This window comes from Neorhizobium populisoli (assembly GCF_019430945.1).
GTDB lineage: Bacteria > Pseudomonadota > Alphaproteobacteria > Rhizobiales > Rhizobiaceae > Neorhizobium > Neorhizobium populisoli.
This window is the reverse complement of record NZ_JAHYCB010000001.1, coordinates 626,327-681,523: the sequence shown is the minus strand read 5'-3', so window position 1 is coordinate 681,523 and position 55,197 is coordinate 626,327. Positions and strand designations below refer to the sequence as shown.

Annotated in this window: 59 protein-coding genes and 1 tRNA gene (2 of these 60 only partly in view); 31 read left to right on the top strand and 29 right to left on the bottom strand. The window is 59.8% G+C overall.

All coding sequences use genetic code 11. The features are described from left to right. Both KX729_RS03350 and KX729_RS03345 read right to left on the bottom strand, forming a co-directional pair. Positions 1–832, bottom strand: the 5' portion of a protein-coding gene (locus KX729_RS03350) for a GAF and HD-GYP domain-containing protein (protein WP_219740998.1). 335 nt of this gene lie to the left of the window's left edge; 832 of the gene's 1,167 nt are visible here — the first part of the coding sequence; its start codon is at positions 830–832; its stop codon lies beyond the left edge, outside the window. A gap of 177 nt (positions 833–1,009) precedes the next feature. Beyond that, entirely contained in the window at positions 1,010–1,531 is a 522-nt protein-coding gene (locus KX729_RS03345) for a GNAT family N-acetyltransferase (protein WP_219740997.1), read from the bottom strand. A gap of 184 nt (positions 1,532–1,715) precedes the next feature. On the opposite strand from KX729_RS03345, the gene ribH reads away from it, so the two are divergent. The 4 genes from ribH (at position 1,716) to KX729_RS03325 (ending at position 6,267) form a co-directional block, all read left to right on the top strand. Continuing rightward, a complete protein-coding gene (ribH, locus tag KX729_RS03340) occupies positions 1,716–2,174 on the top strand; it encodes a 6,7-dimethyl-8-ribityllumazine synthase (protein ID WP_219740996.1) in 459 nt (152 codons plus the stop codon). A gap of 4 nt (positions 2,175–2,178) precedes the next feature. Beyond that, the gene (nusB, locus tag KX729_RS03335; RefSeq protein WP_219741206.1) at positions 2,179–2,658 is read left to right on the top strand and encodes a transcription antitermination factor NusB; all 480 of its coding nucleotides are present in this window, start codon (positions 2,179–2,181) and stop codon (positions 2,656–2,658) included. A 15-nt stretch (positions 2,659–2,673) separates the two neighbouring features. Then, on the top strand, positions 2,674–3,894 hold the full coding sequence (locus tag KX729_RS03330; RefSeq protein ID WP_219740995.1) for an MFS transporter: 1,221 nt from the start codon (positions 2,674–2,676) through the stop codon (positions 3,892–3,894). Positions 3,895–4,125: 231 nt separating this feature from the next. Next, positions 4,126–6,267, top strand: a complete 2,142-nt coding sequence (locus tag KX729_RS03325; protein WP_219740994.1) for a sodium-translocating pyrophosphatase — start codon at positions 4,126–4,128, stop codon at positions 6,265–6,267. 73 nt (positions 6,268–6,340) lie between these two features. Here the strand turns inward: KX729_RS03325 and KX729_RS03320 are convergent, their stop codons facing one another. Beyond that, on the bottom strand, positions 6,341–6,832 hold the full coding sequence (locus KX729_RS03320) for an outer membrane protein assembly factor BamE (protein ID WP_219740993.1): 492 nt from the start codon (positions 6,830–6,832) through the stop codon (positions 6,341–6,343). Between the two features lie 255 nt (positions 6,833–7,087). Between KX729_RS03320 and KX729_RS03315 the strand changes: the two genes are divergently transcribed. The 8 genes from KX729_RS03315 to KX729_RS03280 all read left to right on the top strand — a co-directional run bounded on the left by KX729_RS03315 (position 7,088) and on the right by KX729_RS03280 (position 12,352). Beyond that, entirely contained in the window at positions 7,088–7,624 is a 537-nt protein-coding gene (locus tag KX729_RS03315) for a ubiquinol-cytochrome C chaperone family protein (protein ID WP_219740992.1), read from the top strand. 6 nt (positions 7,625–7,630) lie between these two features. Then, entirely contained in the window at positions 7,631–8,197 is a 567-nt protein-coding gene (locus KX729_RS03310; protein WP_219740991.1) for a YceD family protein, read from the top strand. A gap of 143 nt (positions 8,198–8,340) precedes the next feature. Further along, complete coding sequence (gene plsX, locus KX729_RS03305; protein WP_219740990.1) at positions 8,341–9,387, top strand: phosphate acyltransferase PlsX; 1,047 nt, start codon at positions 8,341–8,343, stop codon at positions 9,385–9,387. Between the two features lie 19 nt (positions 9,388–9,406). Then, positions 9,407–10,378 carry a beta-ketoacyl-ACP synthase III gene (locus KX729_RS03300; RefSeq protein WP_219740989.1) on the top strand — a complete coding sequence of 324 codons (972 nt, stop codon included), beginning with the start codon at positions 9,407–9,409 and terminating at the stop codon, positions 10,376–10,378. A 120-nt stretch (positions 10,379–10,498) separates the two neighbouring features. Continuing rightward, a complete protein-coding gene (locus KX729_RS03295; protein WP_219740988.1) occupies positions 10,499–10,837 on the top strand; it encodes an integration host factor subunit alpha in 339 nt (112 codons plus the stop codon). Between the two features lie 165 nt (positions 10,838–11,002). Then, on the top strand, positions 11,003–11,536 hold the full coding sequence (locus tag KX729_RS03290) for a MerR family transcriptional regulator (RefSeq protein ID WP_219740987.1): 534 nt from the start codon (positions 11,003–11,005) through the stop codon (positions 11,534–11,536). Between the two features lie 128 nt (positions 11,537–11,664). Continuing rightward, positions 11,665–12,108, top strand: a complete 444-nt coding sequence (locus KX729_RS03285; RefSeq protein ID WP_376775903.1) for a BA14K family protein — start codon at positions 11,665–11,667, stop codon at positions 12,106–12,108. 167 nt (positions 12,109–12,275) lie between these two features. Further along, positions 12,276–12,352: transfer RNA gene (locus KX729_RS03280), tRNA-Pro, on the top strand. A gap of 211 nt (positions 12,353–12,563) precedes the next feature. Here KX729_RS03280 and KX729_RS03275 read toward each other — a convergent pair. The 8 genes from KX729_RS03275 to KX729_RS03240 form a co-directional block, all read right to left on the bottom strand. Continuing rightward, a complete protein-coding gene (locus KX729_RS03275) occupies positions 12,564–12,896 on the bottom strand; it encodes a hypothetical protein (RefSeq protein ID WP_219740985.1) in 333 nt (110 codons plus the stop codon). Between the two features lie 183 nt (positions 12,897–13,079). Beyond that, entirely contained in the window at positions 13,080–13,268 is a 189-nt protein-coding gene (locus tag KX729_RS03270) for a hypothetical protein (protein WP_219740984.1), read from the bottom strand. A 103-nt stretch (positions 13,269–13,371) separates the two neighbouring features. Continuing rightward, positions 13,372–13,521: a hypothetical protein gene (locus tag KX729_RS03265; RefSeq protein WP_219740983.1), complete on the bottom strand. Its 150-nt coding sequence runs from the start codon at positions 13,519–13,521 to the stop codon at positions 13,372–13,374. A 78-nt stretch (positions 13,522–13,599) separates the two neighbouring features. Beyond that, complete coding sequence (locus KX729_RS03260) at positions 13,600–13,857, bottom strand: helix-turn-helix domain-containing protein (protein WP_219740982.1); 258 nt, start codon at positions 13,855–13,857, stop codon at positions 13,600–13,602. Between the two features lie 73 nt (positions 13,858–13,930). Next, positions 13,931–15,187 (bottom strand): O-antigen ligase family protein, encoded by a 1,257-nt coding sequence (locus KX729_RS03255; RefSeq protein ID WP_246617353.1) that lies wholly within the window; start codon positions 15,185–15,187, stop codon positions 13,931–13,933. Further along, positions 15,184–16,737: an undecaprenyl-phosphate glucose phosphotransferase gene (locus KX729_RS03250; RefSeq protein ID WP_219740981.1), complete on the bottom strand. Its 1,554-nt coding sequence runs from the start codon at positions 16,735–16,737 to the stop codon at positions 15,184–15,186. Before KX729_RS03250 ends, KX729_RS03255 begins: the two co-directional genes overlap by 4 nt. A gap of 95 nt (positions 16,738–16,832) precedes the next feature. Beyond that, positions 16,833–17,978 (bottom strand): glycosyltransferase family 4 protein, encoded by a 1,146-nt coding sequence (locus KX729_RS03245; RefSeq protein ID WP_219740980.1) that lies wholly within the window; start codon positions 17,976–17,978, stop codon positions 16,833–16,835. A 12-nt stretch (positions 17,979–17,990) separates the two neighbouring features. After that, on the bottom strand, positions 17,991–18,590 hold the full coding sequence (locus tag KX729_RS03240) for a polysaccharide biosynthesis/export family protein (RefSeq protein WP_219740979.1): 600 nt from the start codon (positions 18,588–18,590) through the stop codon (positions 17,991–17,993). A gap of 188 nt (positions 18,591–18,778) precedes the next feature. On the opposite strand from KX729_RS03240, the gene KX729_RS03235 reads away from it, so the two are divergent. Then, the gene (locus KX729_RS03235; protein ID WP_219740978.1) at positions 18,779–20,983 is read left to right on the top strand and encodes a GumC family protein; all 2,205 of its coding nucleotides are present in this window, start codon (positions 18,779–18,781) and stop codon (positions 20,981–20,983) included. A gap of 21 nt (positions 20,984–21,004) precedes the next feature. On the opposite strand, the gene KX729_RS03230 is transcribed toward KX729_RS03235, so the two are convergent. Both KX729_RS03230 and KX729_RS03225 read right to left on the bottom strand, forming a co-directional pair. Beyond that, positions 21,005–22,252 carry a GNAT family N-acetyltransferase gene (locus KX729_RS03230; protein ID WP_219740977.1) on the bottom strand — a complete coding sequence of 416 codons (1,248 nt, stop codon included), beginning with the start codon at positions 22,250–22,252 and terminating at the stop codon, positions 21,005–21,007. Between the two features lie 115 nt (positions 22,253–22,367). Then, positions 22,368–22,580 (bottom strand): DUF2842 domain-containing protein, encoded by a 213-nt coding sequence (locus tag KX729_RS03225; protein ID WP_219740976.1) that lies wholly within the window; start codon positions 22,578–22,580, stop codon positions 22,368–22,370. Between the two features lie 167 nt (positions 22,581–22,747). Here KX729_RS03225 and KX729_RS03220 point away from each other — a divergent pair, with 167 nt between their 5' ends. Together KX729_RS03220 and KX729_RS03215 are read left to right on the top strand one after the other, a co-directional pair. Further along, positions 22,748–23,848, top strand: coding sequence for a COX15/CtaA family protein (locus tag KX729_RS03220; RefSeq protein ID WP_219740975.1), 1,101 nt, complete (start codon positions 22,748–22,750; stop codon positions 23,846–23,848). 116 nt (positions 23,849–23,964) lie between these two features. Continuing rightward, positions 23,965–24,390, top strand: a complete 426-nt coding sequence (locus tag KX729_RS03215; protein ID WP_219740974.1) for a DoxX family protein — start codon at positions 23,965–23,967, stop codon at positions 24,388–24,390. Here KX729_RS03215 and KX729_RS03210 read toward each other — a convergent pair. From KX729_RS03210 to rplM, 6 genes are all read right to left on the bottom strand, one after another. After that, positions 24,387–25,238 carry an aminoglycoside phosphotransferase family protein gene (locus tag KX729_RS03210; protein ID WP_219740973.1) on the bottom strand — a complete coding sequence of 284 codons (852 nt, stop codon included), beginning with the start codon at positions 25,236–25,238 and terminating at the stop codon, positions 24,387–24,389. The two genes, KX729_RS03215 and KX729_RS03210, sit on opposite strands and share 4 nt — an antisense overlap. After that, positions 25,238–26,173: an N-acetyl-gamma-glutamyl-phosphate reductase gene (gene argC, locus KX729_RS03205; protein ID WP_219740972.1), complete on the bottom strand. Its 936-nt coding sequence runs from the start codon at positions 26,171–26,173 to the stop codon at positions 25,238–25,240. The genes KX729_RS03210 and argC overlap by 1 nt, the downstream gene beginning before the upstream one ends. Positions 26,174–26,246: 73 nt before the next feature. Beyond that, the gene (speB, locus tag KX729_RS03200) at positions 26,247–27,197 is read right to left on the bottom strand and encodes an agmatinase (RefSeq protein ID WP_219740971.1); all 951 of its coding nucleotides are present in this window, start codon (positions 27,195–27,197) and stop codon (positions 26,247–26,249) included. Positions 27,198–27,272: 75 nt separating this feature from the next. Then, complete coding sequence (locus KX729_RS03195) at positions 27,273–27,758, bottom strand: hypothetical protein (RefSeq protein ID WP_219740970.1); 486 nt, start codon at positions 27,756–27,758, stop codon at positions 27,273–27,275. Positions 27,759–27,875: 117 nt separating this feature from the next. Continuing rightward, positions 27,876–28,343 carry a 30S ribosomal protein S9 gene (gene rpsI / locus KX729_RS03190; RefSeq protein WP_219740969.1) on the bottom strand — a complete coding sequence of 156 codons (468 nt, stop codon included), beginning with the start codon at positions 28,341–28,343 and terminating at the stop codon, positions 27,876–27,878. A 2-nt stretch (positions 28,344–28,345) separates the two neighbouring features. Then, a complete protein-coding gene (gene rplM, locus KX729_RS03185; RefSeq protein WP_219740968.1) occupies positions 28,346–28,810 on the bottom strand; it encodes a 50S ribosomal protein L13 in 465 nt (154 codons plus the stop codon). A gap of 925 nt (positions 28,811–29,735) precedes the next feature. Here rplM and KX729_RS03180 point away from each other — a divergent pair. Further along, positions 29,736–30,164: a CoA-binding protein gene (locus tag KX729_RS03180; RefSeq protein WP_219740967.1), complete on the top strand. Its 429-nt coding sequence runs from the start codon at positions 29,736–29,738 to the stop codon at positions 30,162–30,164. Between the two features lie 3 nt (positions 30,165–30,167). On the opposite strand, the gene KX729_RS03175 is transcribed toward KX729_RS03180, so the two are convergent. After that, positions 30,168–30,593, bottom strand: a complete 426-nt coding sequence (locus KX729_RS03175) for a DUF6455 family protein (protein WP_219740966.1) — start codon at positions 30,591–30,593, stop codon at positions 30,168–30,170. Between the two features lie 120 nt (positions 30,594–30,713). On the opposite strand from KX729_RS03175, the gene KX729_RS03170 reads away from it, so the two are divergent. Continuing rightward, entirely contained in the window at positions 30,714–31,997 is a 1,284-nt protein-coding gene (locus KX729_RS03170; protein WP_219740965.1) for an O-acetylhomoserine aminocarboxypropyltransferase, read from the top strand. Positions 31,998–32,036: 39 nt separating this feature from the next. On the opposite strand, the gene bdcA is transcribed toward KX729_RS03170, so the two are convergent. Then, positions 32,037–32,750: an SDR family oxidoreductase gene (gene bdcA, locus KX729_RS03165; RefSeq protein ID WP_219740964.1), complete on the bottom strand. Its 714-nt coding sequence runs from the start codon at positions 32,748–32,750 to the stop codon at positions 32,037–32,039. 100 nt (positions 32,751–32,850) lie between these two features. Here bdcA and KX729_RS03160 point away from each other — a divergent pair, with 100 nt between their 5' ends. Then, the gene (locus tag KX729_RS03160; protein WP_219740963.1) at positions 32,851–33,447 is read left to right on the top strand and encodes a TetR/AcrR family transcriptional regulator; all 597 of its coding nucleotides are present in this window, start codon (positions 32,851–32,853) and stop codon (positions 33,445–33,447) included. Further along, the gene (locus KX729_RS03155) at positions 33,444–33,794 is read left to right on the top strand and encodes a cupin domain-containing protein (RefSeq protein ID WP_219740962.1); all 351 of its coding nucleotides are present in this window, start codon (positions 33,444–33,446) and stop codon (positions 33,792–33,794) included. The genes KX729_RS03160 and KX729_RS03155 overlap by 4 nt, the downstream gene beginning before the upstream one ends. A gap of 10 nt (positions 33,795–33,804) precedes the next feature. Here the strand turns inward: KX729_RS03155 and KX729_RS03150 are convergent, their stop codons facing one another. Further along, a complete protein-coding gene (locus KX729_RS03150) occupies positions 33,805–34,149 on the bottom strand; it encodes a DUF6717 family protein (protein WP_219740961.1) in 345 nt (114 codons plus the stop codon). A gap of 79 nt (positions 34,150–34,228) precedes the next feature. Next, complete coding sequence (locus KX729_RS03145; protein WP_219740960.1) at positions 34,229–34,702, bottom strand: MarR family winged helix-turn-helix transcriptional regulator; 474 nt, start codon at positions 34,700–34,702, stop codon at positions 34,229–34,231. Positions 34,703–34,851: 149 nt separating this feature from the next. Between KX729_RS03145 and KX729_RS03140 the strand changes: the two genes are divergently transcribed. The 5 genes from KX729_RS03140 (at position 34,852) to pstB (ending at position 39,683) form a co-directional block, all read left to right on the top strand. Continuing rightward, positions 34,852–35,661, top strand: a complete 810-nt coding sequence (locus KX729_RS03140) for an SDR family NAD(P)-dependent oxidoreductase (RefSeq protein ID WP_219740959.1) — start codon at positions 34,852–34,854, stop codon at positions 35,659–35,661. A 278-nt stretch (positions 35,662–35,939) separates the two neighbouring features. After that, positions 35,940–36,962, top strand: a complete 1,023-nt coding sequence (pstS, locus tag KX729_RS03135) for a phosphate ABC transporter substrate-binding protein PstS (protein ID WP_219740958.1) — start codon at positions 35,940–35,942, stop codon at positions 36,960–36,962. A gap of 74 nt (positions 36,963–37,036) precedes the next feature. Next, positions 37,037–38,014 carry a phosphate ABC transporter permease subunit PstC gene (pstC, locus tag KX729_RS03130; protein ID WP_219740957.1) on the top strand — a complete coding sequence of 326 codons (978 nt, stop codon included), beginning with the start codon at positions 37,037–37,039 and terminating at the stop codon, positions 38,012–38,014. A gap of 2 nt (positions 38,015–38,016) precedes the next feature. Next, entirely contained in the window at positions 38,017–38,874 is an 858-nt protein-coding gene (gene pstA / locus KX729_RS03125) for a phosphate ABC transporter permease PstA (RefSeq protein ID WP_219740956.1), read from the top strand. Positions 38,875–38,924: 50 nt separating this feature from the next. After that, positions 38,925–39,683: a phosphate ABC transporter ATP-binding protein PstB gene (gene pstB / locus KX729_RS03120; protein WP_376775914.1), complete on the top strand. Its 759-nt coding sequence runs from the start codon at positions 38,925–38,927 to the stop codon at positions 39,681–39,683. Between the two features lie 57 nt (positions 39,684–39,740). Here pstB and KX729_RS03115 read toward each other — a convergent pair whose 3' ends face one another. Genes KX729_RS03115 through KX729_RS03105 form a run of 3 tightly spaced genes read right to left on the bottom strand, consistent with a single transcriptional unit; the run spans position 39,741 to position 41,736 of the window. After that, a complete protein-coding gene (locus KX729_RS03115) occupies positions 39,741–40,142 on the bottom strand; it encodes a type II TA system antitoxin MqsA family protein (RefSeq protein WP_219740954.1) in 402 nt (133 codons plus the stop codon). Further along, positions 40,139–40,444 (bottom strand): type II toxin-antitoxin system MqsR family toxin, encoded by a 306-nt coding sequence (locus KX729_RS03110; protein ID WP_219740953.1) that lies wholly within the window; start codon positions 40,442–40,444, stop codon positions 40,139–40,141. Before KX729_RS03110 ends, KX729_RS03115 begins: the two co-directional genes overlap by 4 nt. Positions 40,445–40,488: 44 nt before the next feature. After that, positions 40,489–41,736, bottom strand: a complete 1,248-nt coding sequence (locus KX729_RS03105; protein ID WP_219740952.1) for a cytochrome P450 — start codon at positions 41,734–41,736, stop codon at positions 40,489–40,491. An 83-nt stretch (positions 41,737–41,819) separates the two neighbouring features. Between KX729_RS03105 and KX729_RS03100 the strand changes: the two genes are divergently transcribed. Further along, positions 41,820–42,689 carry a hypothetical protein gene (locus KX729_RS03100; protein WP_219740951.1) on the top strand — a complete coding sequence of 290 codons (870 nt, stop codon included), beginning with the start codon at positions 41,820–41,822 and terminating at the stop codon, positions 42,687–42,689. Here the strand turns inward: KX729_RS03100 and ggt are convergent, their stop codons facing one another. Both ggt and KX729_RS34370 read right to left on the bottom strand, forming a co-directional pair. Then, positions 42,690–44,444, bottom strand: a complete 1,755-nt coding sequence (ggt, locus tag KX729_RS03095; RefSeq protein ID WP_219740950.1) for a gamma-glutamyltransferase — start codon at positions 44,442–44,444, stop codon at positions 42,690–42,692. Positions 44,445–44,523: 79 nt separating this feature from the next. Beyond that, positions 44,524–45,780, bottom strand: a complete 1,257-nt coding sequence (locus KX729_RS34370; protein WP_219740949.1) for a GGDEF domain-containing protein — start codon at positions 45,778–45,780, stop codon at positions 44,524–44,526. A gap of 378 nt (positions 45,781–46,158) precedes the next feature. Between KX729_RS34370 and clpP the strand changes: the two genes are divergently transcribed. From clpP to KX729_RS03060, 6 genes are all read left to right on the top strand, one after another. Next, positions 46,159–46,791 carry an ATP-dependent Clp endopeptidase proteolytic subunit ClpP gene (gene clpP, locus KX729_RS03085; protein WP_219740948.1) on the top strand — a complete coding sequence of 211 codons (633 nt, stop codon included), beginning with the start codon at positions 46,159–46,161 and terminating at the stop codon, positions 46,789–46,791. A gap of 287 nt (positions 46,792–47,078) precedes the next feature. Beyond that, the gene (clpX, locus tag KX729_RS03080; RefSeq protein ID WP_219740947.1) at positions 47,079–48,356 is read left to right on the top strand and encodes an ATP-dependent Clp protease ATP-binding subunit ClpX; all 1,278 of its coding nucleotides are present in this window, start codon (positions 47,079–47,081) and stop codon (positions 48,354–48,356) included. Positions 48,357–48,785: 429 nt separating this feature from the next. Continuing rightward, positions 48,786–51,206, top strand: a complete 2,421-nt coding sequence (lon, locus tag KX729_RS03075) for an endopeptidase La (protein ID WP_219740946.1) — start codon at positions 48,786–48,788, stop codon at positions 51,204–51,206. A gap of 200 nt (positions 51,207–51,406) precedes the next feature. Continuing rightward, complete coding sequence (gene hupB, locus KX729_RS03070) at positions 51,407–51,682, top strand: DNA-binding protein HupB (RefSeq protein WP_007753405.1); 276 nt, start codon at positions 51,407–51,409, stop codon at positions 51,680–51,682. Between the two features lie 219 nt (positions 51,683–51,901). Next, positions 51,902–54,091, top strand: coding sequence for an esterase-like activity of phytase family protein (locus KX729_RS03065; RefSeq protein ID WP_219740945.1), 2,190 nt, complete (start codon positions 51,902–51,904; stop codon positions 54,089–54,091). A gap of 66 nt (positions 54,092–54,157) precedes the next feature. After that, entirely contained in the window at positions 54,158–54,622 is a 465-nt protein-coding gene (locus KX729_RS03060; RefSeq protein ID WP_219740944.1) for a GNAT family N-acetyltransferase, read from the top strand. A 227-nt stretch (positions 54,623–54,849) separates the two neighbouring features. On the opposite strand, the gene KX729_RS03055 is transcribed toward KX729_RS03060, so the two are convergent. Continuing rightward, positions 54,850–55,197, bottom strand: partial view of an aldo/keto reductase gene (locus tag KX729_RS03055; protein WP_219740943.1) — the 3' portion only. Its footprint extends 639 nt past the window's final position; the window shows 348 of its 987 coding nt (coding positions 640–987); its start codon lies beyond the right edge, outside the window — the gene reads right to left on this strand; its stop codon occupies positions 54,850–54,852.

Below are 55,197 nucleotides of genomic sequence, written 5' to 3'. Positions count from 1 at the left end.
CGATTGCCGCGCGGCCAAGCTCCGCGTGGGTCTTCATCACTTCATATTCTTCCGGCTCGAGGCGTCCGGGTTTAAGCAGGATGCTGTCGGGAATGCCGACCTTACCGATGTCGTGCAGTGGTGCTGATTTATAGAGAAGATCGATCACGTCGTCGCTCAGCAGCGCTTCATAACCGCCATGGTCGCGCAATGCTTCTGCAAGTGCCCGAACGTAATGCTGCGTGCGGCGTATGTGGTTGCCGGTTTCATGGTCGCGGGTTTCCGCCAGCGATGCCATGGCAAGGATCATCGCGTCGCGGGCGCGGGCGGCATCTTCCTTGGCGGCAGCCAGTGAATTGATCAGCGATACATTGGTGATCGCAATGGCGGCGCTATTGGCGATCCTCTGGAGGATACGGACGGATTCGTCACACGGACGCGCAGCCTTGGCCCAATAGGCGCCGATCGCTCCGATCGGATCGTCCTGGCGCACGGGAACCATTGCCAGGCTTTTGACGAAGGTCGGACGGTAGGCGGCATGCGGAATGCGGTCGTCCTTGTAGATATCCTCGATCACCACGACTTCGGCATGCTGCATGGCCCAGCCGGAAATGCAGGCTTCGAGCGGGAAGCGCTGCCCCTTCCACAGGGGAGAGATGGCGTCTTCGTCGGCATAGTGGCATTTGTCGCCATCGCGCAGCACGAAAGTCACCCCGTCTGCGCCGACCAGCCGGCGGGCAGATTGCCGGACGATCATCATCACTTCATCGAGCCCGCGAGCCATCGACATCCGAAAAATGAAATCTTCAAGACTGTCGGCGGTCGGTGCGGCCTGTAGCGAAATGGCGTCCATGTGGCTCTCTACGATATAGGGCTTTCTATATCCAAATTCCCTAATAAAGGGAGAACGCGGAAACTGGAATCAGACAGTGCATCAACTTTCGCTCTATTCTTACTCAGAGTTTGCGAAAGGCAATCGCGGCCTTCATTTTCTACATCTCATACTTGCAGAAAAATGAACGCCGGCTAGTCAATTTTCGCGGGACAGGACGACGATCTCACCGTGATAGTCGGATCGTGCGAATTCGCGGAAGCCGAGGCGGCCGGCAAGCCGCAGCGATGGCTCGTTATCGGGACTGATGATGCAGGTCATCTGCCGCTCCGGATGGCGCTGTTGCGCCCAGCCGATCATGGCGCTCACCGCTTCATAGGCGTAACCCTTGCCCTGTGCGGAAGGGATTAGCGCCCAGCCGGTTTCGAGCGTTCCTTCGATCGACGGCATCATCTCGCGGCGCATGTCCTGAAAGCCTGCTTCTCCCAAAAGGTTACCGGTCGCCTTTTCCTCGATCGCCAGAAAGCCGAAGTCCATGAGATGCCACATGCCGCGGACGCGCAACATGCGGCCCCAGCTGTTTTCACGGCTGATCGGCGTGCCGGTAATGAAGCGCACGACGTTCGGATCGGCCCAGATGGCCGCAAAAGCCTCGAAGTCCGAAAGGCGATGCGGGCGCAAGATCAGCCGTTCGGTTTCGATCGTCGGTATGCTATTCATTCACTCCTCCCAGAGGCCCAGGCAAATGCAAGGCATCCAGCTATTCCCGATTCGCAGGGCTGAGTTCAGCGAAATTTGCTTGCCATTCGGACTAAGGCGTGTTTTGACCGCGACCTGCCGGACGGATGCGAACCGGCTCAGTTGACAATCGGTCCGATTTGAACGCCAAACCCAAAGGTGAACCATGTCGCGTGAAACCGCTCCCCATATCCTGATCGTCGAGGCGCGCTTCTACGACGACATGGCCGATGCGCTTCTGGAAGGCGCGACCCATGCGCTGAAGGAAGCCGGCGCCACCTATGACGTCGTGACCGTTCCGGGTGCGCTGGAAATCCCGCCGGCAATCGCCATGGCGCTTGACGCAGGCGAAGAGGGTGGCACCGAATACCATGGCTTCGTGGCGCTCGGCATGGTGATCCGCGGCGAGACGTATCATTTCGATATCGTTGCCAACGAATCCTCCCGCGCGCTGATGGACCTTGCGGTTTCGGAATCGCTTGCTATCGGCAACGGCATCCTGACTGTAGAAAATGACGAACAGGCCTGGGCGCGTGCCCGCCGTTCGGACAAGGACAAAGGCGGCTTTGCCGCACGCGCCGCGCTGACCATGATCGCGCTGCGCGAAAAGCTGAATGGTGGTTGATTTTATGGCCAAGGAAGGCGAACACCCGGTCAAGCCGGCGAACCAGCGGGGCGCCGCACGGCTTGCCGCCGTGCAGGCTCTTTACCAGATGGATATCGGCGGCACCGGCGTGCTGGAAGTCGTGGCGGAATACGAGGCGCATCGCCTCGGCCAGGAACTCGACGGCGATACCTACCTCAAGGCTGATCCGTCCTGGTTCCGCTCGATCGTCTCAGGCGTCGTGCGCGACCAGACCAAGATCGACCCGGTGATCCGTTCCTCGCTGGAAGAAAGCTGGCCGCTGTCGCGCCTCGATTCTACGCTGCGCGCTATCCTGCGCGCCGGCACGTTCGAAGTGATGGAGCGTAAGGACGTTCCGGTCGCCGTCATCGTCACCGAATATGTCGAAATCGCCCGTGCTTTCTTCGAAGAGGACGAGCCGCGCATCGTCAACGCCGTGCTCGACCGCATCGCCAAGCAGGTGCGTGGCGAAACGAAGAAGTAATCCGAGGTAAAAGACATGGACGCTGGGCTGGATCTTCAAACGCAGATACGCACCGCCCGGCGTAGCGTCGGACTACTCGCGGTCGCCCAGGCAATCCTAGGTTCGATCGCGCCATTGTCGATTTCCCTCGGTTCGCTCGCCGGATACCAGCTTCTCGCCGAAGATAAGTCGCTTGCGACCGCACCGATCACCGGCTTCAATGTCGGCACTGCCTGCGGCGCGGTGGTGATCGCCATCGCATCGCGCTGGCTCGGCCGCAAAGAGGCTTTCATGCTGGGCAGCATGGTCGGTGTGCTCGGCGGCGCGGTGGCCGCGATCGCTCTGTTGCGCGGCAGCTTCTGGCTTTTCGTTTTAGCGCTCGTCCTGATCGGCACCTGTGCGGGTTTTACCCAGAAAATCCGTTTTGCCGCGGCCGACGCCTCGCCGTCGGTCTACAAGCCGAAGGCGATTTCCTGGATCCTCGGCGCAGGCGTTGTCTCCGCCGTGCTCGGCCCGCAGATCGCCATCTGGGCGAAGGACCTGCTGGTGGAGGCTCCCTTCGCGGGTGCCTTCTTGGCGATCATTCCGCTCTGCATCATCGCCTTCGGTGTTCTGACCTTCCTGAAGCTGCCGAAGCCTTCGACATCCTCGGCACATGCCGTGCCTGCCCGGCCATTGGGCGAGATCGTCCTGACCCAGCGGTTCATGATCGGCATGATCTGCGGCATCTGCACCTATGCGCTGATGACCTTCGTGATGACCGGCGCGCCGCTTGCCATGGTGATCGGCTGTGGTTTCCCGACCGAACTCGCGACATTGGGTATCCAGTGGCACGTGCTTGCCATGTTCGGCCCGAGCTTTTTCACCGGGATGCTCATCTCCCGCTTCGGCGCCGAAAAGGTCGTTGCAGCCGGCCTCGTGATCCTGATGGCGTGCGCCGTCGTCGCCCATATGGGCGTAGAACTCTGGAATTTCTGGTTGTCGCTTGTGCTTCTTGGCGTCGGCTGGAATTTCGGTTTCATCGGTTCGACGGCGATCGTCGCCTCCAGCTATCGGCCGCATGAGGCGGACAAGGTGCAGGGTTTCCACGATATCGTGCTGTTCGGCACCGTGGCGCTGTCGTCGTTTTCGTCCGGCAAGATCTTCATCGCCTACGGTTGGTCGTTCATCAATCTGGTGATCTGGCCGGTCACGATCATCTGCCTGATCCTGATCGTCAGTCTGATTCTTAAATCCCGCCCAAGGACGTCAGCTTGAAATCCGCCTGAAGTCTTGCCTTTCAGGGCTTGACGCAACGGCATCTCCACAGCAATCTCGCCTCCGCGTGAACGACCCCAGAGTCCTTGGGAGGGGAATCGGTCGTTCGTGCGGGAATGCGCATCGTGGAGTGTTGCGGCATCCTTCCCCATCCAAGGCAGATGGGTCGGCGCCGCAAGGTGCATGGCCGGATTGCATGGGCTGTCCGGCGCAAGGGAGAGGATGAAGCGAATGACCGTAATTCTGGGTGTGATCGTCTGCGGTTTGCTGTCGATCATTTATGCCGTCTGGGCGACGCGTTCAGTTCTGGCTGCCGACCAAGGCAATCAGCGCATGCAGGAAATCGCCGGATATATTCGTGAAGGCGCACAGGCCTATCTGACGCGTCAATACAAGACCATCGGTATCGTCGGCGTCGTTGTCGCCGTTCTGGCCTGGCTGCTCCTTTCGGGCACGGCCGCGCTCGGCTTTGTGATCGGCGCCGTCCTGTCCGGTCTCGCAGGCTTCATCGGCATGCACGTCTCGGTCCGCGCCAATGTGCGCACCGCGCAGGCCTCCTCGCAGAGCCTTGCCGCCGGCCTCGACATCGCCTTCAAGTCCGGCGCCATCACCGGCATGCTGGTCGCGGGTCTCGCTCTCCTCGGTGTCTCGATCTACTACTGGATATTGACCTCCGTTCTCGGTCACCCAAGCGGCTCCCGCGAAGTCATCGATGCGCTCGTCTCGCTCGGCTTCGGCGCTTCGCTGATCTCGATTTTCGCCCGTCTCGGCGGCGGTATTTTCACCAAGGGTGCCGACGTCGGCGGCGACCTTGTCGGCAAGGTCGAAGCCGGTATTCCGGAAGACGATCCGCGCAACCCGGCAACCATTGCCGATAACGTCGGCGACAATGTCGGCGACTGCGCCGGCATGGCGGCCGACCTGTTCGAGACCTATGCGGTCTCGGTCGTCGCGACCATGGTTCTCGCCGCGATCTTCTTCGCTGCTTCGCCGCTTCTGGCAACCACGATGATCTATCCGCTGGCCATCTGCGGCGCTTGCATCATCACCTCGATCATCGGTACCTTCTTCGTCAAGCTCGGCTCGAACGGTTCGATCATGGGCGCCCTCTACAAGGGCCTGATCGTCACCGGCCTCCTGTCGATCGTCGGGCTTGGCATCGCCACCCAGGTAACCATCGGTTGGGGTACCATCGGCACCGTTGCTGGCAAGGAAATCACCGGCAGCAACCTGTTCATCTGCGGCCTTCTCGGCCTCGTGGTGACGGCACTGATCGTCGTCATCACCGAATATTATACCGGCACCAACAAGCGTCCGGTCAACTCGATTGCCCAGGCGTCGGTCACCGGTCACGGCACCAACGTCATCCAGGGCCTCGCGGTCTCGCTGGAATCGACAGCACTTCCGGCGATCGTCATCGTTGGCGGCATTATCGCCACCTACCAGTTCGGCGGCCTGTTCGGCACCGGCATCGCGGTCACCACCATGCTCGGCCTTGCCGGTATGATCGTTGCTCTCGACGCCTTCGGTCCGGTCACCGACAACGCGGGCGGCATTGCCGAAATGTCCCACCTGCCGCCGGAAGTGCGCAAGTCGACCGACGCGCTCGACGCCGTCGGCAACACGACCAAGGCCGTCACCAAGGGTTATGCGATCGGCTCCGCCGGTCTCGGCGCTCTGGTTCTCTTCGCGGCCTATGCCAACGACCTGCAGTATTTCGCTGCCCGTGGCGATCAGTACCCATACTTCAAAGGTATCGGCGAAATCTCCTTCAGCCTCGCCAACCCTTATGTCGTCGCCGGTCTGATCTTCGGCGGCCTCATCCCCTACCTGTTCGGCGGTATCGCCATGACCGCGGTCGGTCGTGCAGCCGGCTCGATCGTCGAGGAAGTGCGCAGGCAGTTCCGCGAAAAGCCGGGCATCATGGAGGGCACGGAAAAGCCGGATTACGGCCGCGCGGTTGATATCCTGACCAAGGCTGCGATCAGTGAAATGATCATCCCGTCGCTTCTGCCGGTACTGGCGCCGATCGTCGTCTATTTCGGCGTTCTGCTGATCTCCGGTGGCGACAAGGCCTCTGCCTTCGCGGCACTCGGCGCTTCGCTGCTCGGCGTCATCGTCAACGGCCTCTTCGTGGCAATCTCGATGACCTCCGGCGGCGGCGCCTGGGACAATGCCAAGAAGAGCTTCGAGGACGGCTTCGTCGACAAGGATGGTGTTCGCCACATGAAGGGCTCGGATGCCCATAAGGCTTCCGTCACCGGCGACACGGTCGGCGACCCTTACAAGGACACGGCAGGTCCTGCGGTCAACCCGGCGATCAAGATCACCAATATTGTGGCATTGCTGCTGCTGGCGATCCTCGCCGGCTGATAGCGCGCCCCTGAAACAAGAAACCCGCGGGAATTGCTTCCCGCGGGTTTCTTTATGGAAATGCCTTGATCGCTTATCGCGAGTTCATGTTCTGGAACATGCTGCGCGCGGCCGATGCACCGGAGTTGGCGCCGGTGCCGCCGCTGAGAAGCTGTTGCAGGAACGTCAGGTCGCGACCGCCGGTCGGCGTCGTGCGCGAAATCGTATCGAAGACCTTGCCGTCCTGCAAGGTATAGTTCGCGCGACGCTCGACCGTCCCATCCTTGCCGAAATAAATCGCAACGACGTGTTGTTCGACCAGCCGCGGCTTCATGAAGGCCACAGCCCGTTCGCGCTTCTGCGAGATGTAGTAAAAAACTTCGTGATCGAACGTTGCTGTCGTCGAGGGCGTACCCATCGTCAGGGCTACCTGTTCGCGGCTCGATCCGACGGGGATCAGGTTCAGCGATTGTTCGTCGATGACGTAACCGTTGTAGATCGTATCCCCAAGCTGCATCGAGGAGCAGCCCGAAACGGCTACGGATGCGACGACCATCGCCATCGCGGTCTTATTCAAGAATGTCATTTCGTACCCGAAAACCCGCTTGTTCAACCGCTTCCCCCCAACTCAACGCGCCCTTGCTGCTCATATCATTATGGCTATTCGGGGACGGGAGCCTGTCCTGACGCCGATATGAGGCCATCGAAACTGCCCTGCCGTTTGCTCGCTGCTGAACGGCATTGCAATTCGTGCCTGCTTCGGTAAACCAGCTTTCGTTTCCATGCAACATGGCGGGTAAAAACCCGGCCTGTTCTGAGGAGACAAACAACGGGAAAACAGATGATCTTCGGCCTTTTCAAGAAGAAGAACCACAATCAGACGATCGTCAACCGGCAATACGCCACGTTGACGTCAGCGGCGCGCGTACCGTTCTTCTATACCGATCTCGACGTACCGGACACCGTCATGGGCCGCTTTGAGATGCTGACGGTGGTGATGATCCTGTTTTTCCGCCGCACGGCAAACTCCGCCGCCAGCGGCCAGGAACTGGCGCAGGAGATCGTCGATGCCTTCTTTCAGGATATCGATCATTCGATCCGCGAACTCGGCATCGGCGACCAGAGCGTTCCCAAACGCATGAAGAAACTTGCTGGCATGTTCTACGGCCGGCTGGAGACCTATGCGGAAGCGCTCGGCGAAAAGAATGCGGATAAACTGGCATCCGCGCTTCAGCGCAATATCTATCCGCAGAAGCAGGATGCACCTTCGATGCGCGGTCTGGCCGAATGGATGATCGCGGCCGAAGCGGCACTTGCCGAGGTTTCAGAAGACGAGATTTCCCGTGGCGGCGCGGTTCCGCCGCAGCCGGGAGAGTGAGGTTCCATGAAAAGCAATCATGACGGCGGTGAAAAGCCCGCCTTTTCTTATCCGGTAAAGGTCGGGAACATTTCCGCCAACGCGGTAATGGTCAAGCTTGAAGCCGATGCTCGCGAACTTGAAGCGCTGGCCAAGGTCTGGCGGGTCGATGTGGTCAAGTCCCTGAAGGCCGAACTGCAAATGGCGCGATGGAAAAAGGACGGCGTTCGCCTGAAGGGCGATGTGAAAGCCGAAATCGTCCAGTCCTGCGTGGTAACGCTGGAGCCGGTGGCATCGACCATTAAAGAGCATTTCGAACAGATCTTCGTGCCCGAAGGATCCAAGCTCGCGCGCATCGTAACGAACGAAGTTTCCGAGATGGTACTTGATCCTGATGGCCCCGATCTGCCGGAAGCGTTTTCCGGCGATACGATCGATGCTGGCGAGGTTGTTGCCGAATTTGCGGCGCTTGCCATCGACCCTTATCCGCGCAAACCCGGCATCGAATTCAAGGATCATATTGAAGGCGATCCGAACGAGAAGGGTGGCCGTCCGAACCCGTTTGCAGCCCTGAAAGACTGGAAAAAGGACTGAGCCCTGTTGTAAGCGGCAACAAAAACTATATTTTGGCCACGAATTCGCCGACAGGGCCGCGCATGAGCAGGCTGCTGAAGACGCTGTAACAACTGACGAATGCCTCGGGCATACGTTCGGCGAAGATTAAGGATCAAGGACGCGTGATCAGAATTTCTATCGACGCCATGGGTGGCGATTTTGGTCCAGAGGTCGTCATTCCCGGTGCTGCCAAGGCGTTGGAACGTCACCCGGACGTAGTCTTCCTCATCTACGGGCTGAAAGCGCAATGCGAGCCGTTGCTGGCGAAATATCCTAAGCTGCGCGAAAAGTCCGTTTTCCATGAATGCGAACTCGCGGTCGGCATGGACGAGAAGCCGAGCCAGGCTTTGCGCCGCGGCCGCTATGTCTCGACCATGTGGCGTTCGATCGAGGCGGTAAAGCTCGGTGAGGCGGATGTTGCTGTATCGGCTGGCAATACCGGCGCGCTGATGGCGATGGCGAAGTTCTGTCTTCGCACCATGGCCAATATCGAGCGCCCGGCAATCGCCGGCATCTGGCCGACGCTGAAGGGCGAAAGCATCGTGCTCGATATCGGCGCGACGATCGGCGCGGATAGCCAGCAGCTCCTCGATTTCGCCCTGATGGGCGGTGCAATGGCCCGTTCGCTGTTCGAACTTGAGCGCCCGACCGTTGGTCTGCTCAATGTCGGCGTCGAAGAGGTCAAGGGCCAGGAAGAGGTCAAGGAGGCCGGTCGACTGATCCGCGAGGCCAACCTGCCGACCATTTCCTATCACGGTTTCGTCGAGGGCGACGATATCGGCAAGGGTACGGTCGACGTGGTGGTGACTGAAGGTTTCACCGGTAACATCGCACTCAAGGCTGCCGAAGGCACCGCGCGCCAGATCGCCACGCTGCTGCGCGAATCGATGTCGCGCACCTGGATGGCCAAGCTCGGCTACCTGCTGGCCAAAAGCGCTTTCGACAGGCTGCGCGAAAAGATGGACCCAAATAAGGTCAATGGCGGCGTCTTCCTCGGCCTGAACGGCATCGTCATCAAGAGCCACGGCGGCACCAATGCCGATGGTTTCGCCGCAGCGATTGATGTCGGCTACGACATGGCACGCAACGATCTCAACGCCAAGATCGCCCAGGACTTGAATTTTTACCATGCCCGTCGTCAGCCTCCCGCTGGCCCCGAAGCGGCATGACGACAGGATGTAAAAGAGCATGATCCGTTCAGTGGTTCGCGGTTTCGGGGCAGCGCTCCCGAAGCGGGTAATGACCAATCAGGAGCTGGAAAGCGTCGTCGACACTACCGACGAGTGGATCGTGCAGCGCACCGGCATCCGCCAGCGTTACATCGCCAGTGACGATGAAACGACCGCGTCGCTCGGTGAGCAGGCGGCGCGTGCAGCACTCGCAAATGCCGGCCTGACGCCCGACGATATCGATCTCGTTTTGGTCGCAACATCGACCCCGGACAACACGTTTCCAGCCACGGCCGTCAACATCCAGAACCGCCTTGGCATGACCCATGGTTATGCCTTCGACATGCAGGCCGTCTGCACCGGTTTCGTCTATGCGGTGGCGACTGCCGACATGCATATTCGTGGCGGCATGGCGAAGCGTGCACTGGTGATCGGCGCCGAGACCTTCTCGCGCATTCTCGACTGGAAGGACCGCACCACCTGCGTCCTGTTCGGCGACGGTGCCGGCGCCATCATCTTGGAAGCGCAGGAAGGCGAGGGGACGATCGCCGATCGCGGCGTGCTGACCTCGCATCTGCGTTCCGATGGCGCCCACAAGGACAAGCTTTATGTCGATGGTGGCCCGTCGAGCACCGGTACCGTCGGCCATCTGCGCATGGAGGGCCGCGAGGTCTTCAAGCATGCGGTCGGCATGATAACCGACGTGATCGAGGCGGCCTTCACCGCCACCGGCACGACTGCGGACGATCTCGACTGGTTGGTGCCGCACCAGGCGAATCGCCGCATCATCGACGGATCCGCGAAGAAGCTCGGCATTCCCACCGAGAAGGTTGTCGTGACTGTCGATCTGCACGGCAACACGTCCGCCGCATCGATTCCGCTTGCTCTTTCGGTCGCGGCTTCCGACGGCCGCATTAAAAAGGGCGATCTGGTGATGCTCGAGGCGATGGGTGGCGGTTTCACCTGGGGTGCATTGCTGTTGCGCTGGTAATGCGATACCAGCGCCCAAAGCCCAAATAAGTGATTTTACACAGGTGCTTGACCCTCGCGCTCAAGCAAAATACTCTCTATTGGCTTTGATAAGATCAATTTCGAAAATTGGGCGGGGATCATGGCCGGCAAGACAGTAACACGTGCAGATCTCGCAGAATCGGTATTCCGCAAAGTCGGTCTTTCCCGAACCGAATCGGCGGAGCTCGTCGAAACAGTCATCGACGAAATCTGCAATGCGATCGTTCGTGGTGAAGTCGTCAAGCTCTCGTCTTTCGCGACCTTCCAGGTGCGCGCCAAGAACGAGCGCATCGGCCGTAATCCGAAGACCGGCGAGGAAGTGCCGATCTCTCCGCGCCGGGTCATGACCTTCAAGGCGTCCAACGTCCTGAAGCAGCGCATCCTGAAGGCGCATACTTTGCGCAAGACCAAGCTCAAGCCTGTCAGCCCGGTTGCCTGAGCCGGGCAGGGCGCGACACGAAGCGTCTTCCATTCCTGTGAACACACTTGAATATCTCATCTCAAACCGTTGAGATGTGGGCGATTCGATGCGTAAGTTCAGCGCGCGCATCGGTGCCGCCGAAGTGGCGCGCCATATCGGCAGTTCGTTGTTGGAGTGTGATCCTTGGATAAAAGCCCCGACGCCTTTCGTACGATCAGCGAGGTCGCCGATGACCTCGACCTGCCGCAGCATGTGCTGCGCTTTTGGGAGACCCGCTTCCCGCAGATCCGGCCGATGAAACGCGGCGGCGGACGCCGGTATTATCGTCCGGAAGACGTCGATCTGCTGAAGGGCATCCGGCACCTTCTTTATGATCACGGTTACACCATAAAGGGCGTGCAGAAGCTTCTGAAGACGAATGGCAACAAGTTCGTCGCGGCGATCGCATCGGGCGATCTCGCCACGATGGAGGCTATCATGGCCGCCAATAGCGAAAAGCATGTCGAGCCTAAAGTTTCTGCCGCCGAGGAAGACCAGATCGTCGGCCGTCCGAAGGTTAAGCCGAGCGGCCGCTTCTTCGGCTTCGGTTCTTCGCATGAGGACGATATCGAGGTTTCGATCGGCAAATCGAGCGTCGGCAAAGAAGATCGGGCTCTGCTGCAGGAGGCACTTTTTGACCTCCTGGAGTGCAAGCGCCTGCTTGATCAAGTCCGTTAAGGTCAGTTTTCCTACAAAATTCCCCAAAAATGCGTTTTTCTGGAACGTAAAGCGTCTTTCACCATTCACCTCTGGTTCAGCAGAAATGGCGGATCATGTCCGCATAGAGGAAACAGTGGAGGTGAATGATGAAGAAGCAAATCGCAATCGCCGTGTTGTCACTTATCACGGCTTTCAGCGCCATCGTGCCTGCCCAGGCATTTCCCTCGGTCAGCCCGCCCAAGATCGAAGCGCCGACGGATGTCCAGCAGGTGCAGTACTGGCGCGATCGTGATCGCGGCTGGCGCGGCGGACCGAGATATTATGGCCGCGACCGCTACTACGGCCGTGACCGTTATTACGGTCGCCACTATCGCCGCGGCCCGAGTGCAGGTGCCATCATCGGCGGCCTTGCAGCCGGCGCCATCATCGGCGGTGCGCTCGCCCAGCCCCGTTACGTTCAGCCCCGTCGTTATGTCGGCGGAGACTCGCACGTGAACTGGTGCTATTCGCGCTACCGCTCGTATCGCGCTTACGACAACACGTTCCAGCCGAACTATGGCCCGAGGCAGCAGTGCCGCTCGCCTTATTGAGGCAACGAACATCGTCAAACGATATCGGCCCGTTCCATCGCAAGATGGGGCGGGCATTTTTGTGGAACGCCATCGACGGCCAACTTTGCCGTTTCGGCTATCCCGATTTTTCCCTTGCGTAGAAATGTCCATATCAGTATGGAAGGCATGCTTCTTACGAAGCTGGTCGGGGCGTAGCGCAGCCCGGTAGCGCACTTGACTGGGGGTCAAGGGGTCGTGGGTTCGAATCCCGCCGCCCCGACCAAAGAAATTCCTTGGTTTGCAAGGATATACACTCTCTCCCCCAACGGTCGGCAAGACCGAGAAGAGAGTGGAACGAGCCGAAAATCACATAAAAGCAGATGCACGCAATCGAATCGTAATTTGGTTTGATTTAACGCGCCCACGAAAAACCCCGCCGGAAGGCGGGGCTCAATATGTCTGGCATGAGGCTGTCTTGGAAAGTGACCCTGTCATCAGATGGCAGGGCACCCGCTACGATTGGCGAAAGTGATGCGATCGGGACCATCCTGGGTGTAGCCCTGTACGGTGACGCTACGGTCGGTCACTCGAACGACCTGCGGACGGCTAAAGCCTTCATCACGAGCTGCTGCGCGGGCTTCACTGGGACTGCAGTCCCCGCCACGCCTGTAATCGCGGTCGCGATCACGGTCGCGAATGACGGGCCGCACGCCGTCGGGGCCGATGCGAAGCTGCAAATCCTGAGCGGATGCCGGAATGGAGAAGGCGCTGACTGCGCCGAGGGAGAGGGCAATTGCGAGCCCTGCATGCGAGAGATGTTTCAACATGATATTCCTCCTTCTGCTGCCGGCTCATCCCGGAAGCGCGAGTTGGGTTACAAGACTCCAACTAGAAGGCGGCGCTATATGTTCCTTCGAAAGTAGTTTCGAAGCAAAAATTAAAGTAACACATGCTCACGACCGGAGAGGACGCAAGAAGAAAATGATAGTCGTCGGTGAGCTTTAGCAAGATTAACGGAAACGCGGCGCCCGGCTGGCGTTCATCAGCAATTCCTGCTGCGAAGCGAACGGTCCGAGCAGCTTCAGAAGGCGCTTCTCCTCATCCTTTTCCAGCCTGTAGCGGCGGGCAAATTCCGACACGCTCCAGACCTTCTTGAGGCCGATATTCTCAAGCTCCTCGGGCTTCAGATAGGTTGTCATTTGGTTCCCCTTATTGATTATTCGAACGTCAATTCACGTGGTGAATTTTGTTCCAAGGCAATTCTGTGCCCTTAACGTTAAAAATCCATGCTCCAAGTAACCCTCAGTTTTCTTGAAGTTTTATGCCATTTTGACCGATCGACAGCTCAACACCTTTCGGCTTGCTTTCTTCACGATAGACGTAGAAACCCAAGCCGATGACCGCGATCATCAGAGCGCCGATAACGAGATAAAGATTGTTCGTGCGTGTCACGCATGCCCCCATTGCAATTCCTGGAATTGGCTGGAAAACGCGTTGAACCTCAAAGGGTTCCCGCAATGCAAAAAGAATTTAGCCGTCGTTTGCGGCGTTGAGGTCTCGAGGGTGGATACCCTCGTCATGGCTGTGCTGGCGCATGCGCACGCCGGGACCGGCTGCAATATCGCCTTCACCGGCGCCGATGAAGATAATTCCCTTCGACTCGAAGATATTGCGCAACCGGTCGGTTATTTCGGTATCCGCGAAAGCCTGACCGGCCTCCGCTTTTTCGATCATGGATTTGGAGACACCCGAGACGGCGGCAAGTTCATCCACCGTCATTCCGGTCATGGCGCGCGCGGCGCGGAGTTGAGCGACTGTCAGCATAAAAATGATGTGGAGCGGGCAGGCGGCAGGTCAAGCCTCAAACGGCTGAACGTAGAGCCTTTTTCATAGCTTCCGAGCGAACGAAGCGGTGCTCCAGCGCCATGCAGCCCCAGACGATGCCGAGCAGCAGATAGAAGTGCCGCCAGTGATCGGTATCGATGACATTGCCGATGACCGCGTGTCCCACGATCATCACCCAGGCGATCATCAGGTAAGGCTGCCAGGGTCGCTCGCGCAGCATGTAGCGGAAGCCGAACCACAACGTCGACCAGATCATAAGTTGATAGGTGATGGCGCCGAGCCAGCCATAGGTGGTCAGCGTCTTCAGCCAGATATTGTGCTCGTCTTCGCCAAAAATCTTGCCGAAGGCCATGGGGCCGAGGCCGAGCGGGCGTTCCATCGCCATCAGGAAGCCGATCTTGTGGCGCTCGAAACGACCGAGACGCGCTCCGTCATATTCCTGCACCAGCTTGGCGCGGTTCATGAACAGGTCGTAGACCTGCGGAAACTGCAGCGCGATGCCGAGGATCAGCATCATGAACAGCGCAGCGCCGCCGGCAATCGCCAGAATCTTGAAGCGGAAGGCGGTCGAGCGCTCCTTCAAGAGCATGACGATGACCAGCAGTATCGGCGTGAAGACCAAGAGGCCCCAGGCGGCGCGCGAAAAGGACAGGAAGATGCCGAAGGCGAGGATGACCATGCCGGCGATCAGAAGCGGCGCCCGCGAGATCGACCCGGTCAGCATCCGGTAGAGCAGATAGAGCAGGGGGGCGACGAGGTAAGGACCGAAGACGTTCGGGTCCTGGAAGGCGCCCATGGCGCGATTGTAGCGCGTGAACACATGGCTGCCCGGAAAGGCATTGAAATAACCCGCGATGCCGAGCAGCGAGGTGATGATCGCCGCGACCACCCAGGCCCGGAAGATCAGGTTCAGCCGCCGGTGATCGTTCTCGATGATTGCCGCATAAAAGACCGAGCTCAGCGCCAGGAAGGTCGAGACAGCGAAGTACATCGGCGCCTCGCTCATGTCCTTCATCACGAACATCGAGAAGAGGCCGCTCATGTTGAAGGTGAGCAGGGCCACCAGAAGCGGTGCGACGGTGCACGAAATCCTGAGGCCCAACAGGAACCAGATGGCGATCTGGATCACCATGATCAGTTCGTAGGGTGCAGGTTCCGAGATGACGAAGCCCGAGAGGAATACGCCGAACGCAATCATGCCGGAACCGGCCAGCTGGACTACGGCCCGCTGGCGGTCAAAATGCACCGGATGATCGTGGGCGATGGCGCTCAATAGGCATTGTCCGTGTTGAGCAGCCGGATCGGCGTCAGGAACAGGATCTTCAGGTCGAACAGCAGCGACCAGTTCTCGATGTAATCGAGATCATATGCCGTGCGGGCGCGGATCTTCTCGTCGCTGTCCAGCTCGCCGCGCAGGCCATTGATCTGCGCCCAACCGGTAACGCCCGGCTTGACGCGGTGGCGGGCGAAATAGCTTTCGACCACATCGACATATTTGCGCTCGCCCGTCTGGGCGCTGACCGCATGCGGACGCGGGCCGACGAGGGAAAGCTGGCCGCGCAGTACGTTGAAGAGCTGCGGCAGTTCGTCGATCGAGGACTTGCGCAGGAAGCGGCCGACCGGCGTCACGCGCGGATCGCCCTTGGTGACCGCCTTGATGGCGCTCTGGTCGCTCATGTTGGTGAACATGGAGCGGAACTTCAGAACCTCGATGATCTCGTTGTTGAAGCCGTGGCGTTTCTGCTTGAAGAGGATCGGTCCCTTGGACGTCGCCTTCACCGCGACGGCTGCAGCCAGCATGATCGGCCACAGTGTGGCAATCGCGAAGATGGTGAACGCGACGTCGAAAACCCGCTTGGCAACCGAATCCCAGTCACGGATCGGCTTGTCGAAGATATCGAACATCGGCACCGCGCCGACATGGCTGTAGGAGCGGGGGCGGAAGCGCAGGCGGTTGGCATGCGCAGCAAGCCGGATATCGACCGGCAGGACCCAGAGCTTGCGCAGGAGCTGCAGGATGCGCTGTTCGGCGCTGGCCGGCAGCGCGATGATCAGCATATCGATGCGGGCAAGCCGGGCGAATTCCACGAGTTCGGCAAAGGTGCCGAGCTTCGGATAACCGGCGACGACGGTCGGAGAACGGTCGCTGGCGCGGTCGTCGAAAATGCCGCAGATGCGGATATCGTTGTCCGGCTGGGCTTCCAGCTGGCGCACGAACTGCTTGGCCGGCTCACCGCCACCAACGATGACGGCGCGGCGCTCCATGACGCCATTGCGCGCCCAGTTGCGGATCGCAAAAGCGGTGAACTGGCGCTCGATGAAAAGGAAACCGGCGCCGATGGCGAACCAGGCGATCACGGCGCCGATCGGAAAGAAATCTGCCTCTTCGAGATAAAGCGCCGCCATGGTGGCGATGAAACCGATCGCCCATGCGGTGATGACGCGCTTGGCGGTGCGGGTTGCGCCGCGCAGCGAGGGGATCTGATAGGTGTCTGCAAGCTGCAGCAGGAATATCGTGAAGGTCGATCCCGCCGCGACCAGCGCGAACCGGGCAATGAACCCGGCGACATCGGTCGGCGAGGCGAGCCAGCCGACGATGAGGCCGATCAGGATAAGAGCGGCAAGCTCGAACAGCCGGAACTGGCCGATCAGCATGGTCGGCGAGGTACTGTCGTTGCGGAACTGCTCGGCGATCTGGCGTGCCAGCGGATTGAGCACGGTCGTTTGCGAAGGATCGTGCTTGTCGTCTGCGGCACGGATTTCCGCGACCTTCTTGCGAAGGCTTTCCACGTCGAACTGCTCGGACTTGTTTGGCTGGCTCATGGACCGGTCCTTTATCCGCTCGCGCGCGATGACACGCGGGAGGTATTGGAACCGAATAGCAAGAAGAGGTGAAAGAAGCCTTAGCCGAGGCTCGTTCAAGCTTTTTGGATAAGTAGATTTTGGTACAGGCCAAGCATTTCCCGGGCCATGACCGAGGCGGAGAAGACAGCCTTGAAGGCCTCCGGCTTCGGCATCACGTCTTCTTTCCAGCCCGGCGTGGTAATCGCTTCGGTCATCACGCGGGCAAGGTCTTCGGCATCGCCGGGCGTTGCCAGTGCTCGGCTGTTTTCGCCCAGCACTTCCGGAATGCCGCCGACGCGCGAAGCGATGACAGCTTTGTCGGCGGCCAGTGCTTCAAGGACGATATAGGGCATGGCTTCGGCGCGCGACGGGACCACGACGGTCTTCGCCAGACCGAATGCCTGAAGGGCGGGCATGGCCGGCCGCATTTCGATACGGCGCCCGAGGCCGCGCTCGGCCATCATCGCCTCGTAGCGGTCCCGGTCCGGCCCGTCGCCGACCATCAGCGCCGACAAGGGGTGGCCGATGGCGCGTTCGGTGCGGGCGAATGCGTCGATGAAGACGTCCGGCCCCTTCAGGTCGCGCAGCATGCCGATATAGAGGAAATGCGGTGCCGACGGGTCTGGTGTGATCGTCTCGAATTCGGCATCCTTGATGCCGTTATAGATGACCTTCGAGGTCTTCAGCGGCTTGCCGACCTTGGCCTCGTAGGTGCGGCGCTCGTATTCGCAGACGAAGACGACCGCATCGCCGAAACGTTCCTGCAGGCGCTCAAGGCGAAGCACGACCTGGCCGGAAAGGCTGGCACGGTCAAAATGCAGGCTGCCGCCATGCGGCGAATAGAGGCGGGCTACGCGATACCTGTTTACCCGCAGGGCTGAGCCGATCAGCCGGGCAAGTGCGCCACCCTTGGCGCCATGCCCGTGCAAAATGTCCGGCCGCAAGCTCTTGATATGTTTGTAACTCCTGTAGATCGCCGCAAAGTCCGACGGCGCGATGGCGCGGCGCATCGGAATGCGGACGAGGCCGAGCGAAAGCTGCGGCCGGATGCTGTCGAAAAGCTTCTCCTCATGCGCCCCGCCGGTCGAACTGTCGCACAGGATGCCGACCTCGTGGCCGGCCGCGCGGTGCTCTTCGACAAGATCGCGCACATGGCGAAAGATCCCGCCAACGGGCGACCTGAAACAGTGGATGATCCGCAAGGGTGCGCTTTCCGCCATGGCCGGATCCGGTCAGAACAGGCGTTCGCGAACGTAGATCGTGTCTCCTGCAAGAACAGGAGCAGAAATATTGGTGCGGCCGGTGATGACCTGGCCGTTGATCTTGCGCGTCACGTCGATATCGCGCTGGTTGCCACGAGAGGTGAAGCCGCCGGCAATCGCGACCGCGTTCTGCGCGGTCATGCCGGGTACGTAGGAATATTGTCCCGGCCGGCCGACTTCGCCCATCACAAAGACGGGGCGGTAGCGGTCCATCTCGATCGTCACGTCCGGATCGCGCAGGTAACCCTGCTTCAGGCGTGCGGCGATGGCCGATTCGAGCTGCGGCATGGTCTGGCCGCGGGCAGCGACCTGGCCGATCAGCGGGAAGGCGATATAGCCGGCCTGGTCGACGGTGTAGGTGTTGCTGAGACCGGTCTGCTCGAAGACGCTGACGCGCAGGCGGTCGCCGCTATCGAGCCGGTACGGCTGTACGGTCGCTTCTTGGAAGCCCTTCGAAGCAGGCGCGTAGCTGGTGCAGCTCGCAAGCACAGTCGCTGCCACGGCAAGCGCCAGCACGTGTTTGGCCACAGCGCGTTTGACAGGGGCGCGTTTGAGAGGGGCGAAGGACATTTCGCTTTCCGGGCTCCGGCTGATCACAATCTATGTCGACGTTATCGATCCGTTAGGGTTAATGCCCGGTAAAGATGCTGAGAACTTTATCATTTCCTTATATGCATAAATTCCAGAGCCGTTCTTATTAACCCTCGCGTTACCATGATCCTTTACCATTCGTCGAAATCGATGAGTTGGAGCGTGTCATGTCAGGCGTAAACGGCAGCAATCAGGACGTAGATATCGATCTGGGTCGGATCATCTCGGCGGTCTGGGAACGCAAGGTGAAGATCCTTGGCGTGACGATCGTCGCTGCCGCCCTGGCGCTGGTCGGCACCAGCCTGATGAAGCCGAGCTATAAAGGTGAATCGCGGCTCCTGATCGAATCGCGTCCCGATATCGCGGGTGGCGGGGCCGCGCAGGCCAATGACCCGATCCTCGATTCGCTCAATATCACCAGCCAGGCGCAGCTGCTGCAGTCGACCGATCTGATCAAGCGGGTTGCGCGTGATCTGAACCTTTCCAAGCTGAAGGAATTCGATCCGGCCGCACAATCGATGTTCCCCGATCCGCTGGTTATGATCGGGCTCAAACAGGATCCGATGAAGCTCGATCCGGAAGATCGCGTCATCCAGGAATTCCGTGAAAAGCTGCAGGTCTATGCGGTCGAGAATTCGCGCGTCATCGCAATCGAATTCTCGTCCAAGGATCCGAAACTCGCTTCCGATATTCCTAACAAAATGGCCGAGGTCTATCTGGAGGTCCAGAGCGGCGCCAAGCTCGACACCCATTCCGACACCGCCAAATGGCTGGAGCCGGAAATCGCCAGCCTGACCAAGAAGGTTCAGGAAGCCGAAAGGAAGGTCGCCGACTATCGCTCCTCGAATGGCCTGTTCCAGACGACGGAAACCGGCAGCTTCTCGACCCGTCAGCTCACCGACATCTCGACCGAGCTTGCTCGGGTGAGGGGAGAGCGCGCCAATGCCGAAGCGCGCGCCGAAAACGTCCGCGCTGCTTTGAAGGCCGGCCGTGCCTCCGATACGTTGACCGACGTCGTCGGCTCGCAGGTCATCCAGCGGCTGAAGGAAGCGGAAGCAAACCTGCAGGCCCAGATTTCCGATAGCGCCACCTCGCTGCTCGAAGGTCATCCCCGGCTTAAAGGTCTGCGCGCCCAGCTCACCGGCATTCGCCAGCAGATCGATTCCGAAACGAAGAAAATCCTCTCCAGCCTCGATAACGAAGCGGAACTCTCCCGCCTGCGCGAACGCCAGCTGATGGGCCAGTTGAACGGCCTCAAGGCCGATTCCGCCAAGTCGGGCGAAGAGGAAGTCGGCCTGCGTGCGCTGGAACGTGAAGCCACCTCCCAACGCCAGTTGCTTGAAACCTATCTAGCCCGCTACCGTGAGGCGACATCCCGCCTCGAAGCCAGCTCCAGCCCGGCCGATGCGCGTATCGTTTCCCGCGCTGTCGAGCCGTCCGAGCCCTATTTCCCGAAGGTTATCCCGATCGTCATCGTCGTGACACTCGCGACCCTGATCTTCAGCTGCCTGATCGTCATCGTGCTGGAACTCTTCAGCGGTCGTGCGCTGCGTCCGTCTGGCATCCGCGCCGACGAGGACGATGCACTGGCGCCCGCCATCGCCCCGGCTGTTGCCGCGCCCCAGCCTGCTGCACCGCTTCCCGTCCATCAGATGCAGGCCGAGGCAGCCCGCTTCGACCGGCCCGAAACCGCAGTCGAGACGCAACGCGCCGCAGCCGCGGCCCGCGCCAAGGTCGCCGAACAGGCGCTTGCCAAGGAAGCACCCGAGACCGAAGCCAGCTTCACCATCGGCTCCGTCGCCCACTATCTGAAGCGCAACGACGTTCCAATCGCCATCGGCATTTCACCGGGCGGCGACGAAGGCTCTACTGCATCCGTGGCACTTGCCCGCGAAGTCGCAGCACGCGGCCGCACTGTCGTGGTGGTCGATATGACAGGCTCGGCCTGCCCGACGGCGCTGATGGCTGGCGATGCGAAACTGCCGGGCATTACCGATCTTCTCTGCGGCGAAACCGCGTTCGGCGATGCCATTCATCCGGACCGTCAATCCGAAGCGCATGTCATTCCGCACGGTGTTTCCGATCCTGCCCGCGCCATGCGCGGCATCGAACGCCTGTCGATGATCATCGATGCGCTGGCGGATGCCTATGACCTCGTGCTCGTCGAATGCGGCCCGGCCGAGATCGCCGGCATTTCACGACTCAGCCGTAACGACAGGGCCGAGATCGTCCTGTCGGTTCCGGGCTTCAAGGATGAGGATGTCGCCAAGCTGGTTCTGGATTTCGAGGATGCCGGCTACGACAATCTGCTGGTCATCGCTGAAGCAGGCGATCGTCGCTCGCCCCGTCCGGGCCGCCGCCAGGCTGCTTGATCGATCTTATTCCGACAAATGTCAGTCGGCGTCGGATGCGGAAGCTTCCGGCGCCTTCGGGCATTTCTCGGAACGCCAGCGTTGTGCCAGCGCATAGAGTCGCGGATTGCGCTTGATCGCCGCCTTGGCCTTGGTCACGCCGACCAGCAGCGGGCGCATCAACGATCCTCTCCAGGTCAGCGGTATCAAAATATCGTGCTGCACGGTTTCCTGGCGGCACCAGTTGCGCTTGTAGAGCTGATCGCCGACGCCAAAATCGAAAACGGAAGCGCCTTCGCGGCAGGCCTGTTCGATCATCAGCCAGAACAGAAGCTCGCCAGGGCTCGCCTCCGGGCAAATCGTCTCGTCGATCGAGCTGAACTGGCAGATGACATGATCGCCCTTACGGGACAGGCTGGCGATTGCCGAAATGTGGCCCGCATGTTCGCCACGCAGGCGGATGGCATGCAGCATGAGCGGCGAATCGTGACCGTTCACAGGCACATCGAGCAGGCCATGAAAGAAGCTGCGGATTTCCGGCTGCGAGAAGACGTCCGGCAGGCCGAACAGACGCAGCCGTTCGCCCTTTTGATGGAAGAACATGTCGAGCACAGCGTGCTTCTCGTCATGATCGGTAGCGACGAGATGGTCGTAACCGCCGTATGGCTCCAACTTGCGGACCGACGAACGAAATTTCTTGCGGCGGCTCTTCGCATTGAGCTGCGCCAGCGTCGCCTCGAAATTCGGGAAAAGCGGCAGCTGAAACGAATGATTCTGGTTCTCGATCGTCGCGAGGCCAGAAAGCGGATGGGAAAGCCCGCGCCATTGCAGCGGCACATTGTCCAGAAGAACGAGATCGGCCTTGCCCGCAAGCGCCTGCCTCAGGGCAACGACGAAGTTCTGCTCTTCCTCTCCATCCGGCATGACGAGGTCGGCATCAAAAAGACCACTATTGATATTGTTGAAACGGTCGCCGGGAAAACAGCCGATGCGGAGGCCTTTTTCGCGGACGATATCGAGCGGTAGAAGCAGCAGCGTGCGGCCATTCGCGACGCCCTTCAGGACCGTCAATGGCCGGCCATGTGCCTTGGCCCAGGCCATGCACCAGTCGAAGCTCTGGTGCAGCGAATTTTTCGTCAGACCTTCCAGCATACGCCATTCGGTTTCGATTGCCGCTGGATCACTGACAACGGAAAGCGTCAGCGCCGAAAAGCGCACGGGTTCGTTGCCGGCCGGCTGTTCGGTTGCCGCGGTAACTGCCTCGTCTTGCTTAACTCTGCGTTGCTGCATGGCCTCGCCCGCCCTTGTCGTTTTGCGGGCAAGATAGGCGGCGGCTGCGAAAATTCGGTTTATGGGCGTGTTTCGAACAGAGAAACTGCCGCCGCTGGTTAACCGGCAGTAAAGCTCAAGGTTTCGGTTTCGGGCCGGCCATCCACTTGATGATGACCATGGCCGGCAGGATCCAGAGGAGGCCGCTGATCAGGAAATACAGGAAATGTACCCACCAGGGGGAGGTGGCGAGCGTCAGCGTCGCGAAGGTGGTAGCGGCCAGCGCATAAACGATCACCAGGATGATGATCAGGATGGTGCCGATAAAGCTTCTAAAACGCGGGACCAAAATGCCTGTCTCCTGCCAATGCTGCCGGCTGTTTATAACGGCCGCGACGGCATGCCGCAAACCGTCGGGGCTTGTTTTGCACGGGTCTATCAGGCAAAGCAACGCGAAATGCTCATATAGACGCCGGCCAAAAAGCCGCGCGCGTCCTTTTGGCGGAGCCCGAGCCCATGTCCGCGACCGATGCCTTGATCATCGATGTCCACAATCATTCCAAGCGCCGGGAGCGCGACCGCAAGGCCGTGCGTATCTGGCTCGGCGTGGTGATCTTCACGCTCTTCTGTCTTGTCCTGGTAGGCGGCGCGACGCGGCTCACCGATTCCGGCCTTTCCATCACCGAATGGAAGCCCATCCACGGCGTCATTCCGCCGCTGAATGCGGCCGAATGGCAGGAGGAATTCGAGCTTTACCAGCGCATTCCGCAATATCAGCAGATCAACAAGGGTATGACTGTCGACGATTTCAAATCGATCTTCTGGTGGGAATGGGCGCACCGCTTCCTGGCACGCTCGATCGGCATGGTCTTCGCCCTGCCGCTGATCTTTTTCTGGTTCACCGGCCGTATCGAAAAGCGTCTCCGCTGGCCGCTGGTCGGCCTTCTGGCGCTCGGCGGTTTCCAGGGTTTCATCGGCTGGTGGATGGTCTCTTCCGGTCTTTCCAAGCTTACCAGCGTTTCCCAATACCGGCTCGCAACGCATCTGACGATCGCCTGTCTGATCTTCGCGGCCTGCGTCTGGATCATGCGCGGTCTCGCACCCCATACGCGGGACGTGCCTCCCACAGTGAAATCCAAATGGGCGGCGGGTGGCATTGCCTTCCTTGTCTTGTTTCAGATCTATCTCGGCGCGCTTGTGGCGGGCCTTGACGCCGGCCTGTCCTACAATACCTGGCCGCTGATGGACGGTGCGCTGGTGCCTAGCGATCTCTTCGTGCAGCAGCCGTGGTGGATCAATCTCTTCGAAAACCACAAGACAGTACAGTTCGTACACCGCTGCGGCGCATACCTGCTCTGGACCGTGACGCTCATCCACATGATCGTCTCGATCCGCCTCGCGCCCGGCACGACCCATGCTCGCCGCGCCATGCTGCTTTTCGGCCTCGTGACGCTGCAGGCGGTCATCGGCATTTCGACGCTCCTGATGCAGGTGCCACTCGATCTGGCGCTGACCCATCAGGGCGTGGCGCTCGTCGTGCTCGCCTTCGCCATCGCCCACTGGCGCGGTTTCGTCGGTGAATATCCGCCGGAAACAGCGATCGTCACCCGCAGCTGATTTCTCTCAGCACCTCTATAAAAGATTTTTTGCGCCAAAGTGTCGGCGTCCCTTCCGCTCGCCCGTCCTTGGGTCATGATCCACATGGCTGCGGCCGAAAGGAAGAGGGCAGGACAATGGCAAGGACAACCGCAATTCTCATCGCAAGGCTGATCTTCGGCGGCCTGTTCGTCATGGCGACGACATTCAAATTCGCAGACATGCCGATGACGGCGGGATATATCGCCGGAGCAGGCTTTCCGTTCCCGCTCTTCCTCGCCTGGTGTGCGGCGATCTTTGAAGTCGGGCTGGCGCTGGCTTTCCTGACCGGCGCCTTCTTTTCCGAAGCAGCGCTGCTTGCCGGCGTCTACGTGATCTTTCTGGCCTTTGCGTTCCATGGCCCGAGCCACTGGGAGGGCAATCAGTCGGAATTCGGCTTCTTCATCGACCACTTCACCTTTCTGGCCGGCCTGCTTTTCGCGGCCGTACATGGTCCGGGCGAGAAACTGGCTCTTAAGATAAGCCTTCGGCAGATCGTAGGGCCAGTGCGGCAACTGGCCTAAGCTTGCTTCAGCACATTCCTGACCGCTGCGGCGACCGCAAGTTCGTCGTCGCGGTCCTTCGCATTGCCATCCTCCTCATGCCAGGTCGCCGAGAGGCAGCCATAGGCAAAGGCATAACGCAGGATGGTGCGGACATCCCGGCCTAGCGCCTCCGCAAAGATGCCGGCCATCGAAGCGATCCGCTCCTCGTTGCGGGTCAGGTCGTGGCGGTCGAGCGGATTGGAGAACATGTTGGCGACATCGAGCGCCGCATCGCCGATCAATCCGGCAGGATCGATGATCAGCCAACCGCGCGGTCCACACATGATGTTCTCATGATGCAGGTCGCCGTGCAGCGGCTTGACGTCTTTCTGACGCGCGATCAGTGCATAGGCGATCTCTGCGGCCTCGGTGAACATCCCGGCAGTGCCGTCGCGACGATCTTCTGCCGCCTTGCGGAACAGACTGGCGAAATAACGCGTCAGCGGTTGCAGGCTTGCGGGTGGTGCGACTTCGGAGGGGCGGTGATATTCCCTGAGGACCTCCGCCGCGATACGGCTCGCGTCCATATCGCCGTGCGTTTCCATATGATCACGGAGCGTCACCTTGCCGGCGTGCTCCATCAGCAGAATGTTGTCGGATCGCTCAATCAGACGGATACAGCCGATGCCATCGCGCCATTCCATGAAATCTGCGCCGCGAAGACTGTCTTCGAACGCCTTTGGTTTCAGGATTTTTGCAACGTTAATCTCACCGCCGGTACGCGTCACCTCGAATACGGTGCCGACAACGGTATCGGCGATCTGGCGGGCGCTTTCGACCCGCCAGTCGTCCGGGAAGGAAAAGGGGAGGGAGATACCTTCCGCCATCAGGCAGAAAGCATCAGGTCCATGTTCTGGACAGCAGCACCCGAAGCGCCCTTGCCGAGATTGTCGAGCAGCGCCACAAGGTTGACATGCGGGCCACCCGGTGTGCCGAACACGAAAAGCTTCATCGTGTCCTGGTTCACCAGTTCCTCGGCATCGACGCGCGGCAGCGCCTTGCTTTCGGCAAGCGGCACGACCGTGACGATATCCTGACCGGCAAAGTGCTCGACGAGCGCTTTGTGGATGCTTTCCATCGTCTGCTCGCCCTTAAGGTCTTCAAGGTAGAGCGGCACCTGCACGATCATGCCCTGCGCGAAGCGGCCGACGGACGGCGAGAAGATCGGCGCGCGGTCGAGCTGGCCGTGGATCTTCATCTCCGGCACGTGCTTGTGCTTCAGCGTCAGGCCATAGAGGAAATTGTTGGCGCTGATCGAGTCGTCGCGGGACAGATCTTCCATCTGGCCGATCAGCTGCTTGCCGCCGCCGGTATAACCGGACACCGCATTGACGGTGACCGGGTAGCCGTCCGGGAGGATGCCGGCAGCCCGCAATGGGCGAAGAAGGGCAATGGCGCCGGTCGGGTAGCAACCCGGATTGGCGACATGACGTGCCGACTTGATCTTGTTTGCCTGTTCCTTGTCCATCTCCGCAAAGCCATAGGCCCAGGACGGATCGACGCGGAAGGCGGTCGACGTGTCGATCACCCGCACGTTGTTGTTGCCGGCAAGCATCGTCACCGCCTCGCGGGAGGCGTCGTCCGGCAGGCAGAGAATGGCGACATCGGCGCTGTTCAGCAGGTCTTCCCGCATGGCAGCGTTGCGCCGCTCAGCTTCCGGGATCGATAGCAGCTCGACATCTCGGCGGCCGGCCATGCGGGTGCGGATCTGCAGTCCCGTGGTGCCGTGTTCGCCGTCGATGAAGATTTTCGGAGCTGCCATTGTCTTTATCCTGTAAGATCAGTGCCTTGGGTTGATGGCCGGATTCAGTTTACCAGCCAATTGAATCAGAAAATTAACGCGCCGCGATACGCTCTGCGCGAAGCCCGAGCATATACATTGCAACGGTCGCGCCCGCAATGGCGGTTATATCGGCGTGGTCATAGGCAGGCGCCACTTCGACCACGTCAGCGCCGCGAATATCGAGGTCCCCGAGCTTGCGTAGAACCGAGAGTATCTTGGCGCTCGACGGGCCGCCGGCGACCGGCGTGCCGGTGCCGGGCGCGAAGGCCGGGTCGAGGCAATCGATATCGAACGTGAGATAGGTGGGGCGGCTGCCGGTATGGTCGAGGATCAGTTTGGCGATCTCGCCCGCCGTCATCTCCTCCACCTCATGGCCATAGACGAGGCGAATGCCAAAGTCTTCGGGGGCGTGGGTGCGGATGCCGACCTGGATCGAATGGGCCGGATCGATGATGCCGGCGCGCACCGCACGGGCGACGAAAGAACCGTGATCGATACGTCCTTCGTCATCCAGCCACGTATCCTGATGTGCGTCGAACTGCACAAGTGCCATCGGCCCATGTTTGGCAGCATGCGCCTTGAGCAGCGGCCAGGTGACGTAATGGTCACCGCCCAGCGTCAGCAGGAAGTCGGCGCCATCGAGAATGGCGCTTGCCTGAGCCTCGATGGCTGCCGGCGTCTGCTGATGGTTGCCGTAGTCGAGCAGGCAGTCGCCATAGTCGATCGTGGCCATCTCGGCGAAGAGATCGCGGTTGAACGGATATTGCGGATCGTTGTCGAAAATCGCTGAAGCGCGGCGGATCGCCTGCGGCCCGAAACGTGCGCCCGGGCGGTTCGATGTCGCGGCATCGAAAGGGATGCCCCACACGGCCGTATCAACGCCCGTCAGATCTTTGGTAAAGCGGCGGCGCATGAAGGAGAGCGCGCCGGCAAATGTCGGGTCGGAGGCGGCGGATGTTAGGCTTGTCGCGGTAAATGCGTGGTCGATCGTTTTATTGGCCATGAAAATATCTTCAGGTTCGGTGGTCCCGCCAAGGCGGGAAAGCCAGGGGATTATGAAAAGGGGAGATGGTCGGCGTTAGCGAGCGCAGGTTGCTTCAAGCCGGGCCAGTGCTTTCGATGACCCCGCGAGCGAAAAGGTTGCAGAGGGCAGGGCTTGGCTTTCGGCCTTGAGCGTCACCGCGCTTCCGGACTTTAAAGCCTTTGCGACCGCGCTCTTTCGGGCCAGCTGAATTTCCATGGCGCCGTCCATTGGCGAGAATTGCGCGTCCAGTTGTTGTGTCTGACCTTCGACGCCGATCACGACCCGTGTTTGAAATTCCTCGCCGCCGCCCGGCGGGAAGTCTGGTGTATCGTCGGGCACAAACCAGCGAAAGAAGTAGTCCGTCCCAGAGCAGGTCGTGGACAATATGTGATTGGCATTGGGCGACGAGCTACAGACTTCGGCGGTCATAACCCTTCCGCCTTCGGTATCTTCCATCGCTGCACGCCATTGGTCGCAGTTTTCGGCGAAAGCCGCGCTCGGAGATACTGCAAATACAAGGGCTGCAATCAGGCGCTTCATCCGTCTCTCCCGACGCTCGTGAATGGCGGGCATAGAATTGAGGATTTTGCTGAAATCGTCCATGAAAAAAGGCGGAGCCGAAGCCCCGCCTTTCGAAATTCGAGTAGTCCGAAGCGATTAACGCTTGGAGAACTGGAAGGAGCGGCGGGCCTTGGCCTTACCGTACTTCTTACGCTCGACGACGCGGCTGTCGCGGGTCAGGAAGCCACCCTTCTTGAGCACGGCGCGCAGGCCCGGCTCGAAGTAGGTGAGGGCCTTGGAAACGCCGTGACGAACGGCGCCGGCCTGACCGGAGAGACCACCGCCGGTGACGGTTGCGATCACGTCGAACTGGCCGGTGCGGGCAGCTGCGATGATCGGCTGCTGCAGGATCATCTGCAGAACCGGACGAGCGAAGTAGGTCGTGAAGTCACGGCCGTTGATGATGATCTTGCCCGAGCCAGCCTTGACCCATACGCGGGCGACAGCGTTCTTGCGCTTGCCGGTTGCGTAGGAGCGGCCGAGGGTGTCGACCTTGCGGACATGAACCGGAGCAGCGGCTTCAGAAGCCGGCGCGAGGTCCTTCAAAGAGGAGAGGTCGGCCATGATCAGGCGCTCCTTACGTTCTTCTTGTTCAGCGAAGCGATGTCGAGAGCGACAGGCTGCTGTGCTTCGTGGGGATGGTTGGAACCAGCGTAAACGCGCAGGTTCTTCATCTGGCGACGGCCGAGCGGACCACGCGGGATCATGCGCTCGATAGCCTTTTCAAGGACGCGCTCCGGGAAGCGGCCTTCGATGATCTGGCGAGCGGTACGCTCCTTGATGCCACCCGGATAACCGGTGTGCCAGTAATAGGTCTTGTCGGAATACTTCTTGCCGGTGAGGGCAACCTTTTCCGCGTTGATGATGATGACATTGTCGCCGTCATCGACGTGGGGGGTGTAGGTAGCCTTATGCTTGCCGCGAAGGCGCATAGCGACGATGGTGGCGAGGCGACCGACGACGAGCCCTTCGGCGTCGATGATCACCCACTTCTTCTCCACCTCTGCAGGCTTCTGAACGAAGGTTGACATGGTTTTCTCTTTCATTTGAACCCACAGTCTCCAAGGAAGATGAGGGCGTTTCTTGTTGCTTGGATTTGCTGGAAAGACCGGCAAAAAAGAAAGCGGGCCTTGAAGGTCCGCGTTCTGGGGCGGCTTATAACGATGGCGATATCGAGCGTCAAGTTCGGGCATTTTGAGTGTTGGAAAATAGGGCAAGCAAAATCAATGGGTTATCTGTGTGGTTTCATATTACCACAAATTAGATGGCCGTTATTTTGCCCATCAAGCCAATCTTCTGCCTATTACCAATAAAATACGCGCAAAAGGCGAGCCCACCACTGCCGTCCATTCCATCGATCCAGAAAATTCGAGAAGCTTGTGTGCGTCGACAGCCTATGCGCAAGTGCAGGGTGGTTGCGTAAAATTGTGGGGTAAAGAAAACGCCTGTGGTTGAAAGGTTCGACAGACCTGAAGATCGGGCTTTCAAGCATTTTGGCCCATGTTTTATCGCACCGCTATATGAAACGCAGAGCAAGGCTCATGAATTGTACAATTAGAATACCCTAATAGATATTGGAAAGCATGTTCTAATTCAACTATAAGGCGTCGCTAATATGCCCCTGTACGAAGCGGAAACTATTGAGAACATTCACCGAACGATTGTTCAAGTCAACCTGTTTCGATAGTTTGATCAATGACTTATTGATAGTTTGTCGGATTTTGCGGGGCGGCGAGTTGTTGATTTATACAACTTCTCGGCTGTGTTTATCATGGAACCTAGTTTTGGCGATGAAATTGGCCGAGAGAAGCAGCCCGCGATCAATCGAGCGCTCTGTTCTGTAATAGCAGACTGCGAAGGCCGATGTTTCGAAAAGCCGATATGCCCTTTCGGGAGGATATCCTGGCTCTTATATGAGGGGCACGATCAGCACTCTCGCCCGCATGGAGCCAGGTCATGAACCACGATAGCTACGACAAGCAGTATATCGGCGATATCCTGAAAAATACCAAGACGATCGCGCTGCTCGGCGCTTCCCCGAATGCGGATCGTCCGAGCAACAGGGTCATGAGTTTCCTGTTGTCCAAGGGCTACACCGTTTATCCCGTCAATCCGGGGCAGGCGGGCAAGGAAATCCTGGGGCAGAAGGTATACGCAACGCTGGCCGATGTGCCGCAGCCGGTTGACATGGTCGACGTTTTCCGCGCGGCCGAATATCTGGACGGCGTCGTCAACGAGGCCTTGGCGCTCGACAAGAAGCCGAAGGTCATCTGGGGCCAGCTTTCCGTGCGGGACGACAAGGCGGCCGAAAAGGCCGAAGCCGCTGGCATCAAGATGGTGATGGATCGCTGCCCGGCGATCGAATATCCGCGCCTTGTCGGCTAAGCGTTATTTGACGCGTAATTCCGGTCGCGCCCACAGGTCGAGCAGCACGTCGGTGTTGGCGCAATAGTAGCCGAATTCCGTATTGGCTGTACCGTCGGCAAGCGCCTCCCGACAGCGGGATTTCTCGCCGCAATGGGCGCAGGTCACATGCATCTCACGAAATTCCGCAGGGCCGGCAAGTTGCGCTTCCTGCCGGTCGATGCCAAGCGAGTCCATCAGCGCCAGCATCTCGTCCGAAGCGTGTGGCCCCTTCTGGACCAGATCGCGCAGTTCCTGCGGCGTCAGAGAGCAATCCTGGGCAAGCAGCTTGACCGTTTCATCGTCGAGGCTCGCGAGAAGCTTCGCCTCGCCGATCGCCTCCACCGTCGTCGCATACCAGCGCTTCAGTTTCTCCGCGAGGTTTTCGCGATCATCAGTCATATTGTTCATTGCAAACTCCTCTCTATTTCTTGAAAGCGTAGGTTTGCTGGAACGATATGCCTTGATCGCGATCAACCGCCTTGGTCTGTTGCGCGTGATAGCAATCGCCATTCTCAAGGGGAGGGATATATGCCGACGATCAATCCGGGTTTTTCCACGCTTGCCGTTCATGCCGGAGCCGCGCCTGATCCGACGACCGGCGCGCGCGTGACGCCGATTTATCAGACGACCTCGTTCGTCTTCAACGACGCCGACCATGCGGCGGCACTTTTCGGTCTGCAGGAATTCGGCAACATCTATACCCGCATCATGAATCCGACCCAGGCCGTGCTGGAAGAGCGGGTCGCCGCGCTTGAAGGCGGCACGGCGGCGCTGGCAGTTGCTTCCGGGCATGCGGCGCAGTTGCTTGCTTTCCATACGCTGATGCGGCCGGGCGATAATTTCGTGTCGGCCCGCAAGCTTTACGGCGGCTCCATCAACCAGTTCGGCCACGCCTTCCAGAATTTCGACTGGCAGGTCCGCTGGGCGGATACGGCCGATCCGGCAAGCTTCGAAACCCAGATCGATGAACGGACGCGGGCGATCTTCATCGAAAGTCTTGCCAATCCCGGCGGAACATTCGTCGATATCGAAGCGATCGCCGAAATCGCCCAGCGACGCGGACTGCCGCTGATCGTCGACAATACGATGGCAAGCCCCTATCTGGTCCGGCCACTGGAGCATGGCGCCGATATCGTCATCCATTCGCTGACGAAATTTTTGGGCGGCCACGGCAATTCCATGGGTGGCATCCTTGTCGACGGCGGAACGTTCGACTGGTCGAAATCCGGCAATTATCCGATGCTCTCGGAGCCGCGGCCGGAATATGGCGGCGCCGAGCTGCATAAGACCTTCGGCAATATTGGCTTCGCGATCGCCGCCCGCGTGCTCGGCCTGCGTGATCTTGGTCCGGCGATTTCGCCTTTCAACGCCTTCATGATTTTGACCGGCATCGAGACCCTGCCGTTGCGTATGCAGCGCCATTGCGACAATGCGCTCGCTGCCGCGAAATGGCTGAAGAGCCATCCGAAAGTTGCCTGGGTGAGTTATGCCGCACTGGACGACGACCCGAACCACGGCCTGCAGCAGCGGTATTCGCCGAAGGGCGCCGGTGCCGTTTTCACCTTCGGGGTCAAGGGTGGCTACGAGGCAGGCAAGATTTTCGTGGAGGGCCTGCAGCTCTTCTCGCACCTCGCCAATATCGGTGATACGCGCTCGTTGGTCATCCACCCGGCTTCGACGACACACCGGCAGCTCACCGAAGAGCAGCAGATCGCCGCGGGGGCCGGCCCCGATGTCGTCCGCCTGTCGATCGGCATCGAAGACAGCGCTGATATCATCGCCGATCTGGATCAGGCTCTGTCGAAGATCTGAGAGCCTGATCCAGGATTTTGATCGGGAAGGGTTTCGGCGTCAGGCGCCGAAACCACCGTCGATCGTGTGCATGGCGCCGGTGATGAAGCCTGCTTCCGGACCTGCGAGATAAGCAGCCATACCGGCAATCTCTTCCGGCTTGCCGTGACGCTTGAGCGCCATGAAGCTGTGCATGTATTCGCTCATCGGGCCGTCATGCGGGTTCATATCGGTCGAGGTAGGGCCGGGCTGGATGACGTTGACGGTAATGTTGCGGTCGCCGAGATCACGGGCGAGGCCACGGGCCATGCCCTGAACGGCGGACTTGGTCAGCGCATAGGCGGCACCGCCGGCAAACGGCATCCGGTCGCCATTGACCGAACCGATGATGATGATGCGGCCACCTTCCGGCATCGTGCGGGCGGCTTCGACCGAGGTGTGGTAGGGTGCGCGGACGTTGACGTCGATCATCTTATCGATGGCGTCGGCATCGATTTCCAGCGGGTTGCCGAGCGCCAACGTACCAGCGCTGACGATGAGAACGTCGAGCGGGCCGGCGTTCTTGACGCTTTCGATCACGGAGGCGCGGTCCGATGCGTCGGATTTGACGGCCTTGGAGCCGGTCTCCTGTGCCAATGCTTCGGCAGCATCCTTCGAACCGGCATAGGTAAACGTCACGTCGCCGCCGTCATTGGCAAAGCGGCGGACGATGGCGGCGCCGATGCCGCGGCTGCCGCCGAGGATGAGAACTTTCTTTCCGTGGAAGTCGGTCATTGTCTTATTCTCCCGTGCAGCATGTGCACTTTAGGGGTTGAGAATTAATGTAGTAAGCATTACATAAATACCAACACGATCATCGTCAAGGATTTTTGTAGTGAATGATACAAAAAAGATCGGAGGTCGCGGCCGCCCGCGTACTTTCGATCGGGACGAGGCGCTTGCCAAGGCGCAAGCTCTCTTCCATCTCAAGGGATACGATGCGCTGAGCGTCGCCGATCTGACGGCGGCGATCGGCATCAATCCGCCGAGCTTTTATGCCGCTTTCGGCAACAAGGTGGCGCTGTATGCGGAAGCCTTACGGCTCTACGAGCATGAAGCAGGGCTGGATGTGGAGAGCGCTCTGGCCGAAGGTGTGCCGCTGGAAGAAGGCATAGCCTCTATCCTGCAACAGGCTGCAGACGCTTATGCCAGCGGTGATGCCAAAGGCTGCATGGTCATCGAAGGGGCGCGCAGTACGGTGGATCCGGAGGCTGGAGCGGAGGTGCGTTCGCGCCTGGAAGCAAGCCGGCGTTTCATCCGTGACAGGATCGCAGCGCGTGGCAGCTTGCAGGCAGAGCTTCTGGCGGACTATCTGATGATGGCGATGTCGGGCCTGTCGGGCAGTGCCCGCAACGGACTGCCGCTGGACCGCCTTCGCGTCCTCGCGGAGATGGCGGCCGACGGCGCGATCCAACATATTGAAAGGAAATGACCGTGAGCACCTGGACCGTCTTCGATCTCTCGGCAATCGAACCGGAGGAGGGGGCTCCGGCGCCGGACCGGCTCATCTCCGGCGCCCCGACCTTCCGCACCTGGAACTTCGATGAGGCCGATGGCGATGTTTATGCCGGCGTCTGGGAGGCGACCCCCGGCAAGTGGCGGATCGTTTACGACGAGTGGGAATATTTCCACATCCTCTCCGGCCGGTCGATCGTCACGGAAGAGGGCGGCGAACCGGTTCACCTCAAGGCGGGCGACAGCATGGTGCTGAGACCGGGCTTCAAGGGAACCTGGGAAGTGATTGAAACGACTCGCAAGGATTATGTGATCAGGGTTTGAATCGCGAAACCTATGGCTTCGGCTTTACCTGCACGAAAAGCTCCGGCGGCGGATTATCGAAGTAACGTAGGAGTGCAGGGCAGAGCCATCCCTCTGCATCGAAGTCAGCGGAATAATAGATATTGCCGCTGTTCTCAGCTCGTCTCCATTCCAGCCGAAACTGGTGCCCCGGAAATGCGACCTTTGAGAACACCATTACGAATCCCAGTTCGGCATTCGGGATGTCGGCCACCGCCTGGTCGATCAGAGTGTCTGCCCCGCCAACGAAGGGCTCTTGCGTCAGCCCGACGCGTGAATCGTCGAATACCCACATGTCGAGATATTTGTAGGGCGCTATTACGTTGATCGAGTTCAATGCGGCGTCCAATCAATAGCTTCAATACATTGTCCGAGCTTCGTACGACTACATCCCGTCGCCTGCAACCGGCCATCGGTCAGGCGTCGCCTTCGAAAGCCTTGGCAAACTCCGGCGAGGCAATAAAAGCCAGCGTGTGCCGCAACTCCTCTGACTTCTCTTGACCGAAGGCCGCATCGAAACGGTCCTGGGCAATCCGCCAGCGTCCCGTGAGATCCCGCTGGATCGCAACTCCGGCCTGCGTCAGCCGAACCCGCTTCACCCGCTTGTCCTTGTCATCCGGAAACAGCTCAACAAGCCCGTCGCGGATCAGCGGCTTCAGCGTGTGGCCGAGCGCCGACAAGTCCATCACCATCGTCTCGGCCAGCACCTTCAGGCTCGGCTTGTTGGAAAAGCCGATCTGCGAAAGCAGCGAGAACTGCGTGCCCTTGAGACCCGTATCGCCCATCGCATCCTCATAGAGCTGATTGAGCTGCCGCGAGGCCCGGCGCACCGCGCTGTTGCTGCAGTGTAGCCAGATGGCATCGTCTTTTCCGTCGATCTTGTCCGTCATATCCATTCCCTTTGCGCGCAAACCATGCCCGGTTTTGCCCGGCCGTTCCACCGCCTCGAAATATTTGGTCGCACCTCTTGCGGCCGCGATCAGCTGCCTTCATCTATTTGGTGGCATATGCCAGTAAATTCCAGATTGGAGATGGAACCATGACCCAGAATTCGAAACTCGGAACCGCGCTCGTCACCGGTTCCTCGTCCGGCATCGGCGCGACCTTTGCCGAAAAGCTCGCCGCTCGCGGATATGATCTCGTTCTCGTCGCCCGCGATGAGGATCGGCTGAAGGCGCTTGCCGAGCGGTTGACGCAGCAGCATGGCGTGAAGACCGAAGTGCTGCGCGCCGACCTGACGCAGCGTGGCGATGTCGCTCTCGTCGATCGGCGCCTGCGCCAGGACGGCTCGATTACCCTTCTCGTCAACAATGCCGGAGTAGGCCCCCAGGGCCCGCTTCTGAAGACGGATGCGGACTATCTGGACCAGATGATCGAACTGAATGTCTTTGCCGCCAACCGGCTTGCCGTTGCTGCCGCCCAGGCGTTCGTCGGCCGTGGCAAGGGCGGAATCATCAATACGGCATCGGTCGTGTCGCTCTGGCCGCAGGCCTTCAACGGCACCTATACCGCCAGCAAGGGCTTCGTCCTGACATTGACGGAGTCGCTTGCTGCAGAACTGGAAGGCACCGGCGTTCGCATCCAGGCAGTGCTGCCAGGCCTCACCCGTACCGAAATTTTCGAGCGCGCCGGCGGTTCGGTCGAGAAACTGCCTCCGGAAATGGTCATGGACGTCAGCGATCTGGTCGATGCAGCACTTGCGGGCTTTGACCAGGGCGAACTGATCACCATTCCGTCGCTCGCCGACAAGGCTCTTTACGAGGCTTATGAGGAGGCACGTGCGGCTCTGCGTCCGCACCTATCGCTCAGCAAGCCGGCAGCCCGCTATCTAAATACCGCAAATGCCTGATTGCGACATAATGGTTGTGCAACTGCGGAAGTATATCGCAGTTGCACATTACCTTTTTGTAATGATTTTCAGTATTTAGCCTAACGCTTTGATTCATTTTCGCTAAGCCGTTAAGTGGTGTTTTTGCGTCATCTATTTGCGCCATCGCGGCGCCATTCGTGTCATGAAACTGTAATGGAACGCGCCTAGCCCGCCATACGTGACGGGATTTTCGAGCGCTCAAAGCCCTCCTGGCGCCGGTCACGTCTACCGTTCGTTCCATCCAGGGAAGACCTCAGATGTTCACCAAGAAACTTCTTTCGACCTGCCTCGGCGCGGGCCTCGCAGCCGTGTTCGCGATGTCCGCTTCCGCTGCCGATATTACCGGCGCCGGCTCCACCTTCGTTTATCCCGTTCTCTCCAAGTGGTCGGCTGACTACAACAAGATCAACGGCGACAAGCTGAACTACCAGTCGATCGGTTCTGGCGGCGGTATCGCTCAGATCAAGGCTGCGACCGTCGATTTCGGCGCGTCCGACGCTCCGATGAAGCCGGAAGACCTCCAGGCTGCCGGCCTCGGCCAGTTCCCGGTCGTTGTTGGCGGCATCGTGCCGGTCATCAACGTCAAGGGCATCGCCTCCGGTCAGCTGAAGCTTTCCGGCAAGGTTCTCGCCGACATCTTCCTCGGCAACGTCAACAAGTGGAACGACAAGGCCATCGCCGACCTGAACCCGGGCCTCAAGCTGCCCGACAGCCAGATCGCTGTCGTTCACCGCTCGGACGGCTCCGGCACTTCCTTCAACTGGACCAACTTCTTCTCCAAGGTCAATCCGGATTGGAAGTCGAAGGTCGGTGAAGGCACCGCCGTCAATTGGCCGGTCGGCATCGGCGGTAAGGGCAACGAAGGCGTCGCCGCCTACGTCACCCGCGTCAAGGATTCGATCGGCTACGTCGAATACGCCTACGCCCTGCAGAACAAGCTGCCCTTCGCGCTCGTTCAGAATGCTGCCGGCCAGTATCCGAAGCCGAACGCTGAATCCTTCGGTGCCGCTGCTGCCAGCGCCGAATGGGGCACTGCCAAGGACTTCTTCCTGATCATGACCAACGCTCCGGGCGAAAAGGCATGGCCGATCACTGCCACGACCTGGGCGATCATGTACAAGCAGCCGAAGGATGCCGCTCGCTCGAAGGCCGCTTTCGACTTCTTCAAGTGGGCGCTCGAAAAGGGCCAGAAGGAAGCGTCCTCGCTGGACTACGTTCCGCTTCCCGAAACCCTCGTCAAGCAGATCGAGGGCTACTGGACCTCTGAGTTCAAGGGCTGATCCACTCGGAGGGGGCGGCTGGCTTGGCCGCCCCTTTCGCTTTCATTTTCTCGGATATTTGAGCGCATAGAGACATGAGCGAAGCACTGGCAACGATGCCCGCCGCCACCTCCACGCCCCCGCGCCGTACCGGCATCCTGGGGGACCGCATCTTCTTCTGGATTGTCACGGCCTGTGGCCTCATCGTGCTTGCTGCGCTGCTTGCGGCCGCGGCCTCGATGTTGTGGGGCGGTCTATCCGCCTTCCGCACCTTCGGTTTCGGTTTCATCACCGGCACGGAATGGGATCCGGTTGCTGGACATTTCGCGGGCCTGGTGCCGATCTACGGCACACTAGTCACGTCCGCACTTGCCATGATCATCGGCGTTCCAGTCAGCCTCGGCATCGCCGTGTTCATCACCGAAGTCGCACCCCGCGCCATTCGCGGCCCGGTCGGCGGCGCCATCGAGCTTCTCGCCGGCATTCCGTCAATCATCTACGGCATGTGGGGTCTATTCACCTTCGCGCCCTTCATGTCCGACTACGTACAGCCGATCCTTATCGATTGGCTCGGCCCGATCCCGTTGATCGGCGCTCTCTTCTCCGGCGCCCCGCTCGGCATCGGCATGCTGACCTCGGGCATCGTGCTGGCGGTGATGATCATCCCTTTCATTTCATCGGTCATGCGCGACGTCTTTCTCGTCGTTCCGCCGCAGCTGAAGGAATCGGCCTACGCGCTCGGTTCGACCAAGTGGGAAGTGGTGCGCGACATCGTCATCCCCCATACCCGCACGGCTGTTGTCGGCGGCATCTTCCTCGGCCTCGGCCGCGCGCTGGGTGAAACCATGGCGGTCACCTTCGTACTCGGCAATACGCACAACATCGCCATCTCCCTGATGGAGCCGGGCACCTCGATCGCCGCAACGCTCGCCAACGAATTCGCCGAAGCATCCGACGATCTCTACCGCTCGTCGCTGACGGCACTCGGTCTCATCCTCTTCGTCGTCACCTTCATCGTTCTGGCTGCAGCCAAGGTCATGCTGGTGCGCATGGCGCGGCAGAGGGGAGAATAATCATGGCCAGTTCTTCGACTTCTCTCTACCGCCGCCGTCAGCTCGGTAGCCTGATCGCACTGACGCTCTGCGGCATCGCCACCGCGCTCGGCCTGGTCTTCCTGATCTGGATCATCTGGACGACGCTGCTGCACGGCCTCGCGGCACTGAGCCCTGCCCTGATCACCGAAATGACGCCGCCGCCCGGCGAAGACGGTGGCGGTCTCGCCAATGCCTTCATGGGCAGCCTGCTGATGGTCTTCCTGGCTGTCGTCATCGGCACGCCGATCGGCGTTCTCGCCGGCACTTTCCTGTCGGAATTCAGCCGCGGCAAGAAGCTCGGTGAGACGATCCGCTTCGTCAACGACATCCTGCTGTCCGCACCGTCGATCATCATCGGCCTGTTCGTCTACGAACTGATCGTGCGCCCGACGGGACGGTTCTCCGGATTTGCCGGCGGTATCGCGCTTGCCTTCATCTTCGTGCCGGTTGTCGTCCGCACCACGGACGAGATGTTGCGGCTGGTTCCGGATGTGATGCGCGAAGCGGCGCTCTCGCTCGGCATTCCGCGCTGGAAAGTCACGGTCAACGTGCTCTACCGCTCGGCTTCGACCGGCATTCTGACCGGCATCCTGTTGGCGATCGCCCGCATCTCCGGCGAAACCGCGCCGCTCCTGTTCACGGCTCTCAACAACCAGTACTGGAGCCTGGATATGACGCAGCCGATGGCCAACATCCCGGTCGTCATCTTCCAGTTCGCCATGAGCCCTTATGAGCAGTGGCAGAACCTCGCCTGGGCCGGGGCCTTCGTGATGACCGCCTTCGTCCTCATCCTGAGCGTCGTTTCGCGCTCCTTCCTCAACCGTAAAGGTGGGAAATGATGCTTCAGTCGCAAGATACTTTCGACACCACCCGCAAGTCAGAAAAGCCGATGCTCAAAGACAAGATCAAGCTCGAGAAAGTCAATTTCTACTACGGTGAATCCCACGCCATCAAGGACGTCAACCTGAGCTTTCCGGAGCGGCAGGTCTCGGCACTGATCGGCCCGTCCGGCTGCGGCAAGTCCACGCTGTTGCGCATTCTCAACCGCATTTACATGCTTTATCCGAAGATGCGCGCCAGTGGTGCGGTCAAGCTCGACGGCCAGAACATCCTCGATGCGGGCTTCTCGATGAACGAGCTGCGCGCCCGCGTCGGCATGGTCTTCCAGAAGCCGGTGCCGTTCCCAATGTCGATCTACGACAACATTGCCTATGGCATCAAACACCACGAGCGCCTCGGCAAGGCCGATATGGACGTTCGCGTCGAACAGGCGCTGCGCCAGGCCGCATTGTGGGACGAAGTCAAGGACAAGCTCAAGGGGTCCGGTCTCGGCCTGTCCGGCGGTCAGCAGCAGCGCCTCTGCATCGCCCGCGGCGTCGCTCTTCGCCCGGAAGTCCTGCTCCTTGACGAGCCGACCTCGGCCCTCGACCCGATCTCGACCGCCAAGGTGGAAGAACTGGTCACCCAGCTGAAGGCCGATTTCACGATCGTCATCGTAACCCACAACATGCAGCAGGCGAGCCGCATCTCCGACAATACAACCTTCATGTATCTCGGAGAAATGATCGAAACCGGCCCGACCGCTCAAATCTTCCAGGCGCCGAAGGTGAAGCGGACGGAGGATTATATCACCGGTCGTTACGGCTGATTGGGGAAGTCCAGCTTTTATCGAGATGCCGGTGCGGCGGGTACCGGCATTTTCGTGTCAAGCAGCCCGGATTTCCTGCAGAAGCTCTGGATGTTTGTCGAGGAGCTTCAAAAGCTTGACCAGCGCGACAGGAGGTTTGGCTTTACCGTTTTCGTAGCGGGAAAAAGCGTTGACGCCGCCACCGAAGATGTCGCCCGCTTCCTTCTGGTCAAGCTTCAGTTTCCTTCGCACAGTGGCGACGAATACCGGATCGACGCTGGTAAGGTTTATCTGCTTGTTGAAATCAAGCATCGCCGCGCTGACCCGTCTCGCTTCCAGATCGTCGAGGATGACTTCATCGCAGGAAGGGCAATAGTCGCCCTGCACGTTTGCTATGACTGTCTTTTCGCCCTTGTAGGTGTAAGGCATGTCCCGTGCTCGCTGTATGAGTTCGGCTGCACCGCAGGCTGAGCATTTCATCCGTCAAGCTCCTTGAACGACACAATCACAACGTCATCGACGACGGTCAGCTTCAGATAGATCCTGCCTGCCTTGGTCATGGGACGATAGACGTCCTGCCAGATCGTATGATCGGCATAAGTCGTCATCGATTTGTAGAAGTCGGCAAGGTTCAGGGCCAACACGGTCTGGTACATTTCATCGACCGTAAAATCGAGATGCGAAGCGCCCGCCAGAGCCGAATAGGTCGCACGAACCTTTCCGGCCTTAACGAGCAGCTTCACCCGATCCAGTGGACAATGTGCCTTGCGCTTCTCAGTCATAAAATAACCTATTAGGTTAATTTTTCAAGCTTAAGTTTTTAGGCTCACCAAACCAAATCCAGCCGCTCCAGCCCGTGGAAATGATAGATATCCTTCACCACCGGCGTCTTCGCTATCCGCATCCCCGGCATCCGCCCGAAAAGGATCGGCAGTACCGTGTTCAGCTCTAGCCGGGCTAAGGGCGCGCCGATGCAGAAATGGATGCCGGCGCCGAAGGAGAGGTTGGCGGCTTCCTGCCGGTCCGGCTTGAAGGCGAGCGGATCGGAGAACTTCCTTGGGTCGAGATTGGCGGCAGCGAGGATGAGGCTCATCTTGTCGCCGCGTTTGAAGGAAAGTCCGTCGATCTCGACATCCTCAAGTGCCCAGCGCTGGAAGATATGCACCGGCGCGCAGATACGCAGCGTCTCTTCGACAGTTCTCTCGGTTGTAGCTTCGTCCTTAAAGAGATCGGCCGGGTCAAGTCCGCTTTCGAGGATGACCCGAACCGAATTGCCGATCTGGTGGACAGTCGCTTCGTGACCGGCGTTCAGCAGCACGATTGTCGTCGAGACCAGCTCGTCGTCACTCAGATACTGGCCCTTATGCTCCGTGTGGATCATGTGGGTAAGCAGGTCTTCGCTTGGGTTCCGGCGGCGCTCGGCAATCAGGCTTTTGACGTAGTCCGCAAATTCCCTGGATGCGCGATCGGCGGCGTATTCGTCATCCTTCGATCGCTTGAACATGTACATGCCGACATAGTCATGCGACCACTTGAGAAGCTGCGGCCCCATGTCGTCGGGAATGCCGATCATCCTGGCGATCATGGTGACAGGGATGATATCGGCGAAAGAGGACAGCAGTTCCGTTCCGCCGTCCTTTGCAAAGCCATCGATCAGCCCTTCCGCAAGCTCGGCGATCTCCGGCCGCAGCCGCTCGATATGGCGCGAGACGAAGGCGCGGTTGACGAGGGTGCGAAGGCGCGTGTGCTCCGGCGGCTCCAGTTCCAGCAGCGAATAACGCTCTGCTAGATCGAAGTTTTCCAGATGCGGGGCAGGTGGCGGCAGGCCGAGTTCCTCGCGATCTGCGATATGCAGAATTTGCCGGCCGAACCGGCGGTCGCGAAGCAGCATGTTCACATGGTCGTAGCCGGTGAAGAAGCATTGCTTCTGCTCCTCCCAATAGAAGGTCGGGCAGTGCTCGTGCAGCAACGCATAGATGACGTTCGGATCGCTGTAGAAAGCCGGGTTGCGGCCGTCGAGCGAGACGCGGCGGGTGGCGGGGTCGATGCGGAGGAAATCGGGCAAGTCGGTCATAAAGTCGGTCATGGGCCGAGAGCTACCGGATTTCTCGGCGAGGCGAAAGTGTCATCCGATTGACGCAATTCAGGATTGCGCGCATGCTGCTTTTCGCGGGCTCTTGGGGAGGGGTAGACATGCAGGCGGAACTGACGTCACGCGAGTACAAGGTCACTCTTTTTGAAGGCAAATTTGCCGGCAATGACAAGACGTGCCTGCCGGCGGTCAAGGAATTCTGGACGCACATCATCAAGCTTCTGGCCGAAAACGGCATAAGCACCGTCGGCAAGCTCAATCAGGCCGATCCTGAGAAACAACGCGATCTCTTCTTTCTCGATACGTTGGACAAGGCGCTTTACCGTCAGTCCGATCTGGTCTTCAGGCTTCGCCGGGCGGCCTACTCCAGGGCGGATTGGGAGTTGACGTTGAAATTTCGTCACGGCGACCGGCTGCTGGCGGGCGCGCAGGTTTTCCGCGCGTCGAAGAAGGACAAGGTGAAATTCGAGGAAGACGTGAAGATCGTCGTTTCGTCGGATGCGCCGCGCTTCTGGGCTCTGTTCAGCCGGTCGGCCGAGGCACAGGTACGCGACGCGGAAACCCTCAAGACTGTGGGCGATTGTCTGGCGCTTTACGAAAAGCTCCCCAAGAAGTCTCTACCGTTGGGTGATACGCCGGTATCGAGGGTGAATGACCTGACGGTCCGCGAACATGTCTTCGAAGGCGGGTATCTCGAACTCGACGACGACGTGGAAGCCGAATGCGCGATGATCCTCTGGTGGAAACAGGGCGAGCCGGATGCGCCTGTCGCCGCCGAGTTCAGCTTCCGCTTCGACCTCGACAACAATGGCGAGGCCGAAAGCAAGGTCGTTCGCACGGCCTGGAAAGTGCTGACTGCTCTCGCTCAATCGCCATGGGTCAATCCCAAGGGGAAGACCAAGACGGCATTGGCCTATGGCGATGCCGATGTCTGATCATTCCCCGACTGCGACACCCTCGCGACGCGGATCGGCGCTGCCGGCAAGGCCGTTGGCGGTGATCTCGATCGCATGCAGGCCTGAATTCATTTCGCCCGGTTTAACCTCATAGCCGAGCGCCTTCAGCGGTTCTGCGAATTTTTCCGCATCCGTGCCGGCTTCGATCTCATAGGCACCGAAGCGGTTGATGAAATGCGGCTGGGCGACGATCTGTTCGACCGGCATGCCCCAGTCGATATAGGCGATCAGCGCCTGCGCCACATACCCGATGATCTGGCTGCCGCCGGGCGAGCCGATGGCGAGCAGCGGCTTGCCGTCCTTCATCACGATGGTCGGCGCCATCGAGGAACGTGGCCGCTTGCCCGGCTCGACACGGTTGGCGATCGGCAGGCTGCCATCGTGCGTCTTGAAGGAGAAGTCCGTCAGCTCGTTATTGAGCAGGAAGCCGTTGGTCATAAGCCTTGAGCCGAAGCCGCCTTCGATGGTCGTGGTCATCGAGACGACATTGCCTTGTTTGTCTACGATAACGAAATGGCTGGTGGACGGGAATTCCAGCGCGGCATCCCGGCCAAAGAGCAGTGCATGATCCCATTCCGGCTCGCCGGCCTTCACCTGATCGGCCGCGAGTGCCTTGTCTGTGTCCAGAAGCGAAGCGCGCCTGCCAAGATAATCCTTCTTCAGCAGCCCCTTGATCGGCGTCGGCTGAAAATCCGTGTCGGCGACGTAACGTTCGCGGTCGGCAAAGGCGAGGCGCTGGGCATCGCCGATCAGCCGCCACGTCTGAACGTTCTGCGGACCGAGCCCCTTCACGTCGAAATTCTCGATGAGCCCCAGCATCTGGGATACGGCGACGGCACCGGAGGAGGGCGGTCCCATGCCGCAGACGTCGAGCGCACGATAGGTAAAGCAGACCGGTTCGCGTTCCTTGACGCGGTAGTTTGCGAGGTCGCTCAGAGAAAGAACGCCGGGATTGCCGGCGGCCTCCCGTACGGTCCTCACGATCGCTTCGGCGATCGGCCCCTTGTAGAAGGCATCCGCGCCACCATCAGCAATCGTCTTCAACGTCCCGGCATAGGCCTGATTCTTCAGCAGGGCGCCGGCCTTGAGCGGCATACGCGAGGCGTCGTAGAAATAACCCCGCGCTCCGTCGTATTTCTTCAGCCGGTCGCCATCGGAGGCAATCAGCGACGCCAGCCGTGGCGAGACCTGAAATCCGTCGGTTGCCAGCTGTTCGGCGCGCGCGAAAAGGTTCTTCCAATCCGCCTTGCCGTGCTTTTTGTGAACCTCTTCCAGCAGGCGCACGGTACCGGGCGTGCCGACCGACCGGCCGCCGATCACCGCGTCCATGAATTTCAGCGGCTGACCCTGCGCGTCGAGGAAAAGTTTTGGTGTCGCCTCCATCGGCGCCGTCTCACGGCCGTCGAACGTGGTGATCTTCTTCGTGGCCGCATCGTAATAGACCAGGAAGGAGCCGCCGCCGAGGCCGGAGCTCTGCGGCTCCACGAGGCCGAGAACGGTCTGGATCGCTACCATCGCATCAATCGCGTTGCCGCCCTTGGCGATTACCTCGCGGCCGGCATCGGCGGCCAGGGGATTGGCAGCCGCCACCATGTAGTTTTTGGTCTCGACGCGTTTTGCGGCGCTGAAGCCTGTCGCACGCTCCGGCGCCACCGTGTCGGACGCCTGCTGCGCCACGGCGGCAGTCGATGCAAAGAGAGAAAGGATAATGCCCGCAAAAATTTTCGCCCGCATGGTGATGCCCCTCCACGGTTGTCTGAGGCTCAAATTGGGCATTGCGTGGCGAAGGACAAGAGGCGGCGTTGGCCGCCGGTCAATGTTTGCTGAGTGAGGCCAGCCGCTTCAATGCCGCGACCTGATGGTTCGCCTGCATTTCGGATTGCAGGTCCTGTTCGTCCAGCTCGCCGCTGCGGTCGATTGCCGGAATGATGGTTGCTTCCGTGCCGACATCGATCGCCGTCCGGTCGCGGCCGCTTTCCTTCGCATGGTAGAGGGCCCGGTCGGCGGCGCTCAGCAATGTGTCCAGATCGGCGCTCTGGGCCGGCATCAATGAGATGCCGGCGCTGACCGTCACCGTAATCCGGTGGTCGCCCGTCTCGATAATCTGGCGCTTCAAGGTCAACCGGATCGCCTCGGCAATGCTGGCTGCTTCGACAAGATCGGAGACCCGCAGGATGGATGCAAACTCCTCGCCGCCCATGCGTCCGAAGAAGCCGCGGCCGCGCAGTGACGTCTGGCCGACGCGCGAGAAGGCCACGAGCACGGCGTCGCCGGCCTGATGGCCGCAACGGTCGTTGATCTGCTTGAAGCTGTCGAGGTCGAAATGCAGAAGCGCGATCATCGGCTTCTGGACGCTGTCCGCCTTGATGAGCCCATGAAACTCGTCGATCAGGCCGCGGCGGTTCAGGACACCGGTCAGCGGATCGGTCACTGCAAGCGCCTTCAGCTTTTCCTCTGACCGCTCGGTCAGCAGCTTGGCGCCGCTCATGATGCTGGCGATGAAGCAGAAGGCGGCAGGAAAGAACAGCCAGGAGAGTTTCGGCGCGGCCGAGAACGAATTCGTCTGGTGGAGGATCGCGAAGATGGCGATCAGGCCGCTGGCGAGGAACTGGACGCCGATCGATGCGGCAAGGAACCGTCGCGTCGTGGAAACGCTTTCGTTGCGCAGCAGCACGGCGATCATGATGCCGTAGCCGATCATCGAGGCGCCGTTGCCAAGTGCCGTGCGGTTGGCGAAGCTTTCGCGGATCGGGTAGAGGAACATCCCGGCGATCCAGATCAGCGCCGGGATCGCCACAAAAGGATCGATCCGCTTGCCGTCGAATTGCTGGAGGCCGGCAATCCAGAAACCGATGCCGGCGAGAACCATCGTATTGGCGATCTGTATCGAGACGAAGTCGGGAATGTCGCCTCGCAACGCAACGAGCGCCACGCCGACGCCGTGCAGCGCAAAGCCGCCGCCCCAGCTCAGGTAAAAAGCATCCCGCTCATAAAGCCATCGTGACCAGAGCAGCACGGCAAGCGTCAGCGCCTCCGCAGCCCAGATCATCAGGCCAGTCACAATATCCACTCGAAACTCCAATACTCGATACCGAGCAGAGCCAATATGGCACGCAGTCTTTAAGACGAGGTTGCCGCATTATGGAGAAACCTGCCCTTTGGAAGAGGAGGGGCGCCCCAAGGGCACATCCGGCATTCACGCCTGCTTTACCGTGATCGGGCAAAAACCTGTGCCGTCTTTGAAAACCACCGGGCGAGGGGCTGCCATCGCGGGAAAATCGTATTAGCGGTCAGCCTCGCGCAGCCTGGGGCAATTAAGGATATCGGATGCTCCGTCTTGAAGTACCGGGCGTTGACACTCTATGTAGGGAATAACCCATTCCAATTGATTCCGGAGCGCTTGCTTGCCTTCGGCCCCGGATCAAGAAGCGCTTGATAAAGGACGGACATGAGAAATCCAGTTGATACCGCAATGGCCCTGGTGCCGATGGTCGTCGAACAGACCAATCGCGGTGAACGCTCCTACGACATCTATTCGCGTCTCCTCAAGGAGCGCATCATCTTCCTGACCGGCCCCGTTGAAGATCACATGGCGTCGCTGGTCTGCGCACAGCTTCTCTTCCTCGAAGCGGAAAACCCGAAGAAGGAAATCGCGCTCTATATCAATTCGCCCGGCGGCGTCGTGACTGCCGGCATGGCGATCTACGATACGATGCAGTTCATCAAGCCGGCCGTTTCGACGCTTTGCGTCGGCCAAGCCGCATCGATGGGCTCGCTGCTGCTTTGCGCCGGCGAGAAGGGCATGCGTTTCGCAACTCCGAACGCCCGTATCATGGTCCACCAGCCGTCCGGCGGCTTCCAGGGCCAGGCTTCGGATATCGAGCGCCATGCTCGTGACATCCTGAAGATGAAGCGTCGCCTGAACGAGGTCTACGTGAAGCACACCGGTCGCACCTACGAGGAAGTTGAAAAGACCCTCGATCGTGACCACTTCATGACGGCAGACGAGGCCCAGGACTGGGGTGTCATCGACAAGATCCTGACCACGCGTCTGGAGCTTGAAGGTCCCTCGGCAGACTGAGGTTCCATAGCGCTTGCGGCTTGTGTCACCCCGATGTGAGCAAAAAGGGGTTTCAAGTCGCAAGGAAAGCGCTATTAGTAACTATTAATGCTGTGTTGAACTTTTATGACGTAGCATTCGTTTTCTTAGGGGTTTCGTTGCCGCCGATCCGCATGATGCGCGAGGATCGGTAGAGTACCCTCAAGGCAAGGCAGGCACGTGAGGCCCGTCAGGGGCGCGTGCTGGCAGCGGTAGAGTGGACCGCGCCCGTTTATGACGTGAGCGCGGAGTGCTGGAAGGAAAGTGATATGAGCAAAGTCAGCGGCGGCAACGGCGGCGACTCCAAGAATACCCTGTATTGCTCTTTCTGCGGAAAGAGCCAGCACGAAGTCCGGAAGCTGATTGCCGGACCGACCGTATTCATCTGCGATGAATGCGTCGAACTGTGCATGGACATCATCCGCGAAGAGAACAAGACCTCGATGGTCAAGTCCCGCGACGGCGTGCCGACCCCGCAGGACATCATCAAGGTCCTCGACGAATACGTCATCGGCCAGAAGCAGGCCAAGCGTATCCTGTCGGTCGCGGTACATAACCACTACAAGCGTCTGGCGCACGCCTCCAAGGGCGGCGATGTCGAGCTTGCGAAGTCGAACATCATGCTGGTCGGCCCGACCGGCTGCGGCAAGACCTATCTTGCCCAGACGCTGGCGCGCATCATCGACGTTCCCTTCACCATGGCCGATGCAACGACGCTGACGGAAGCCGGTTATGTCGGCGAAGACGTCGAAAACATCATCCTGAAGCTGCTGCAGGCTGCCGACTACAATGTCGAGCGTGCCCAGCGCGGCATCGTCTATATCGACGAAGTGGACAAGATCTCCCGCAAGTCCGACAACCCGTCGATCACCCGCGACGTGTCGGGCGAGGGCGTGCAGCAGGCTCTGCTGAAGATCATGGAAGGCACGGTTGCCTCGGTACCGCCGCAGGGCGGCCGCAAGCATCCGCAGCAGGAATTCCTGCAGGTCGACACGACGAACATCCTGTTCATCTGCGGCGGCGCTTTCGCCGGTCTCGACAAGATCATCTCGGCACGTGGCGAGAAGACCTCGATCGGTTTCGGTGCATCCGTCAAGTCTGCGGAAGACCGTCGCGTCGGAGAAGTTCTGCGCGAACTGGAGCCGGAAGACCTGGTCAAGTTCGGCCTCATCCCGGAATTCATCGGTCGTCTGCCGGTTCTGGCAACGCTCGAAGACCTCGATGAAGACGCTCTGATCCAGATTCTCTCTGAACCGAAGAACGCTCTGATCAAGCAGTACCAGCGCCTGTTCGAGATGGAAGATGTCGAATTGACCTTCCACGAGGACGCATTGCGCGAGATTGCCAAGAAGGCGATTACACGCAAGACCGGCGCTCGCGGTCTCCGGTCGATCATGGAAAAGATCCTGCTCGACACGATGTTCGAACTTCCGACGCTGGAAGGCGTCCGCGAAGTCGTCATCTCGGATGATGTGGTCAAGGGCAATGCCCGTCCGCTTTACATCTATGCGGATCGTCAGGAAGAGAAGGCCAACGTTTCGGCTTGATGTGAAGCCCGTTCCGGCAATCGCGATATCGACATGAAGGGGCCCTATTGGGGCCTCTTTTTCGTTGAACTGTAGCAGCTTGCTTTTTTTGAATATTCCACCATTTTTGCATCGCGAAGAATTGCAACTTATCACGCTTGCATTAGAAGCCGAGTGGGATGATCATCATCATTCCGGCTGCTTCGTCTGCTCTTCTGATTGCAGGCCATGAACGCCGGTGATCGCGTCCCGTGTCCTTGGCGTTCCGCGTAATCGTAAGGCGTGCGTGCCTTGTCAAATCACTGTCGCATTGCGTTTTGCGATGGCTCCGCAAGGCTTGAAATCAAATCTCGGAAACTCCACTTTGGGCGGGAGTGAAGTGCCTGGGTGATTTGCCAAAATCACGCCAGGCGACGTATCCCGGAAACGGGACGATGGAAAGGAAATGAAATGACGAATTCAACGTCTGCGGCATCTGGCGTAGAGACCTATCCGGTCCTGCCGCTGCGCGACATCGTGGTTTTCCCCCACATGATCGTGCCTCTGTTCGTCGGACGGGAAAAGTCGATTCGCGCGCTCGAAGAGGTCATGGGTTCCGACAAGCAGATCATGCTCGTCACCCAGATCAATGCTGGCGACGATGACCCTGAGCCGTCTGCCATCTACAAGATCGGCACCGTCGCCAACGTGCTGCAGCTCCTGAAGCTGCCGGACGGCACCGTCAAGGTGCTGGTCGAAGGCCGTTCGCGCGCCCAGATCGACAGCTATACCGGTCGCGAGGAGTTCTACGAGGCCAAGGCGCAGATGCTTGCCGAGCCGGATGAGGACGCCGTCGAGGTCGAAGCCCTGTCGCGCTCCGTGGTTTCCGAGTTCGAAAACTACGTGAAGCTCAACAAAAAGATTTCGCCGGAAGTCGTCGGCGCCGCCAGCCAGATCGAGGACTACTCGAAGCTTGCTGACACGGTCGCCTCGCATCTGTCGATCAAGATCACCGAAAAGCAGGAAATGCTGGAAACGGTTTCCGTCAAGCTGCGTCTCGAAAAGGCGCTGGGCTTCATGGAAGGCGAAATCTCGGTCCTGCAGGTCGAAAAGCGCATCCGCTCGCGCGTCAAGCGCCAGATGGAGAAGACCCAGCGCGAATACTACCTGAATGAGCAGATGAAGGCGATCCAGAAGGAGCTCGGCGACGGCGAGGAAGGCCGTGACGAGATGGCCGAACTGGAAGAGCGCATCTCCAAGACCAAGCTTTCCAAGGAAGGCAAGGAAAAGGCGGATGCGGAGCTGAAGAAGCTGCGCCAGATGAGCCCGATGTCGGCCGAAGCCACCGTCGTGCGCAACTATCTCGACTGGCTGCTCGGCATTCCGTGGAGCAAGAAGTCGAAGATCAAGACCGATCTCAACAACGCCGAAAAGATCCTCGAACTGGATCACTTCGGCCTGGAAAAGGTCAAGGAACGCATCGTCGAATATCTCGCCGTGCAGGCCCGTGCCACCAAAATCAAGGGCCCGATCCTGTGCCTCGTCGGCCCTCCGGGCGTCGGCAAGACCTCGCTCGCCCAGTCGATCGCCAAGGCGACCGGCCGCGAATACGTGCGCATGGCGCTGGGCGGCGTTCGGGATGAAGCCGAAATCCGCGGTCACCGCCGCACCTATATCGGCTCGATGCCCGGCAAGATCATCCAGTCGATGAAGAAGGCCAAGAAGTCCAACCCGCTCTTCCTGCTCGATGAAATCGACAAGATGGGCTCGGATTTCCGTGGCGATCCGTCGTCTGCACTGCTCGAAGTGCTTGATCCGGCCCAGAACTCGACCTTCATGGACCACTACCTGGAAGTCGAATACGACCTGTCCGACGTGATGTTCATCACCACGGCGAACACGCTCAACATTCCGGGTCCGCTGATGGACCGCATGGAGATCATCCGCATCGCCGGTTACACGGAAGATGAGAAGCGCGAGATCGCCAAGCGTCACCTTCTGCCGAAGGCGATCAAGGAACATGCCCTGCAGCCGAACGAATTCTCGGTTTCGGACGATGCCCTGATGGCCATCAGCCAGCAGTACACCCGCGAAGCCGGCGTCCGTTCCTTCGAACGCGAGCTGATGAAGCTCGCCCGCAAGGCGGTCACCGAGATCATCAAGGGCAAGACGAAGTCGGTTGCCGTCACTTCCGCCAACATTTCGGATTACCTCGGTGTTCCGCGGTTCCGCCATGGCGAAGCCGAGGGCGAGGATCAGGTCGGCGTGGTCACCGGTCTTGCCTGGACGGAAGTCGGCGGCGAATTGCTGACGATCGAAGGCGTGATGATGCCGGGCAAGGGACGCATGACGGTCACCGGCAACCTTAAGGAAGTGATGAAGGAGTCCATCTCGGCGGCGGCGTCTTACGTCCGTTCGCGTGCGGTAGACTTCGGCATCGAGCCGCCGCGTTTCGACAAGTCGGACATTCACGTCCACGTGCCGGAAGGCGCAACCCCGAAGGACGGCCCGTCGGCTGGTGTCGCGATGGCAACCGCCATCGTCTCGATCATGACCGGCATCCCGGTTTCCAAGGATGTCGCAATGACGGGTGAGATCACCCTTCGTGGTCGCGTCCTGCCGATCGGCGGCCTGAAGGAAAAGCTGCTTGCAGCGCTTCGCGGCGGCATCAAGAAGGTGCTGATCCCGGAAGAAAACGCCAAAGACCTGGCGGAGATTCCGGACAACGTGAAGAACAACATGGAGATCATTCCGGTCTCGCGCATGGGCGAAGTCATCAAGCACGCGCTCGTTCGCCGTCCGGAACCGATCGAATGGGATGGCACGGTGGAAACGCCAGTCATTGCAACGGTTGAAGGCGTCGATGATGTCGGTGCCCCTATCGCGCACTGATCGATAGCCTTTCGGTTATGCTTGACCGACAAGAACTGTGAAAAAAGCCGGCGAAAGCCGGCTTTTTTTGTGAAAAATGCCCTCAGACCCCTTGTTTTTCAGGCTTTTCCGGAGCTTTTGGGTTGCCAAGGCCGGACGGAAAACTATTGTCGGCCCCGATATAAAAATGAGTCGTTCCAAAACCTAGAAAGGGTGGAAACATGAACAAGAACGAGCTGGTATCCGCAGTGGCCGAAAAGGCCGGCCTCTCCAAGGCTGATGCCGCATCCGCCGTCGATGCCGTGTTTGAGACCGTACAGGCTGAACTGAAAAAGGGCGGCGATATCCGTCTCGCCGGTTTCGGCAGCTTCTCCGTCTCGCGCCGCGAAGCCTCCAAGGGCCGCAACCCGTCGACCGGCGCAGAAGTTGACATTCCGGCACGCAATGTTCCGAAGTTCTCGGCCGGCAAGGGCCTGAAGGACGCTGTCAACAGCTAACATTTTGCTCATTAGAGCAACCTGTTTTGTCTCTGAAGGCTCGGGTTCGCCCGGGCCTTTTTTCTTTGCCGCAACTGCCGAATGCAGTACGCGCCGGCTCTAATCGATTAGCAGCCGAAGCGCTGTTCAAGACATCTCTAAGGTGTGAAAACCGTCATCCGCCTGTCATCTGGATGCCCCAATACCCACCCGTGGTTTCAAAGGACAGGAGGGCTTCCTATGACATTTCGTATCTGCGCGGCACTGACCGCTGCACTTTTCGCCTCGGCCGCGGCTCCGGCCAGCGCTGAACAGGTTTTCAACCGTATCGCTTCCTTCCCGGTCGCCGGCAACATGCCCGCCGACAAGGACAAGCTGACCCCGAGCTCGGCTGAAATCGTCACCGCCAGCGAAGACGGCATGACGCTGATCTATTCCGACAGTCCGCTGGGCGCGATCGGCCTCATCGACATTACCGACCCGAAGGCTCCGAAGGCGCTCGGCGCCGTCACCTTCAAGGGCGAGCCGACTTCCGTTGCGGCCGTCGGCAAGAAGGTTCTCGCCGCCGTCAACACCAGCGAAAGCTACGTCAAGCCGTCGGGCATGCTCGCCGTCGTCGACATCGCCACGAAGAAGGTCGAGCTGACCTGCGATCTCGGCGGCCAGCCCGATTCGATCGCCGTTTCCAAGGACAAGACTTTTGCGGCAATCGCCATCGAAAACGAGCGCGACGAGAAGGTCAATGACGGCGCCATCCCGCAGATGCCGGCGGGTGACCTCGTCATCGTTTCCCTGAAAGACGGTACGCCTGATTGCGCTTCGATCAAGCATGTCGACATGAAGGGCATTGCCGAAATCGCCCCGGAAGATCCGGAGCCGGAATTCGTTGCCATCAACGACAACGGCGAAATTGCCGTGACGATGCAGGAAAACAACCACATCGCCATCATCGACAGCAAGACGGCCAAGGTCGTCGCGCACTTCTCTGCCGGCAAGGTCGATCTTGAAGGCATCGACACCAAGTCTGATGGTCAGCTGTCGTTCACCGACAAGCAGGCAGGCCGTCTGCGCGAGCCGGACGCCATCAAGTGGCTCGACAACAACCGCCTCATCGTCGCCAACGAAGGCGACTGGAAGGGCGGCGCCCGCGGTTTCACCATTTTCGATCGCACCGGCAAGGTTCTTCACGAGGCCGGCGGTTCGCTGGAGCGCGCCGTCGCCCGTCTCGGCCACTATCCGGAAGGCCGTTCGCGCGCCAAGGGTATCGAGCCGGAAGGCATGGAAACTGCGACCTTCAACGGCCAGAAGTATTTCTTCATCCTCGCTGAGCGTGCTTCGATCGTCGCTGTCTACAAAGACACCGGCGCCGAGCCGCAGCTGATGCAGATCCTGCCGTCGGGCATCTCGCCGGAAGGCGCCGTTGCCATTCCGGGCCGCAACCTGTTTGCGACTGCCAACGAACTGGATCTCGGCAAGGATGGCGGCGCTCGCTCGCATGTCATGATCTACCAGCTCGAAGAGGGTCAGGCAGCCTATCCGACGCTGGTTTCCAACGACGTCAACGGCAACGTCCTCGGCTGGGGTGCGCTCTCCGGCCTGGTCGGCGACGCTGAAAAGGACGGCATCGTCTACGCGGTCAACGACAGCTATTACGGCATGCAGCCGTCGATCTTCACGATCGACACGACCAAGAAACCTGCCCAGATCACCGGCGTGACCCGCATCACCCGCAACGGTCAGCCGGCCCAGAAGCTCGATATTGAAGGTATCGCACTCGACGGCAAGGGCGGCTTCTGGCTCGCTTCGGAAGGCGACTCGGCAAAGCTCACGCCGCACGCTCTCTATAACGTCGATGCCAAGGGCGAGATCAAGTCCGAGATCGCTCTGCCTGCCGAACTGCTGGCCGGCGAGAACCGTTACGGTTTCGAAGGCGTCACCACCGTCGGCAAGGGTGACGACATGGTTCTCTGGATGGCCGTCCAGCGCGAATGGAAGGACGACCCGAAGGGTACCGTCAAGCTCCTCTCCTACAAGCCGAAGAGCAAGGAATGGGGCGCCGTCCGTTATCCGATCGAAAAGTCGGAAGGTTGGGTCGGCCTGTCGGAAATCACCGCCCGCGGTGACTATGTCTACCTGATCGAGCGCGACAATCTCGTCGGCGACGCTGCCAAGCTCAAGAAGCTGACCCGCGTTGCAATTGCCGACCTGAAGCCGGGCAAGATCGGCGGCGAACTGCCGACCGTCAAGAAGGAAGAAGTCCACGACTTCATCGCCGACCTGAAGCGCGCCAACGGTTATGTCGCCGACAAGCTGGAAGGCTTCACATTCGACAAGTCGGGCAAGGCCTTCGCCGTGACCGACAACGACGGTGTGAACGACTCTTCCGGCGAGACGCTGTTCTTCACCGTGGACCTCAAGGGCACCAACTAATATCGTTACCCTTCGACAACAAAAGGCCGGGCAATTTGCCCGGCCAATTTTTTATGGAGTGAAGCGTTGCGTATCGAACTGGAACCGGCGCTCGCGGCGCATCTGCCGCTGCTGAGAAGCCTGCTTTCGGACTGCCTGACCGAATTCGAGAAATATGGCGGATCAGGCCCAGACTATCCTTATTTCGACGCTTATTGGGAACAGCCCGACCATCGCTGGCCTTATCTGATCAGGCTTGATGACCGCTACGCCGGCTTCGCCTTCGTCAATACATGGTCGCCCTCGGGCAGAGGCACGGATTTCGCGATCGCCGAGTTCTACGTGGTCCCTGATGCGCGGGGACGCGGGGTGGGGTTCGAGGCCGCAAAAACGATCCTGAACGAACGACCCGGCCAATGGGAGCTGAGCGTCATGGCTCGCAATGCTCCTGCTCAGAAATTCTGGCCGCGGATCATCGACGCGATCGGAGCAGGGGACGTGGAGCGGATCGTCTCTGACGAGACCACCATTTACTGCTTCACAATCGGCTAATCGCCTTCAATTCATAGAGCGACTGGCAGTCCTTTCTGCAATCCATCAAAACTTTAGGCGTTCAGCTTGTCGGAGCGTCCGCCCCTCATCCGGCTGCCGCCACCTTCTCCCCGTTAAAACGGAGAGAAGGGATATGTGGCACTGTCGGCGCTCCATCCTCCTTCTCCCCGCGTGCGGGGAGAAGGTCCCTGCAGGGGGATGAGGGGCAGCCACCGTCTCTGCGTTCCCTACCAGCGCTGATGAACATGCGGCGCCACCAGCCGTGCATAGATTTCCTTCGCCGCAGTCATCACGTCCGCCGAAATCGCATCGAGCTCAGCCGCCGCCGCATTGCCCTTGGCCTGTTCGGCATTGCGGGCACCCGGAATAACCACCGTGACCGCCTCGCTCGTCAGAATCCATTTCAGCGCAAACGCCGCCATCGAAGCCCCGGCCGGCACCAGCTTGCGGACTTCCTCGACCGCCTGAAGACCCACTTCGAACGGCACGCCGGCGAAGGTTTCACCCACATCGAAAGCGTCACCGTTACGATTGAAGTTGCGGTGGTCGTCCTTGGCAAAGGCCGTATCGCGGCT

Excerpts from the sequence above, each read along its gene's own strand:
- KX729_RS03345 (WP_219740997.1), bottom strand. The coding sequence starts at position 1,531 with ATGAATAGCATACCGACGATCGAAACCGAACGGCTGATCTTGCGCCCG.
- ribH (WP_219740996.1), top strand. The coding sequence starts at position 1,716 with ATGTCGCGTGAAACCGCTCCCCATATCCTGATCGTCGAGGCGCGCTTC.
- nusB (WP_219741206.1), top strand. The coding sequence starts at position 2,179 with ATGGCCAAGGAAGGCGAACACCCGGTCAAGCCGGCGAACCAGCGGGGC.
- KX729_RS03330 (WP_219740995.1), top strand. The coding sequence starts at position 2,674 with ATGGACGCTGGGCTGGATCTTCAAACGCAGATACGCACCGCCCGGCGT.
- KX729_RS03325 (WP_219740994.1), top strand. The coding sequence starts at position 4,126 with ATGACCGTAATTCTGGGTGTGATCGTCTGCGGTTTGCTGTCGATCATT.
- KX729_RS03320 (WP_219740993.1), bottom strand. The coding sequence starts at position 6,832 with ATGACATTCTTGAATAAGACCGCGATGGCGATGGTCGTCGCATCCGTA.
- KX729_RS03315 (WP_219740992.1), top strand. The coding sequence starts at position 7,088 with ATGATCTTCGGCCTTTTCAAGAAGAAGAACCACAATCAGACGATCGTC.
- KX729_RS03310 (WP_219740991.1), top strand. The coding sequence starts at position 7,631 with ATGAAAAGCAATCATGACGGCGGTGAAAAGCCCGCCTTTTCTTATCCG.
- KX729_RS03300 (WP_219740989.1), top strand. The coding sequence starts at position 9,407 with ATGATCCGTTCAGTGGTTCGCGGTTTCGGGGCAGCGCTCCCGAAGCGG.
- KX729_RS03295 (WP_219740988.1), top strand. The coding sequence starts at position 10,499 with ATGGCCGGCAAGACAGTAACACGTGCAGATCTCGCAGAATCGGTATTC.
- KX729_RS03285 (WP_376775903.1), top strand. The coding sequence starts at position 11,665 with ATGAAGAAGCAAATCGCAATCGCCGTGTTGTCACTTATCACGGCTTTC.
- KX729_RS03275 (WP_219740985.1), bottom strand. The coding sequence starts at position 12,896 with ATGTTGAAACATCTCTCGCATGCAGGGCTCGCAATTGCCCTCTCCCTC.
- KX729_RS03270 (WP_219740984.1), bottom strand. The coding sequence starts at position 13,268 with ATGACAACCTATCTGAAGCCCGAGGAGCTTGAGAATATCGGCCTCAAG.
- KX729_RS03260 (WP_219740982.1), bottom strand. The coding sequence starts at position 13,857 with ATGACCGGAATGACGGTGGATGAACTTGCCGCCGTCTCGGGTGTCTCC.
- KX729_RS03250 (WP_219740981.1), bottom strand. The coding sequence starts at position 16,737 with ATGAGCCAGCCAAACAAGTCCGAGCAGTTCGACGTGGAAAGCCTTCGC.
- KX729_RS03245 (WP_219740980.1), bottom strand. The coding sequence starts at position 17,978 with ATGGCGGAAAGCGCACCCTTGCGGATCATCCACTGTTTCAGGTCGCCC.
- KX729_RS03240 (WP_219740979.1), bottom strand. The coding sequence starts at position 18,590 with ATGTCCTTCGCCCCTCTCAAACGCGCCCCTGTCAAACGCGCTGTGGCC.
- KX729_RS03235 (WP_219740978.1), top strand. The coding sequence starts at position 18,779 with ATGTCAGGCGTAAACGGCAGCAATCAGGACGTAGATATCGATCTGGGT.
- KX729_RS03230 (WP_219740977.1), bottom strand. The coding sequence starts at position 22,252 with ATGCAGCAACGCAGAGTTAAGCAAGACGAGGCAGTTACCGCGGCAACC.
- KX729_RS03220 (WP_219740975.1), top strand. The coding sequence starts at position 22,748 with ATGTCCGCGACCGATGCCTTGATCATCGATGTCCACAATCATTCCAAG.
- KX729_RS03215 (WP_219740974.1), top strand. The coding sequence starts at position 23,965 with ATGGCAAGGACAACCGCAATTCTCATCGCAAGGCTGATCTTCGGCGGC.
- KX729_RS03210 (WP_219740973.1), bottom strand. The coding sequence starts at position 25,238 with ATGGCGGAAGGTATCTCCCTCCCCTTTTCCTTCCCGGACGACTGGCGG.
- argC (WP_219740972.1), bottom strand. The coding sequence starts at position 26,173 with ATGGCAGCTCCGAAAATCTTCATCGACGGCGAACACGGCACCACGGGA.
- speB (WP_219740971.1), bottom strand. The coding sequence starts at position 27,197 with ATGGCCAATAAAACGATCGACCACGCATTTACCGCGACAAGCCTAACA.
- KX729_RS03195 (WP_219740970.1), bottom strand. The coding sequence starts at position 27,758 with ATGAAGCGCCTGATTGCAGCCCTTGTATTTGCAGTATCTCCGAGCGCG.
- rpsI (WP_219740969.1), bottom strand. The coding sequence starts at position 28,343 with ATGGCCGACCTCTCCTCTTTGAAGGACCTCGCGCCGGCTTCTGAAGCC.
- rplM (WP_219740968.1), bottom strand. The coding sequence starts at position 28,810 with ATGTCAACCTTCGTTCAGAAGCCTGCAGAGGTGGAGAAGAAGTGGGTG.
- KX729_RS03180 (WP_219740967.1), top strand. The coding sequence starts at position 29,736 with ATGAACCACGATAGCTACGACAAGCAGTATATCGGCGATATCCTGAAA.
- KX729_RS03175 (WP_219740966.1), bottom strand. The coding sequence starts at position 30,593 with ATGAACAATATGACTGATGATCGCGAAAACCTCGCGGAGAAACTGAAG.
- KX729_RS03170 (WP_219740965.1), top strand. The coding sequence starts at position 30,714 with ATGCCGACGATCAATCCGGGTTTTTCCACGCTTGCCGTTCATGCCGGA.
- bdcA (WP_219740964.1), bottom strand. The coding sequence starts at position 32,750 with ATGACCGACTTCCACGGAAAGAAAGTTCTCATCCTCGGCGGCAGCCGC.
- KX729_RS03155 (WP_219740962.1), top strand. The coding sequence starts at position 33,444 with ATGACCGTGAGCACCTGGACCGTCTTCGATCTCTCGGCAATCGAACCG.
- KX729_RS03145 (WP_219740960.1), bottom strand. The coding sequence starts at position 34,702 with ATGACGGACAAGATCGACGGAAAAGACGATGCCATCTGGCTACACTGC.
- KX729_RS03140 (WP_219740959.1), top strand. The coding sequence starts at position 34,852 with ATGACCCAGAATTCGAAACTCGGAACCGCGCTCGTCACCGGTTCCTCG.
- pstS (WP_219740958.1), top strand. The coding sequence starts at position 35,940 with ATGTTCACCAAGAAACTTCTTTCGACCTGCCTCGGCGCGGGCCTCGCA.
- pstC (WP_219740957.1), top strand. The coding sequence starts at position 37,037 with ATGAGCGAAGCACTGGCAACGATGCCCGCCGCCACCTCCACGCCCCCG.
- pstA (WP_219740956.1), top strand. The coding sequence starts at position 38,017 with ATGGCCAGTTCTTCGACTTCTCTCTACCGCCGCCGTCAGCTCGGTAGC.
- pstB (WP_376775914.1), top strand. The coding sequence starts at position 38,925 with ATGCTCAAAGACAAGATCAAGCTCGAGAAAGTCAATTTCTACTACGGT.
- KX729_RS03115 (WP_219740954.1), bottom strand. The coding sequence starts at position 40,142 with ATGAAATGCTCAGCCTGCGGTGCAGCCGAACTCATACAGCGAGCACGG.
- KX729_RS03110 (WP_219740953.1), bottom strand. The coding sequence starts at position 40,444 with ATGACTGAGAAGCGCAAGGCACATTGTCCACTGGATCGGGTGAAGCTG.
- KX729_RS03105 (WP_219740952.1), bottom strand. The coding sequence starts at position 41,736 with ATGACCGACTTGCCCGATTTCCTCCGCATCGACCCCGCCACCCGCCGC.
- KX729_RS03100 (WP_219740951.1), top strand. The coding sequence starts at position 41,820 with ATGCTGCTTTTCGCGGGCTCTTGGGGAGGGGTAGACATGCAGGCGGAA.
- ggt (WP_219740950.1), bottom strand. The coding sequence starts at position 44,444 with ATGCGGGCGAAAATTTTTGCGGGCATTATCCTTTCTCTCTTTGCATCG.
- clpP (WP_219740948.1), top strand. The coding sequence starts at position 46,159 with ATGAGAAATCCAGTTGATACCGCAATGGCCCTGGTGCCGATGGTCGTC.
- clpX (WP_219740947.1), top strand. The coding sequence starts at position 47,079 with ATGAGCAAAGTCAGCGGCGGCAACGGCGGCGACTCCAAGAATACCCTG.
- lon (WP_219740946.1), top strand. The coding sequence starts at position 48,786 with ATGACGAATTCAACGTCTGCGGCATCTGGCGTAGAGACCTATCCGGTC.
- hupB (WP_007753405.1), top strand. The coding sequence starts at position 51,407 with ATGAACAAGAACGAGCTGGTATCCGCAGTGGCCGAAAAGGCCGGCCTC.
- KX729_RS03065 (WP_219740945.1), top strand. The coding sequence starts at position 51,902 with ATGACATTTCGTATCTGCGCGGCACTGACCGCTGCACTTTTCGCCTCG.